The organism is Streptomyces sp. NPDC047000 (assembly GCF_040644295.1).
In the GTDB taxonomy this organism is placed as follows: Bacteria; Actinomycetota; Actinomycetes; order Streptomycetales; family Streptomycetaceae; genus Streptomyces.
The window spans coordinates 161,351-217,432 of record NZ_JBEYWE010000010.1 but is presented as its reverse complement, the minus strand read 5'-3'; the positions used below and the strand labels follow the sequence as shown (position 1 = coordinate 217,432).

The following is a 56,082-nucleotide window of genomic DNA, read 5'->3' as shown; positions in this document are numbered from 1 at the left end:
AGGTCCCGGGCGCGCCGCAGATGTCTGAGGGCGATCCGCAGATCGCCGAAGTCCCGTTGCCAGATGCCGATCACCTGGTGGGCGACCGACGCGTGCAACGGCTCAGGATCGGTGCCGAGCACCCCTTTCGCCCCGGCCAGCGCGTCGTTCGGGGCGGCGAACACCATCGGCAGCAGATCGAGAACCGAGTCGCTTCCCGCTGTCACACCGGCGATGGTAGTGGCCCGGGGCGCGCGCATCACAGGTCCGGTGGCGTATCGGACCGTATCCGGCGGTGTAGTGGACTGTATCCAGTCGTATCCGGATTAGTATCCGCAATCGCCGCCGGGCTGTATCAACCGCGGGCCGTGACGCTCTGACTGACAACCGCTTCCTGAGGGGGAGGACCGACACCCCATGGCACCACAGCGATTCCACGAGCAGTTCGACCAGATCCAGCGCTCCATGCCCGACGTCCCGCTGGCGATGGGACCGGACGACTCCGCGGAGTTCTTCTACGAGAAGGGCGTGGTCCTGGCCAGGGACGGTGCGGAGGCGGCACTGGTCGAGGACCGCGTGCGCACCCACTTCACCGAGACCACCGGACTCACCGCCGACCATGTGCGCCGCGCCGGTCCGGAGGCCAACCGGTCCGGCATCACCCGTATCCAGGTCGGCGACCCCGGCCACGGCGACCGGCACGGCGACCGTGCCGTCCACCACGCGCTGCGCGCGCTGAGCGAGGCCGAGGGCCGCGCCGGACACCGCCTGGTCAGCCGCAACCACGTGGTGTCCGTCGCCGTCAACGCCTGCCCCGGCGACGAGCCCGTGCCCGCCCCGCTCACCCAGGGCACCAACCCGGCCCCCGCCGCCACGCCCTACGACCCCGACACCGCCGTGGGCGTCCTGGTCATCGACACCGGTCTGATGAGCGACTACCAGGCGTACCCGCTGCTCGCCCACACCCAGGGCGACGCGCAGGTCAGGGAGACGGACGACGACGGCGTGCTCCAGCAGTACGTCGGGCACGGCACGTTCATCGCCGGGCTCGTCGCGGCCGTCGCCCCCAACACCGACATCACCGTCCGCAACACGCTCAACGACGCGGGCGCGATCCTCGAATCCGACTTCGGCACCGCCCTGTTCGACGCGGTCGACGAGCACGGCTGGCCCGACATCATCAGCCTCTCCGCCGGCACCTCCAACGGGCGTACCGACGGACTGCTCGGCGTCGACGCGTTCATGCGCGAACTGCGGGCGCAGGGCACGCTGCTGGTCGCCGCGGCCGGCAACAACTCCAGCGCCACGCCGTTCTGGCCCGCCGCCTACGCCGACCTGCCCGACTACCGGGACGTCGTGCTGTCCGTCGGCGCGCTGCGCGGCGACGGCGAGTTCGGCGCCTGCTTCTCCAACCACGGCTCCTGGGTGCGGGCATACGCCCCCGGGGAGCGGCTCACGAGCGCCCTCACCGGCTTCCACGCGCCCGTGCCGTACGTCTACCGGCACTCCACCTACGACGCCTGCCGCTACGGCTTCACCTACACCTGCACCTGCCAGTCCCCGCGCCACACCGGGCTGTTGAGCGAGGGCCGGGAGGCCACCGGGGCCAAACCGGACCAGGTGATGTTCGACGGGTTCGCCCAGTGGAGCGGTACCTCGTTCGCCACTCCGGTGGCCGCGGGCATGGTCGCGACGCGCATGACGGAGCACAAGGAGGCCGACCCGCGCGTGGCGAGCCGTCAACTGCTCGACGCCACGACCGACTTCGCGGAGGTGCGCGGGGCGCACGTGTCCGCGCTGCGGCCCGCGACCTGGCGCCCGGTGCCGGTCGTGCGGCTCCTGCCTCCGTCATGACGGCCGGAACCGTCCACTCCACGGCGTACGATGTCCTGCCGTACACGAGGGGTGGGTCTGTGGAGCGTGCAGAAGCCGGCGCGTTGGTCCGGTCGGCCGTCGGCGGAGACGCGGCGGCCTGGAAAGCGCTGGTGGAAGGGTTCAGCCCGCTGGTGTGGTCCGTGGTGCGCGCGCACCGGATGTCGGACGCCGACGGGCACGAGGTGTACCAGACGGTGTGGTTCCGGTTCGCCCAGCACCTGGGGCGGATCCGGGAACCCGACAAGGCCGGTTCCTGGCTGGCGAGCACCGCGCGGCACGAGTGCCTGAAGGTGATCAGGAGCCAGACGCGGCTGATGCCGACCGACGACCCGATGCTGCTCGACCGGGTCAGTGACGACCGCACGCCCGAGCAGGCGGTGCTCGACTCCGAGGAGGCGGACGCCCACGCGGAGCAGCTCCGGCGGCTGTGGCAGGAGTTCGAGAAACTGGGCGACCGGTGCCGGCAGTTGCTGCGGGTGCTGATGGCCGCGCCGCCGCCCAGCTACCAGGAGGTGTCCGCGGCGCTCGGGATCGCCGTGGGAAGCATCGGGCCGCTCCGCCAGCGCTGTCTGCGCCGGCTGCGGACCCGGCTCGAAGCGAGAGGGACGGTGTGACCGGCATGAGCGACGACGCCAACGACGGCCTGGACGGCGCTCTCGACAGCGCCCTGGAGAACGCCCTGGACTCCGCCCTGGAGGAGGAGCTGCGCCAGGCGGTGGCGATCCTGGACCCGGTCCCTGCCGAGCTGCGGCACATCGCCATCGAGGCGTTCGCCCTGCACGACATGGACGCCCGGCTCGCCGAGCTGACCTTCGACTCCCTGGTCGACGCCATCCCGGTCCGGGGCGCCACGGAAGCGCCGCGGATGCTGACGTTCACGGCGGGCGACCTGACCGTGGACGTGGAGGTCACCGCGCACGGCCTGATGGGCCAGCTGATGCCCCCGCAGGCCGCCGGGATCGAGATCCTCGGCGGCCCCCACCCCAGCACCCCCGCCACCCTCACGGCCGACCCCCTGGGCCGCTTCACCGGCGACCTCACGGTCTCGGGCCCCTTCGCCCTGCGCCTGCGCACGGACGACGAGGTGATCGTCACGGAGTGGCTGCGCGCGTGAGCGCCGCCGCGCCCGGACCCCGGAACCGGGGTCCGGGCCCGCGCTCAGTGTGTGATCTTGTCGATCAGCGTGGCCAGCGCCGAGGCCAGTGCGTGCAGGCCGGGGCCGTACGGGCCGCCCGGTTCGGTCATGTAGACGTCCCGGCGGATCTCCACCATCAGGGCCTCCACGCGGCGGTCCCTGCCGTAGTGCTCCAGCGGCACGTACGTACCGCTGAAGGGGCTGTCCAGGCCGGTGTCCCCGAACGGGGCGAAGGCCTCCCGGGCGGCGGTCAGCAGCTCGGGCGGGGTGTGGAAGGGGTCCGTGCCCAGGCAGACCGCGGGACGCGGGCCGTCGCCGTGCAGCTCGTAGGGCAGCGCGGCCGTCGGATAGGAGTGCACGTCGATCACGACGGCCCGTCCGGTGACGGCGAGACGGTCGGCGACGGCGTCCGTCATGGCACGCGCGTACGGGTGGAAGTACCGCTCGACCAGCGGCGCGGGGTCGGTGTCCGGCGCCCGCAGCGCCTCGCGGTGCGTGGTGGCCGTGTAGACGGCGCCCATCCCGACGGCGAGCATCTCCTCCCGCTCGTCGGGGAACCGTTCCGGGTCCACGACCAGCCGGGACAGCCGGTTGACGAACCGCCAGGGCGTGAGAGCGGCCGACCCGGCGGCCAGCGCGGCGAGTTCGGCGGTGTGGCCGTCGGTGATGTGGTCCAGCTCGCGCTCCAGCGCCGCGTCGTCCAGCACGATGCCCGCGCGGGCGTCCGGCGGCACGGTCCGCGCCGAGTGCGGGACGTGCAGCAGCACGGGGGAGCCGTCGTCGCCGGGAAGGACGTCGAAGGACGGGGACGGCGCTGCTGCGTCGGACATCGGGCGGCTCCAGGGATCGATTTTCAGCCAACCCGGACATGATACGAAACAGCCGTACGGCCCAGGGCCGGTGGACGTACGGCGCAGGGCCCGCACCCGGTGCGGGTGCGGGCCCTGCGCGGGCGGGCGGCGGCCCGTCAGGCCAGCGTGGCCAGCGCCGCGTTCCAGGTGGCCGAGGGACGCATCACGGCGTCGGCCTTGGCCGGGTCGGGGCGGTAGTAGCCGCCGATGTCGGCCGGCTTGCCCTGGACGGCGAGCAGTTCCCCGACGATCGTCTCCTCGCCGGCGGCGAGCGTCTCGGCGAGCGGCGCGAACGCCTTGGCCAGGTCGGCGTCCTCGGTCTGCGCGGCCAGCTCCTGCGCCCAGTACAGCGACAGGAAGAAGTGGCTGCCGCGGTTGTCGATGCCGCCGACGCGCCGGGTCGGCGACTTGTTCTCGTTGAGGAAGCTCGCCGTGGCCCGGTCGAGGGTGTCGGCGAGGACCTGGGCGCGGGTGTTGCCGGTGGTCTTGGCGTACTGCTCGAAGGACGGCACCAGCGCGAAGAACTCACCGAGCGAGTCCCAGCGCAGGTAGTCCTCCTTGACCAGCTGCTGGACGTGCTTGGGCGCGGAGCCGCCGGCGCCGGTCTCGAACAGGCCGCCGCCCGCCATCAGCGGGACGACCGACAGCATCTTGGCGCTGGTGCCCAGCTCCAGGATCGGGAAGAGGTCGGTCAGGTAGTCGCGCAGCACGTTGCCGGTGACGGAGATGGTGTCCTCGCCGCGGCGGATGCGCTCCACGGACAGCTTCGTCGCCTCGACCGGGGCGAGGATCCGGATGTCCAGGCCCTCGGCGTCGTGCTCGGGCAGGTACGCCTTGACCTTCTCGATGAGCACGGCGTCGTGGGCGCGGTCCTCGTCCAGCCAGAACACGGCCGGGTCGCCGGTGGCGGCGGCACGGGTGACGGCGAGCTTCACCCAGTCGCGGATCGGCGCGTCCTTGGTCTGGCAGGCGCGGAAGATGTCACCCTCGGCCACCGGCTGCTCCAGGACCACGGTGCCGTCCCGGTCGACGAGGCGGACCGTGCCGTCGGCCGGGATCTCGAAGGTCTTGTCGTGGGAGCCGTACTCCTCGGCCTTCTGCGCCATCAGGCCGACGTTGGGCACCGAGCCCATGGTCGACGGGTCGTAGGCGCCGTGCGCGCGGCAGTCCTCGATCACGGCCTGGTAGACGCCGGAGTAGCTGTGGTCGGGCAGCACGGCCAGGGTGTCGTGCTCCTCGCCGTCCGGGCCCCACATGTGGCCGGAGGTGCGGATCATGGCCGGCATGGACGCGTCGACGATGACGTCGGACGGCACGTGGAGGTTGGTGATGCCGCGGTCGGAGTCGACCATGGCGAGGGAGGGGCCGTCGGCGATCTCGTCGTCGATGGACGCCTTGATCGCGTCGCCCTCGGGCAGTGACTCCAGACCCTTGAGGACGGCGCCGAGACCGTCGTTCGGGGACAGGCCGGCGGCGGCGAGGACGGCGCCGTACTCCTCGAAGGTCCGCGGGAAGAAGGCGCGCACGACGTGACCGAAGACGATCGGGTCGGAGACCTTCATCATCGTGGCCTTGAGGTGCACGGAGAACAGCACGCCCTCGGCCTTGGCGCGGGCGACCTGCGCGGTGAGGAACGCGCGCAGCGCGGCGACCCGCAGCACGGAGGCGTCGACGACCTCGTCCTTGAGGACCGGTACGGACTCGCGCAGCACGGTGGTGGTGCCGTCGGCGCCCGCCAGCTCGATGCGCAGCGAGCCGTCCGCGGCGATGACGGCGGACTTCTCGGTGGCGGCGAAGTCGTCGGCGCTCATGGTCGCGACGTTCGTCCGGGACTCACCGCTCCAGGCGCCCATGCGGTGCGGGTGGTTCCTGGCGTAGTTCTTGACGGAGGCGGGCGCGCGGCGGTCGGAGTTGCCCTCGCGCAGCACCGGGTTGACGGCGGAGCCCTTGATCCTGTCGTAGCGGGCGCGGATCTCGCGCTCCTCGTCGGTCTTCGGGTCGTCCGGGTAGTCCGGCAGGGCGAAGCCCTTCTCCCGCAGCTCGGCCACGGCGGCCTTCAGCTGCGGGATGGACGCCGAGATGTTCGGCAGCTTGACGATGTTGGCGGCGGGCGTCTTGGCCAGCTCACCCAGCTCGGTCAGCGCGTCCGGGATGCGCTGGTCCTCCCGGAGGTACTCGGGGAAGACGGCGAGCAGGCGCCCGGCCAGCGAGATGTCGCGGGTCTCCACGGCGACGCCGGCCTGCGCGGCGTACGCCTGGACCACCGGCAGGAACGAGTGCGTGGCCAGCGCCGGGGCCTCGTCCGTGTAGGTGTAGAAGATGGTCGACTCAGTCACCGGGTGCTCCGCTCCACGTCTGCACGTTGCCAACATTGCTCGACATCAAGATATCTCGTGGGCGTTTCCGGTTCGACAGGGGCCCGGCGACGGGACGCTCCCCGCGGCGTGCGGTGCGATGCCCCCGCGGCGTGCGGGGCGGGGGCCGGTCAGGGCTCCACCAGCCCGGCCCGGATCGCGTACCGGGCCAGTTCCAGGCGGTCGCGCAGGCCGAGCTTGCTCAGCAGATTGGCGCGATGCCGCTGCACCGTCTTGACGCTGATGAACAGCAGCTCGCCGATCTCCTTCGACGAATGCCCCTCGGCGACCAGCTTCAGCACTTCCTCCTCGCGCGGGGTGAGGATCTGGTCCGGGGTCTCCTCGCCGTGCCGCACCCGTTCGAGGTAGGTGCGGATCAGCGCGGTGACGGCGCCGGGATACAGGAACGGCTCGTCCCGCATCGCGGCCCGGCAGGCGGCGACCAGATCGCGGTCCGCGACGGACTTCAGCACATAACCGCCGGCCCCGGCCTTGAGGGCCTGGAAGAAGTACTGCTCGTTGTCGTGCATGGTCAGCATCAGCACCCGCAGGTCCGGCTTGAGCGCGGCCAGCTCGCGGGCGGCCTGCAGACCCGTCATCCGGGGCATGGCGATGTCCAGCACCGCGAGGTCCACGTCACGGGTGCGGGCCAGGGCGACGGCCTCCGCGCCGTCACCGGCCTCGGCGACGACCTCCAGGTCCGGCTCCTGATCGAGGATCAGCCGCACGCCGCGCCGTACGAGGGCGTGGTCGTCGGCGAGCAGGATACGGACGGGCCGCGTGCTGTCATGCATGATCAGATCTGAGCTTCCTGGGGGAGGGGCACGGTGAGCCGGATCCGGGTACCGGTACCGGGCGGGGGGACGGAGACGATGTCGAGCGCACCCCCCACCAGCAGGGCGCGTTCCCGCATCCCGCGGATCCCGGCGCCCTCCCGTGCGGCCCGCAGACCGCGCCCGTCGTCGCCGACCGTGAGCACCACGGCGTCACCGGCCCGCCGCAGGGCCACCGTGACGTGCTCGGCGTCGGCGTGGCGGGCGGCGTTGGTGAGGCTCTCCTGGGCGACCCGGTAGAGGACCAGTTCCGTCTCCGGTGACAGGGCGGGCAGAGCGGGGTCCATCCTGCGGGTCACGCGCAGCCCGGTGTGGGTGGCGAAGTCCGAGGTGAGCGAGGTCAGCGCGGCGACCAGGCCGAGGTCGTCCAGCACACCGGGCCGCAGCCGCCGCACCAGCCGCCGTACCTCGTCCAGGCTCTCCCGGGTGATCTCCCGGACCTGCTCCAGCTCCGTGCGCAGGGGTTCCTCCGCCTGGTCCGCGGCCCGCTTGAGCACCAGCAGGACCGCGGTCATGCTCTGGCCGACCTCGTCGTGCAGTTCCTGCGCGATACGGCGGCGTTCGGCCTCCTGTGCGAACAGGGCGCGGGCGCTGCTGGTGGCCCGCTCCTGCTCCAGCCGCTCCAGCATGGCGTTGAAGGTGCGGATCAGCTCGCCGACCTCACCGCCGCCCCCGCCGCTGCCGCCGCCGGGCACGGGCAGTCGCCGGCCGGGGCGCAGCAGGTCCACGGTGGACATCAGCCGGGTCACCCGCTCCAGCGGGGCCAGCCCCCAGCGCAGCAGAGCGGCGTTCGCGACCAGCATCGCCGCGAGCCCGCCCACCAGGATCAGCGCCTCGGTCAGCACCACCGGCACGGAGACGGTCACCGGACCCCACAGCAGCATCGCCGTGGCCAGCCCCAGCACGACGGCGTTCAGCGAGAAGATCCGCCAGTACAGCGACACCGTGTGCTCCGCCTCCTTCCCGGACCTCGCCTTCCCGGACGTCGGCCTGCCTCCACTGTCGGACATGCCGCACCGTTGCGCGTCCGTGTCACCGCCGGACCGGCCCTGCCCAGGAACCCACCGTACGAGCCCGGCAACCCAAGGTAAATGGGTCCTGGAACCCATAGAAACAAAGGGGAACAGCGGGCAGGGTTAAGCCATGAGCCACCTCGACGCCCCGCACTCCCCGCCGTCCGGGACCGGACCGGCGTTGCGCAGCCCCTCCGCCGTCCGCGACACCCGCGCGCGCCTCGAACACGCCCGCAGCACCCGCCTCATCCAGCTCCGGGCCCTGGCCGAGACCGGCGACAGCGCCGCCGACCACCTGGCGGGGCTGCGGCGGTCCGCCATCGAGGACGTCCTCACGGCCGTCGACGAAGCCTTCGCCCGCGTCGACGACGGCACGTACGGCACCTGCCGGAACTGCGCGGAACCGATCCCCGCCGAGCGCCTGGAGATCCTCCCGTACACCCCGCACTGCGTGACCTGCCGGCGCGCCGCGCACTGACACCTGAATACCGGCCCCGACCCCCAAAGGGGTGAAGCGGTGAACCACCCGGCCATCGACCACGACGCCACCCACCTGACGCCCGAGGACCTCGCCGCCCTGCGCGAGAACCTGAACGAGCAGCGTCTGTTCCGCAACGAGCAGCTCGCCCAGCTCGCCCCCGCCCACCCCTCCCGGGCGGACCACTTCCTGGAGCGGCAGGCGGCGGCGCAGCTCGAGGTACGCGTCAAGCTGGCCGCGTCGGCCCGCATGGTCCTGGCCGACGTCGAGGCGGCCCTGCGCCGCATGGACGAGGGCCGCTACGGCGTCTGCCACCGCTGCCGCACCCGGATGGACCGCGAGCACCTCCTGATCGTCCCGCAGGCCCGCTACTGCACCCGCTGCCGGCACCTCAGGGAGACGAGCGGATGACCGCCGTCCACCACCTCGTCCCGCCCCGGCCCCGCTCCGGCCCCGCCACGCCCCCGGCCGCCCTGCCGCCGCTGGGCCGGCATCCCCCGGGCCGGAAGACCCTTGTCGCCCCTACTCCCCTCGCGCCAAGGGCACTTCGTCGTTCTCCTCCGTCTGCCGCTGCTGCGGTATCGACACCGTGCCCTGGGAGAGGGCGACCGTGCGCTGCGGGGCCGGGATGCGGATGCCCTCCTCGCGGAAGCGGCGGTGGAGGCGCTTCACGAACTCGTGCTTGATGCGGTACTGGTCGCTGAACTCGCCGACGCCCAGGATCACCGTGAAGTCGATGCGGGAGTCGCCGAACGTGTGGAAACGGACCGCCGGTTCGTGGTCGGGGAGGGCGCCGGCGATCTCCGTCATGACGTCGGCGACGACCTCGGACGTCACCCGTTCCACATGCTCCAGGTCGCTGTCGTAGCCGACCCCCACCGGTACCAGCACCGTCAACCGCTGTTCCGGGCGGCTGAAGTTGGTCATGTTGGTGCCCGCGAGCTTGCCGTTGGGGATGATGACCAGGTTGTTGGAGAGCTGACGGACCGTCGTCTGACGCCAGTTGATGTCCTCGACGTAGCCCTCCTCGCTGCTGCTGAGGCGGATGTAGTCACCGGGCTGCACCGTCTTGGAGGCGAGGATGTGGATGCCGGCGAACAGGTTGGCCAGCGTGTCCTGGAGGGCCAGGGCCACCGCGAGGCCGCCCACCCCGAGGGCGGTGAGCAGCGGGGCGATCGAGATGCCGAGGGTCTGGAGCATCACCAGGCCGCCGATCGCCAGCACCACGACCCGGGTGATGTTGACGAAGATCGTCGCTGACCCGGCGACCCCCGAACGGGACTGCGTGAGCGCCTGCACCAGGCCCGAGATCACCCGCGCCGCCGACGTCGTCACGGCGAAGATCAGCAGTACCTGGAGTGCCTCGTTGGTGTGGTGCTGGACCGTCCTCGTCAGGGGCAGCACCGCCGCCGCGGCCGCCGCGCCGCCCGCCAGCAGCGCCCACGGCACCACCGTGCGCAGCGCGTCCACGATCATGTCGTCCCCGCTCCAGCGGGTCCGCTTGGCATGCTTGGCCAGCCAGCGCAGCAGGGTGCGCGACAGGAACGCCGCCAGCAGGCCGGCGCCCACCGCGATCCCGGCGAGGATCCAGTCGTCCAGGGTCGGCGTACGGTTCACCGGTCACCTCCGGGCACGGACGGGACGGCGGCGGTGCGCGCCGGGGGCCGGACGGGGAGTGGGGTCACGCTGGTCACGTCTTCACCTGATCAGGTACGCGGGATGTGCGGCGTACCGGCCCACCGGAGCGACGGGGCCGGTACGTGCGCTCATCCTGCCCTATCCCCCAAGGGAGTTCCTACCAGGACCGGAGCCGTACACGGCGCTTTCAGACGATTCCCTCCGCCAGTTCGGCCTGCTCACGGTCCGAGCCGTAGGCCGCGGTGGTCGGGGTGCCGTACGAACGGCGGGCCACGTACCACCACACGCTGGCGAGCACGAGTACGACGGCCAGGGCGATGGACGCGTAGTTCATCGAGTCGACCGTCACCGGCGACGACTGCGGCAGACAGAACAGCACCGTCACCAGCGCCACCCACACCACCGCGACCCAGCCGACCGGCCGGCTCCAGCGGCCCAGGCTCCACGGACCCGGCTGGAAACGGCTCCCCGCCCGCAGCCGCAGGAACACCGGGATCGCGTACGCCGGGGTGATACCGATGACGTTGATCGCGGTCACCGCCCCGTACGCCGTCGCCGAGTACAGGGACGGCAGCGCGAGCACGCCCGCCGTCACGACCGACAGCCACACCGCCGCGACCGGCGTCTGCGTACGGGAACTGACCCGCCGCCACAGCGCCGAACCCGGCAGGGCCCCGTCGCGGCTGAACGCGAACACCATCCGGCTCGCCGCCGCCACCTCCGCGTTGCCGCAGAACAGCTGCGCCACGATCACCACCACCAGCAGCGCGCTCGCCCCGCCCGTCCCGAGGCCGTCCAGGAGGATCTGCGCGGGCGGTACGCCGGTGGCGCTGGCGCGCGTCGCGTCGTAGTCCTGGATCGCGAAGGTCAGGCCCGCCAGCAGCGCGAAGCCCGCGATCCAGGACACCCAGATGGAACGGACGATGCCGCGCGCCGCCGACACCGACGCGTTGGACGTCTCCTCCGACAGATGCGCGGAGGCGTCGTAGCCGCAGAACGTGTACTGCGCGAGCAGGAGTCCGATCGCCGTCACATAGAGGGAGTTGGACCAGCCCGTGTCATTGACGAACTTCGTGAACACGAACGACGCCGACCGGTGGTGGTCCGGCCAGACCGCCAGCGCGCCCACGATCAGCGCCACACCCGCCAGGTGCCACCACACACTGACCGAGTTGAGCACGCTCACCAGCCGCACCCCGAACAGGTTCAGCACGGCGTGCAGCAGCAGGATCGCGATGAAGATCAGCATCGTCCTGCCGGGCGTCGGCTCGAAACCCCACTGGAGATTGGCGAACGCGCCCGTGAACAGGGCGGCCCCGTAGTCGATCCCGGCGATCGCGCCCAGCAGTCCGAGCAGGTTCAGCCAGCCCGTGTACCAGCCCCAGCGGCGCCCGCCGAGCCGGTCGGCCATGTAGTACAGCGCACCCGAGGTCGGATACGCGCTGGTGACCTCGGCCAGCGCCATGCCGACGCACAGCACGAACAGGCCCACCCCCGCCCAGCCCCACAGCATCACGGCGGGGCCGCCCGCGCCCATGCCGAAGCCGTACAGGGTCATGCAGCCGGACAGGATCGAGATCACCGAGAAGCTGATCGCGAAGTTGCCGAAGCCGCCCATACGGCGGGCGAGCACCGGCCGGTACCCGAGTTCGCGCAGGCGCTGCTCCTCGTCGCGCTGCGGGACGCCGACGGGAGCGGGTGGTTCAGAGGTGCTGGTCATGCGGAAACCTCCGAGAAAACGGCAGAGATCCAAGGGGAACGAGGCAGGAAAGGCGGACACCTGAGGAGTCGAACGGGGGCGGTTCTCAGGAGTGGGGCCGGCCCGGGTCGCGGGCCGCCGTCCGGCTGCGGGCGCGGGCCTGCACGAACACCTCCACCGCCTGCCCCCGGTCGGCCGGATCGGCCGTGCGGTACGCCCACGGCAGCGGCGTCCAGTACGGCCCCAGCGCCTCGAACACCCGGGCGGCGTCCGGGAATCGCAGAGCGCCCCACAGCGCGTGCGCCAGATGGTTCAGGTCCAGCAGGGACCGCTCGGCGGGACGGCTCGTCTCGAACCAGGAGTGCAGCGCCAGCTGTGCCTCCCGCGCGGCGTCCTCCGCCACCCAGTGCAGATCGAGCGCCGCGTCCCGCCCGCTGGAGCGCCGGTAACGCTCCACCCGTACGTACAGCGGCAGTATGTGCAGCGCCGAGCCCGGCGGCGCGGTCCCCGACGCCCACTGCGCGTACCCGACCGCCTCCGACAGCCGCTCGCCGGAGCCGCGGACGTAGAGGAACTGAAGCATCCGGTGGTGGGCCTCACGGTTGTACGGATCGCGCCTGCCGGCCTCGGCGAGCAGTCCCCACGGCCCCGGCGGCAGCAGCGGCTCCGGGGCGGTCTCCCGGTGCTCCGGCCAGCTCTGCGCCTTGTCGAGCTGGGCCAGCGCCAGCAGACACACCCAGGGCACCGGGTCGTGCGGCGCGGTGCGGGTGGCGCTCTGGCTGGCGTCCCACGCCTCGATCCACAGTTCGTGCGTACGGCGGTGCCCCTCACGGTGCGCCCGCAGGGCCCGCTCGACCGCGACCCGGGCGCGCATCACCACGGCCGGCACACTGAAGGGCTCCTCCGCCAGCCAGGCGCGCACCACATCGGTACCGGCCGCCGCGGCGGCGAGGACCTGGGTGCGCTGCGTCCACTGCCACCAGTCCCTGGTGTCCTCCAGCAGTACACGCATCGCCATCCAGCGGCCGGTGCGCAGATCCTGCAACGCGGCGCGCAGGGCCACGTCGTTGCCGGCGGGGTCGTACGCGGGACGTGCTCCTTCTCTGGCCATCAGCCGCCCGCCCCGCGGCAGATGCGGGACCCGGCGACGGGGTGGAGTGACAACAGCCCTCCTCTGGGCGGCAGGCGAGGAGATCGGGAGGGGACGGCCGAAACTATAGAGGCGCACGTTCCGTATCACCGCCGTTTCCGGAACGTAGTTAACACGGCTGCCGATGACAGATTCTGAGCATCGGCCGGATCAATCGTGTCACTCAACCCGCTTGACGCACCTGCCGGTTGCCGGCAGACCGGCAGGTGCCGCGACGTACTCGGCGGTGCGGTCGGCGGTGTGCTTGACGCGTGCCCGGCGTGACGGCAGGCTGTCGCGCAGTGATCAGCCCGGACGCGGGGCCGGCCGGCCCGGGAGGGCGCGGAGAGGAACTCGATGACCAGCGCGGTGCTCGCCGTCGACCAGGGCACGTCCGGCACCAAGGCCCTCGTCATCTGCCCCGAACGCGGCGTCATCGGTACGGGATTCGCCGAGGTCCGGCCCCGGTACCTGCCCGGCGGCCGCGTCGAGGCCGACCCGCAGGGGCTCTACGACTCCGTCGTCGCCGCCGGTCACCGCGCGCTCGCCGAGGCGGGCGAACCCGTCACCGCCCTCGGCCTCGCCAACCAGGGCGAGACCGTCCTCGCCTGGGACCGGGCGACCGGCCGCCCGCTGACCGACGCCCTGGTGTGGCAGGACCGCCGCGCCGCCTCCGTCTGCACCGAACTCGCTGATCACGCCGACGAGTTACGCCAACTCACCGGATTACCCCTGGACCCCTACTTCGCCGCCCCCAAAATGGCCTGGATCAGGCGCCGGCTCACCCCCGACGGTGTCGTCACCACCTCCGACGCCTGGCTGGTCCACCGCCTCACCGGCGACGCCTACGTCACCGACGCCGCCACCGCGGGCCGCACCCAGCTCCTCGACCTGGACCGGGCCGAGTGGTCGCCCCGCGCACTCGACCTGTACGGTCTGTCCGCCGAACACCTCCCCGAGGTCGTCGACGCCGCCCGACCGGTCGGCACCACAAAGGTGTTCGGCTACGACATCCCGGTCACCGGACTCGTCGTCGACCAGCAGGCCGCCCTCCTCGCCCAGCGCGTCACCGCCGCCGGCGGCGCCAAGTGCACCTACGGCACAGGGGCGTTCCTGCTCGCCCACACCGGCGACACCCCGCGCCGCAGCTCCTCGGGACTGGTCGGCTGCGTCGCCTGGCGGCTCGGCGGGCGCACCAGCTACTGCCTCGACGGCCAGGTCTACACCGCCGCCTCCGCCGTCCGCTGGCTCACCGGCCTCGGCGTCATCGGCGGCCCCGGCGACCTCGACCGCGTCGGCGGCACCGTACCGGACAGCGGCGGCGTCACCTTCGTACCGGCCCTCGCGGGACTCGCCGCCCCCTGGTGGCGCGGCGACCTGCGCGGCTCCCTCACCGGCCTCGGCCTCGACACCGGCCCCGGACACCTGGTCCGCGCCCTGTGCGAGGGCCTCGCCGCCCAGGTCGCCGAACTCGCCGACGCCGCCGCGGCCGACCTGGGCACCCCGCTCGGCGTACTGCGCGTCGACGGCGGCCTCACCCGCTCGGCACTGCTCATGCAGACGCAGGCCGACCTGCTGCAACGCCCCGTCGAGGTGTCCGAGCTGCCCGACGCGACCGCCCTCGGCGTGGGCGCCCTGGCCCGGCTCGGCGCCGATCCACGGCTGACGCCGGCCGACGTCCTGCCCGAGGGGAAACCCGCCGCCGTCTACGAACCGCGCGTCCCGGCCGACGCGGCCGCCGAACGGCGGGCCCGGTTCCGGGCGGCGGTGGCGAGCATGCTGGAGGGAGCGGCCGTATGACGGAACGCAGCGCAGACCCGGCCACCACGGGTGAGGTCACCGCCGAGGGCCCGCTGCCCGCGGCGGTCTACGACGTGGCGGTCGTCGGCGCGGGTGTCGTCGGCTGTGCGATCGCCCGCGAACTCGCCCACCACCGGCGCCTGCGCATCGCCCTCGTCGAGGCCCAGGACGACGTCGGCCAGGGCACCTCCAAGGCCAACACGGCGATCCTGCACACCGGCTTCGACGCCGCCCCCGGCACCCTGGAGGCCCGCCTCGTACGCGAGGGCAGCCGCCAACTGGCCGCCTACGCGGCTGAGTCGGGCATCCCCGTCGAACGCACCGGCGCCCTCCTCGTCGCCTGGGACGAGGAACAGCTCGCCGCGCTGCCCCGGTTGGCCGAGAAGGCCGCCCGCAACGAGTACCGGGACACCCGGCTCCTCGGCATCGACGAGCTGTACGCCCGCGAGCCGCACCTCGGCCCCGGCGCGCTCGGCGCCCTCCACGTCCCCGGCGAGAGCATCATCTGCCCCTGGACCACCACCCTCGCCTACGCCACCCAGGCCGTCCGAGCCGGAGTCGACCTGCACCTCAACTCCCCGGTCACGCACGCCGGTACAGCGGACGGCGTGCACCGCCTCACCACCCCCCGAGGCACCCTCCGCGCCCGCTGGACGGTCAACGCCGCCGGACTGCACGCCGACACCCTCGACCGCGTCCTCGGCCACGACGACTTCACCGTCACCCCGCGCCGCGGACAGCTCATCGTCTACGACAAGGCCGCCCGCGACCTCGTACGGCACATCCTGCTGCCCGTCCCCACCGCCCTCGGCAAAGGCGTCCTCGTCGCTCCCACGGTCCACGGCAACGTCCTGCTCGGCCCCACCGCCGAGAACCTGACCGACAAGGCCGCCACCCACTCCACCGCCGACGCCGTCGCCGCCCTCCGCGCCAAGGGCCGCCGCATCCTCCCCGCCCTGCTGGAGGAGGAGGTCACCGCCGTCTACGCCGGGCTGCGCGCCGCCACCGAGCACGACGACTACCGCATCACCGCGCACCCGGGGCAGGCGTACGTCACCGTCGGCGGCATCCGCTCCACCGGACTCACCGCGTCCATGGCCGTCGCCGCCCACGTCACCACCCTGCTGACCGGCACCGGCCTGGACCCCGGCCCGCGCACCGCCCTCGCCCCGGTCACCATGCCCGCGCTCGGCGAGTCGACACCGCGCCCGTACCTGCGGGCCGCCCTCATCGCCGCCGACCCCGCGTACGGCACCCTCGTCTGCCACTGCGAGCGCGTCTCGCGCGGCGAGATCCGCGACGCCCTGGCCAGTACGATCCCGCCGCGCAGCGTGGACGGGCTGCGCCGCCGCACCCGGGCCCGCGCGGGCCGCTGCCAGGGCTTCTACTGCGGCGCGGCGGTACGGAACCTGTTCGAGGAGGCCCGGCCGTGAGACCCGTGAGCGACGTCAGCCCCGCGAGCACGACCCCCGCACGCACGGTGGACGTCCTGATCATCGGCGCCGGACCCGCCGGCCTGTCCGCCGCGACCCGGCTGGCCGGTGCCGGAGTCGCCCGCGTCGAGGTGCTGGAGCGGGAGCAGCAGGCCGGCGGAGTCCCGCGACACTGCGCCCACAGCGGCTTCGGCCCCTGGACGCGCCCGCGCACCGGCCCCGCGTACGCCCGCCGGCTCGCCGAGACCGCCGTACACGCCGGAGCGACCCTCCGTACCGGCGTCACCGCCCTCGACTGGGAAGCCCCCCTCACCCTGACCACGGTCGGCCCCGGCGGCCCCGAGGCGATCACGGCACGGGCGGTCCTCCTCGCCACCGGCGCCCGCGAACGCCCCCGCGCCGCACGCCTGGTACCCGGCACCCGCCCCGAAGGGGTCTACACGACGGGCGAGTTGCAGCAGGCGGTCCATCTGCACGGACAGCGCGTCGGCACCCGGGCCGTGGTGATCGGCGCGGAGACCGTCTCCTACGCGGCGGCGGCCGCCGTACGCGCCTCGGGCGCCGAAGTCGTCGCCATGGTGACGGAGCTGCCGGACGCCCAGACCGACCGGGCGCTCGCCCGGTACGCCCGCCTGGTCCGGGGCGTGCCGCTCCTCACCCGGACCACGGTCACCGAACTCCTCGGCCAGGGGCGCCTGTCGGGCGTACGCGTCCGGCACCGGGACGGCCGTACGACCGTACTGCCCTGCGACACGGTGGTGTTCACCGGCGACTTCGTCCCCGACCACGAACTGGCCCGCCGTACCGGCCTCACCCTGGACCCCGGCACCCGCTCCCCGGCGGTGGACGGCCAACTGCACACCTCCCGCCCCGGAGTCCTGGCCGCCGGCAGCCTGCTGCACCCCGCCGAACCGGCGGCCACCGCCGCCCGGGAGGGCGTCCGGGCGGCCGGGGCGGTGCTGGAGTGGCTGGTGAACGGGGACTGGGCCGAGTCGGTGCCGATCGTGCCGGAGCCCCCGCTGCGCTGGATCGCCCCGCACCGGGTGACCCCGGCCGACGACCTCCCGTACGTCCTGCGCACCGCCGTACCGCTGACCCGGCCCGTCCTCCACGTCACCCAGAACGGCCGGCTCCTCCACACCGAGCGCTCCCACCGGGGCACGGTCCTGCCCAACCGCCCGCTGCGGCTCCCGGCGCGCTGGACGGCCCTGGTCGACCCGAAGGGCCCGGAGGTACGGGTGACGGTCGCGGCGGAGTGAGCCGGGCCGTGGGGGAGCGGGCGGGCCGGACCGGTCCGCCGGACCCGTGTCCTCTCGGACGGGCCGCCTCAGATGACCTTGAACCGCACCAGCGCCCCCAGCGTCAGCGCCCCCGGGACCAGCGGCACCCACACGGTGATGATCCGGTAGGCCAGCACCACCGCCGTGGCGAGGGCGACCGGCCCGCCCGCCGCCACCAGCGCCAGGATCAGCGCCGCCTCGACGGACCCGATCCCGCCCGGGGTCGGCACCAGCGCCACCGCGACGGTCGCCGCCAGATACGCCAGCGCCATGTGCGTGGGCGGCACCGGAAGACCGAGCGCCGTCCCGACGGCGGCGAGACCGGCGGCCTGGAGGACCGGGAAGGCGAGCGACCCGCCCCACAGTGCCAGCGCCCGCGCCGGACGGGTGTGCACCGACCGCGCCTCGCCCAGCGCCGTCCGCAGGAAGCCGGTCACGGCCGCCCGCAGCCGCCGTACGAGCACCAGCGCGGCCACCGCGGCGACGAGCACCGCGACCGCGGCGCCCAGCAGGGGCCCGGACAGGCCCGCGGGGAGGAGACCGCCGAGCCGCAGCGCGTCGGGGAAGACGACGAGCAGCACGGCCAGCAGCCCGACGCGGGTGACGCTCTCGGCGAGCAGATAGAGCGCGAGGGCGGCGGAGGAACGGGCGAGCGGCACCCCGCACACGGTCATGAAGCGCAGATTGACGGCGCTCGCGCCGAGCCCGGTCGGCAGCAGGTGGTTGGCCGCTCCGGCGGCGAACTGGGTGACCAGCAGCCGTCGTTTGGGCAGCGGCTGGACGACGGCGCCCTGCCGGGTGAACGCGGCGGCGACCCACGTCAGACAGGTCGCGCCGCCCGCTGCGAGCAGCCACGGCCACTCGGCGCCGCGCAACTGCCCGAAGCCCTCGACCAGCACGGAGCGGTGCCGGACGGCGACGACGGCGACGAGGAGGAGCGGGACCAGGGTGAGCACCTTGCGGACGGGGACGCGACGGTGGAGGCCGGGCCGGGGCAGGCCGGGCCCGGGGAGGACGGGCTGGGGGAGAGCGGGCTGGGGGAGAGCGGTCACATCCGAAGAGGGTCTCCGCACCGCGCCAACGGCGGGTTGCGGCGGCGGGACCGGCGCGTTACGGCCGGAAAGCGGCTGGGCAGGCGGGGTCGGCTTCGGAGACGGGGGAAGCGGCGGGGGCGGGGTCAGGAGACCGTTCGGCGGACGCATGGGATCCCTTCGGACAGGAAGGCCGGGACAGGGCAAAGGGACGGAACATTGACCTCAACGACGCTTGAGGTCGTACGTTGCATCGCATGAGCATGGAGACGACGGCCTGGACGCAGCTGCACAGCGTCATGACCGCACAACAGGAGCGCCGCCCCTTCGCCCGCGCGACGCTGCGCCGCATCGGCGCGTTCGCCCGCCCGCACCGGATGCGCATCGCGCGGTTCGTGGCGCTCGGGGTGGTGACGGCGCTGCTGGCCGTGGCCACGCCGGTGCTCGCGGGCCACGTCGTGGACGCCATCGTGTCGGACGGCAGCGAGCAGACCGTCGTACGGCTGGCACTGCTGATCGCACTGATCGCGCTGGCCGAGGCGGCGCTCGGCATCCTGGGACGGCGACTGTCCGCGACGCTGGGCGAGGGCCTGATCCTCGACCTGCGGACGGCGGTGTTCGACCACGTCCAGCGGATGCCGGTGGCGTTCTTCACACGTACTCGTACGGGAGCGCTGGTGTCACGTCTCAACAACGACGTGATCGGCGCGCAGCGGGCGTTCAGCAACACGCTGTCGGGCGTGGTGAGCAACGTGGTCACCCTGATCCTCACCCTGATCGTGATGCTGACCCTGAGCTGGCAGATCACGCTGCTGGCCCTGGTGCTGCTGCCGGTGTTCGTGATCCCCGCCCGCCGGATGGGCAGCAGGATGGCGCGGATGCAGCGCGAGGCGGCGGGGCTGAACGCCGAGATGGGCACCCGGATGACCGAGCGCTTCTCGGCACCCGGCGCCACGCTGGTGAAGCTGTTCGGCCGCCCGGACGAGGAGTCGGCGGAGTTCGAGGCGCGCGCGGCGCGGGTGCGGGACATCGGCATCCGGACGGCGACGGCGCAGACGGTGTTCATGACGTCGCTGACCCTGGTGTCCGCCCTCGCGCTGGCCCTGGTCTACGGCCTCGGCGGCTGGTTCGCCCTGCGCGGCACCCTGCAGCCGGGCGCGGTGGTGTCCCTGGCCCTGCTCCTGACCCGCCTGTACGCACCGCTGACGGCGCTGGCGGGGGCGCGGGTGGAGGTGATGAGCGCGCTGGTCAGCTTCGAGCGGGTCTTCGAGGTACTGGACCTGAAGCCGCTGATCGAGGAGAGCCCGGCGGCGGTGGAGGTCCCGGCGGGCCCGGTGGCGGTGGAGTTCGACGACGTCCGCTTCTCGTACCCGTCGGCGGACAAGGTCTCCCTCGCCTCCCTCGAAGAGGTGGCGGTCCTGGACGACCGGGGCGGCGCGGAGGTCCTGAAGGGCATCTCGTTCCGCGCGGAACCCGGCCGCACGGTGGCCCTGGTGGGCTCTTCGGGCGCGGGCAAGTCGACGATCGCGCAGCTGCTGCCGCGCCTGTACGACGTCGACTCCGGCGCCGTACGGATCGGCGGCGAGGACGTACGGAACCTGACGACGACCTCACTGCGGGCGACGGTCGGCATGGTCACCCAGGACGGCCACCTCTTCCACGAGACGGTGCGCGAGAACCTGCTGCTGGCCCGCCCCGAGGCCGACGACCCGGAACTCTGGGACGCGCTGACCCGGGCCCGTCTGGACGACCTCGTCCGCTCCCTGCCCGACGGTTTGGACACCGTCGTCGGCGAACGCGGCTACCGCCTCTCCGGCGGCGAACGCCAGCGCATGACCATCGCCCGCCTCCTCCTGGCCCGTCAGCGCGTGGTCGTCCTCGACGAGGCCACGGCCCACCTCGACAACACGTCGGAGGCGGCGGTGCAGGAGGCGCTGACGGAGGCGCTGGAGGGCCGCACGGCGGTGGTCATCGCCCACCGCCTGTCCACGATCCGCTCGGCGGACCAGATCCTGGTGATCGAGGCGGGCCGGGTGGCGGAACGGGGCACGCACGAGGAACTGCTGGCGGCGGACGGCCGGTACGCGGAGCTGTACCGCACCCAGTTCGCGGAAGCGGGCACGCCGCTCACGGACGCGGACGTGCTGCCGGAACCGACGGCGCTGGCGGAACCGGCGTGAGCAGTGTGGGCCGTACGGGGGACGGGGACGGGGACGATCAGAAGGCGAACGTCTCCCCGGTCCCGTAGGCCCGGACGGTGACGGTGCCCTCGGAGGAGGCGATGGCGGGCCGTACGAGGTGCACGCGCCCGGTGCCGGCGACGGTGCCGTGCCCGTCCTCCACGACGAGCGCGGTGCCCTCGTCGATCGCGACGCCCTGCGGGGCCCCGCCGCTGCGGACCACCTCGATCAGCCGGCCGAGGGTGCCCCACTGCGTGGCGTGGACATCGACGGTGGCCGGCAGGAGCCCGAGCCCGTCCCGTACCTCGACCTCCTCGAGGTCCTCGGCGGCATCGCCGGGACACACCGGAACGCCCTTGCTGAGCCATCCCCCGACCAGCGCGGACTCGGCGGCGAGGGCGGCCCCGGCGGAGAACCCGGCGTAGGGCAGCCCGCGCGTCCGCACCAGCTCCCGCACCTCGTCCCGCACCGGGCCGAAGGCCTCCTGGAAGGCGGGCGTGAGCCCACCGCCCACGAGCAGGGCATCGGCGTCCCGCAGCGCACCGGGGTCGAACACGCCCCCGACCGGCACGACGACCGGCACCGGCCGGCACGGTGCGACGGACCGCAGCACGGAGTCGTACCGCTCGAACTCCGCTGCCGCGCCCCCGTCCCCCTCCTCGACCAGCACACAGGCCACGACCGGCCCGTCACCCCCGGAACCCCGGCGCCCCGCCTCCTCGAGAAACGCCCCGTACACCGCAGCCACGGCCTCGGGCTGCCAACCGCCACCTATCAGATGCACCGACAACGGGTGCCTCCTCCCAGTCGATCTCTCACCTGCATGATCCCACGCTCAATAGAGCAACGAACCTGATCCTGCGCAAAGCAACGGCCACGATGAGGTCACGACTGTGCCTGGGAAGGCTCTGATGAGCGGGCTTGGGGTTTCGTGGCGCTTCTTGAGCGAAGCGGGGTTGCTGGAGAGAACTGCAACGCGTGAAGGTGGCATCGCACGCCCGACCTCACAGCCCCCTGACGATCACCCGGTCGCCGCAGAGCCCACGCAGACCGTCCTCGCCGGAGTGCGTCCTCACGGGTTCGGACCCCCCACATGCGTGCCCTGTCCAACCTGTTCCCGGCGAACGAAGTATCGCCCCGGCCCGGTAGTCTCGATCACGTCGTCAACGCGGCCCGACGGGCTTCCGCTCCACCTCGGTGGAGTCTCGAAGGACATGCCCCCACCCGCACGAGTCACTTCGTGCTGCCCGGGGGAAGTCCTTGTTGCTGCGTGCGTCCGCCAGAACGGTCGCCGTCATGGCGCTCGACGGTTCGCTGTTCCTGCATCTCACCGACCAGTTCGTCCATAGGCACGGCTACCGCCCCGGCGCGTCGGAGGTGCGCTCCTGGGAGCGCAGCATCCCCGCCCTGACGGGCGCGCTCAACGACGCCGGTCTGGGCGACGTGGAGGTCATGCTGGAGTACGCGCTCCCGCTGAACAGCAAGCGCTGCGACGCCGTGCTCGCCGGGGTGCACCCCGTCACCGGTGAACCGTCGTACGTCGTCGTGGAGCTGAAGCAGTGGAGCCAGGCGCTGCCCCACGAGGACGACCCCGTGCTGTGCCACGTCGACGCCTACGCCCACCCGGTCCTCAACCCGGTCGAGCAGGTGCGCCGTTACTGCGAGTACCTCGTCAACTTCAACGGCGCGGTGTCCGAGCACGCGGACCGCGTCACCGGAGTGGCGTTCCTGCACAACGCCACCGAGTTCGGGGTGTCAGGGCTCAGGGAGATCGAACGGGACGCCCGCGGGCTGCTGTTCACCGGGGAGCGCCGCGGCGCGTTCCTCGACCACCTCCGCACGCGGCTGAGCGACCGGCATCCGGGCGCCCGCGCCGCCGACGAACTGTGCGCCGGGGTCACGGTCCCGTCGAGGCAGCTGATGGCGGTGGCCGCCGAAGAGGTCAGGGAACGCACGCAGTTCGTGCTCCTCGACGAGCAGCAGGTAGCCTACCGCCTGGTCCTCAACGCCGTCGAGAAGGCGAAGCGAGCCGACCACAAGGAGGTCGTCATCGTCACGGGCGGCCCCGGTACCGGCAAGAGCGTGATCGCGCTCCAACTGCTCGGTGAGCTGTACCGGCGAGGGACGACAGCGCTGCACGCCACCGGCTCGCAGTCCTTCACGAAGACGATGCGGAAGGTCGCCGGGGCGCGCAGACGCGAGGTCCAGGACCTGTTCAAGTACTTCAACAGCTTCATGGCCACCGAGGCGAACAGTCTGGACGCGCTGATCTGCGACGAGGCCCACCGCATCCGGGAGACCTCGGCCAACCGCTACACCCCCGCCGCGCACCGCACCGGCAGGGCGCAGATAGACGAACTCATCGACGTGGCCCATGTGCCGGTGTTCTTCCTCGACGAGCACCAGGTCGTGCGGCCGGGCGAGATGGGCACCGTGGCCGACATCGAGGAGGCGGCGGCGCGACGGGACATCCCGTGCCATGTGGTCCCGCTGGACAGCCAGTTCCGCTGCGGCGGCAGCGACGCCTATCTGCGCTGGGTGGTACGGCTGCTCGGCCTCGAACCCGGCGGCGCGGTCGAATGGGAGCCCGACGGGCGTATGCAGCTGCTTGTCGCCGACACCCCGGGGGAACTGGAAGCGTTTCTCGACGCATGCCGCTCCCAGGGCTACGGCGCCCGGATGTCCGCCGGTTACTGCTGGCGCTGGTCCCCCGAACCCAGGCCCGGCGAACCGCTCCCGCCCGATGTCGTCATCGGCGACTGGGCCCGCCCCTGGAACCTGAGAGGCGACCGCTCCGTCTCCGGCGCGCCCCCGGCCGCCCTGTGGGCCACCGACCCGGCGGGCTTCGGCCAGGTCGGCTGTGTCTACACGGCGCAGGGCTTCGAGTACGACTGGTCCGGCGTCATCATCGGCCCCGATCTGCTCTGGCGCGGCGACCGCTGGGTCACGGACCGTACGGCGTCGAAGGACCCGGTCTTCAAGAAGGCCACCCCGGACGCCGACGTGGACCGCCTGATCCGCAACACGTACAAGGTGCTCCTGACCCGGGGCATGGTCGGCACCATCGTGTACTCGACGGACCCCGAGACGCGCGAGAAGCTGCGCGAGCTGGCGGGGACCCGACCGGTGCACGAACCCGCGCGGGCCTGACGACGGGCCGGCGGCCGGGGCGACGCACCGGTACTCGCGCGGGCCCCAGGTGCGCGCACCGTCCCCGCCCGCCGCACGGCCGCCCGTCGGCAGGGAATCCGCCACCGACCGGACGATCCGGCCACGTTGCCCCCGCAACGGCGCGGCACGCGGACGGACGGCCGCTCTCCGGGCGACCGCCTTCCTGAGATCCCGGTACCGGAATGCGGCCCGACGGGCTTCCCCAGACCCCGGCGAGGCGCACGCCGTGCCCGCCGCCGACGCAACCGCTCCGACCGGCAGCCGCCGGATCTCCAGCTGTGGTGACCGGCCGCCCGTAGACCTGGGGTGGCGGGCTCCCCGGACCCGCCACCTGTCTGCGCCAGAAGACCAGGCGCGCTGCCGCGACCAGAGCCGTCACCAACAGGTCGACGACGACTCCCACTGCGACGTCGGCCAGCATCTCGCGAAACCGGTCACGACGTGCGGTGCTGTACTCGACGGGGTTCATCAGGAAACCACTCCTCGGTGTGAGCAGGGAATGGCAGGGACGGCCCTACCGGGCATCCGCACTCACACCGCGCGAAACGCGCAAGGGAAACCACTCACAGCGTTACGACCGAGAACCGGCACCGGAACACCGCCCACGTACCCTCCGGGAAGGCGGGTAGCGGGGAACGACCTTAATACAGAACGAAGTTGCCGATGCCTGATCACTGAACTCGAACGGGTCAACGGTGCTCAGGGCCGGTGCCGTCCGAAGCTGAGGGTGACGAATCGCTCGCCCGCGCGGGGTGCCCGGGTCCAGGAACGGGTGGTGAAAGTGTGCAGCCTGCCTCGGGTCAGCGCGAAGCAGGGCAGTGAGAGGCCCAGTTCGGTGTGCAGGGCCTCCAGCACGATTTTGTTGCGGTCCGGTTCGGTGTCTTCCGTGCGGAACAGCCGTGCGGGGTCCAGGGCCTCGGGTATCGCGCCGGAGCGCTGGATCTCGGTGCCGCGCACGGTGAACGCGTAGATCTCCTCGCCATGTTCGGCCACCGACAGGTGGAACGCGGCCGGACGGTCGTTCGGAAGGGTGTTCCGAGTCTCCTGCCACACCACTACCGCGCGACCGGAGGAGGAGGCTGCCGCGGCAGGGGACAGGAACAGCTGGCCGAGGTGGCGGCGAGAGTAGCCGTCGAAGGCGAAGGCCCACCCTTCGGCAGTACGGCCGACGGCGACCAGTGTCCGGTCCTCCCACGGTTCCGCGTCCTCCCGCTGCTGAGGCCGCCACTTCCGCCAGAGCACCCGGCGCGCATCGGCGGGCGCTCCGAGTGCGGCGCCCTCCTCCCCGATCAGGGCGGGCAGGCGGGCGGGCTCGACCCCCTCGACCCACAGGCAGCGGAACCCCTCGAACGGCTGCCGGTTCGCGGGGGACTCCGCCAGCCAGACGAGGCCCGGTGGGTCGAGATCAGGCACCGGCTCGGCGGCAGGTCCCTTCTCGCCCGACCGCGGCGTGGCCAGGATCTCCCGCCCGCGCTCCGGGGTGATCAGCGGACCCAGGACGGTATCGGCGAGCAGGCCCACCGGGGCGATCAGCAACGGCCCGGGTGCCTCCCAGTGCGGTAACGCGTCCCGCAGCACCCGCCATGCGGCGCCGGTCGCCCCCCAGCGGGCCGCTTCCCGGGCCTCGGCGACGGCCCTGCCCCACGGACCAGGAGGCGCGTACCGATGGGTGCCGTCCCGCATCGCGCTCAGTACGGCCTCGGCGGCATCCCGGGCCACCCCACGGGCGGTCATCCTCCGGAGCCAGAGGTCGTCCCCGTCCGGCCGGCCGAGATCGTCCGCCGCGGTCAGGGCCTGCACGGGCAGCAGCTCGGGAAGGTAACGCGGATCCGCCACCAGAGCGTTGTGCAGCCGTAGGCCCCGCGGAGCCGGCAGGCACCGGAGCTGGTCCAGCAGGACGGCGCTGTGCGGCCGCCCGAAGGACATCGCCTCCTCCAGCAGCGACAGTGCCTCCTCGTGGCGTCCGCGCAGGGCCAGCACACGGGCCTCCTCCACGCGGGCGTCCTGGGCCCGGGTGGTCGCGTTCACGAAGCCGGGCTGCCCCGCCCGGACGGCGTGGAAGCCGCGGTACATCGCTTCCATGTACGCGCGGAACGACGGGTAGCGCTCCGGCGGTTCGCCGCTCCAGCCCTTGTAGAGGTAGAGCGCCCACTCGCCGTCCTGGTCGGTGTCACCCGGGTCGAGCAGGGCGTTCGACATGTCGGAGTCCGTCTCCAATCGCAGTGCCCGCTGCCACATCCCGGCCAGCAGGACGTCCTCCTCGCGCGGGTCGTCGCCCAGCCCCTCCCCGTACAGCGGGGCCATGCCGAACGGATCCCGGAACCAGTCGATGTCCGCGACGCCGCCGAGCCGGTGGACACCGGCCATCTGCTCCACGTACCACCCGTCGCTCACGGCCAGGAACTCCCGGTACGAAGGCGGCAGTCGTCGCCCCAGCCGCTCCTCGGCCCCAGCGATCACCGCCTCGTCCGCACCCGCCCTGCCCAGGACAACGGCGTCCTGCCCGCCGTCCACGTCCCGGTCCGCGCGCGGAACCCACTCCTCCTGCCAATACCGCAGGAAATGCTGCCAGTTGAAAGATTCAACGCTCATGCCTGGATGGTTTCACCGGCCACTGACAACGACGTTTCAAGGGTTGAGAAGCCGGGCAGGCCCGTGTCATGCCGGTTCGCCGGGCGGGTGGTGGTGAGATCACCGTGCACGGCCTGGTCCACGGCCCACTCGACCATGTTCGCACTCGGCTGGATGGCTTGGCGCTTGGGGTCGTTACGCTCACCTATGCAAGGCGCCTCCATGGCGAGGACGGGGCCGTACACGTCGGCTCCGCCAGCGGTCAGGCACTGGGATTCCGGGCCGCCGTCGCCGCAGGTGAGCGGGGCCACGTCGTCGGGACCGGAGGCGGTCGCCGCAGTGAGCGCGGCCGGTTCCGTTCCGCTCGTGTCCGCGCCCGTGGGTAACTGCTGACTCGCGTCCACCACGGTCGTGGCCGCCGTGCCCGTCTCGGCCGCGGTCGTCTTCACCGTGATCAGGCCGGCAGGGCCTTCCGGCGGGCGTCTGCTTGTCGAGTGCCTTGCGCACCCCGTCTCCGCATCACTTTCAGCAGCCTCGGCTCCTTGCTCGCCGGTTGTCGCGCCGGCCCGTACGTCACCGGCACTCGTATAACGAGGTCTCAACGGAGCTGACAGAACATGGCCTTGGTAGTACGGACCTACGGTAGGTTCTTGCCATGAAGCAGGGTAAAGAGGTCGAAAACCCCGAGTCGCGTTTCTCCGCGGTGCTGCTGGCGGCAGCGAAGCTTCCGGGTGTGCGTGTCCCCAGGGAGGCGTACCTCCGCAGTGCGCTGGCTCGTCACTGTTCCGAGGACGACATCCGAAGAGCGATAGAAGAGACGCCCGCTGCGGCGGGCATCGCTTCCGAGGTGCTCGACAAGGTGGCCAACGATTCGATCCGCTACGAAACCGCCAAGGTCAGCGCTCTCTCCGCCGCCGCCGGCATACCCGGCATCCTCGCCCTTCCCGCCACGGTGCCCGCCGACATGGCTCAGTACTTCGGCCACATGGTGCGTATCGCGCAGAAACTCGCGTACCTCTACAGCTGGCCCGATCTGTTCTCCGACGAGGGTGATGACGTCGATGACGCGACCATGGGGGTGCTCACGCTGTTCTTCGGCGTGATGTTCGGCACCCAGTCGGCGAACGCCGCTGTGGGCAAGGTCGCCGGGATGATGTCGAAGCAGGTCGCCAAGAAGCTCCCGCAGAAGGCACTCACCCAGGGTGTCGTCTACCCGATCGTGAAAAAGGTCGCGGCATACCTCGGCGTCCAGATGACAAAGCAGTCCTTTGCGAAAGCCGTCTCGAAGGCCATCCCCCTCGTAGGAGCTGCCGTCTCCGGCGGGCTCACCTTTGCGACCTACCTCCCGATGGCCAAGAGGCTCAAGAAACACCTTGTCGGCCTGCCCCTGGCGGACCCGTCGCACCGGGTGATGGACGGGGAAGTCGTGGACGCTGAAGCCGTGGAGGACCACGAGTCTTTCGCCTCGGCGCACGCCGAACGGCACGCCGCGGACACCACTGCCGCCGAGCTGGAGGAACCCAGGTCCTGACGCCGTGAGCGCCCTCCTGACTGCCGAAGGGATGGCCGATGCGGCGGGCTTTCTTGTCATCGCCGCGGGGGCGGTGATCTGTTGGCAGGTATGAGGGCTCGCTCGTCACCCCGTCTCGCTGATCACCGCGACCCGCGAGAACCCGTCGGAGCACCGGACACCCGTAGCGGGGCCAGGGGGACGATCTCCCGGTCGAAGAAATCGTAGAGACTCAGGACACTAGAATCCGAACATGAGTGACTTCGGGGCGACGACCGACGAACCAAACCGTCTGCTGGCCCTGGCCGATGGGATATTCGCAATCGCCATCACCCTGTTGGTGCTTGATATCGGCGTCCGCCAGGGGCTCGACCCCTCCGCCTTTCGGCAGGCCCTGCGGGAATCGGTCGATTCCCTACTGGCATATGCGCTGAGCTTCGTGGTGATCTCTGCCCTCTGGCGCGACCACCGGCGGATCTTCGGGAACGTCGTCGCAGTGGACACGGTAATCATCCGGCTGACTCTGCTGGGTCTCGGACTCGTTGCCCTGATGCCCTTTCCGACCACGCTTTTGGCGGATTACGGCGGGCAGCCACAAGCGGTGGCGATCTACGCAGGTGCCGTCGCTGCAGTCGACGCCGTGCACCTGAGCCTGCTGCTGTATGTCGCACGCCGCCCGAAGTTGCTCCGCAGCACCCAGTCGGCCCCCGGCGTGCGGCTGCTCGCCGCAGACTTCGGCACGACGATCCTCATCCTCCTCGTCTCAATTCCGCTGGCCTTCGTCACACCCTTCGGCGCCAAATGGTGCTGGCTCGCCCTGGTCCCCGTCAGGCTGGTTCTCGGCCGACTGCGCCGGCGCCGCCCAGTGTCCTGAGTCTCAGGAAAGCTGCATTTCCAGGGTTTGGGATTCGGCAGGCGGTTCAGGTAGCCGGCGAGGGTCTGTCCAGCGAGTGGGTCTGTTCCGTAGTCGGTGGTGACGGTGTGTGCTCGTCTGTGATCATTGAGCGTGCATGATGCGAACACGCTTGTAGGAACGGTGTTTTCGGGGTTGTCGGCGCTGGTCATCGAGGATGTGGCGGACGGTGGCGGGATAGTCCGGGTTACGGCTCGGACCCGGGATGTTCCTGTTCCCTGTCCGGTGTGCGGGGTCGTGACGGGGAGGGTCCACGGGTATCACGGCCGGACGGTGCGGGATGTGCCGGTCGACGGCCGGCAGGTCGTGGTCCGGGTGAGGATACGACGGCTGGTCTGTCCGGTCCTGGGCTGCAGGCGGCAGACCTTCCGCGAGCAGGTCCCCGGGCTCCCGGAGCGCCGTCAGCGCCGCACCACACGTCTGACCGGCCAGCTCTCCGAGCTGGTCAAGGAGTTGTGCGGCCGGGCGTCCGCCCGACTCGCCCGATCGCTGGCCGTGTCGTACGCCTCCGCCCTGCGGCTGCTGCGGCGTGTGCCCGTGCCCGTGGCGCGGATCCCGCGGGTGATCGGGGCCGACGACTTCGCCCTGCGGCGCCGGCAGAGCTGTGCCACGGTCATCGTCAACGCCGAGACCGGTGAGCGGATCGAGGTACTGCCCGGCCGCGAGGCCGCCACTTCGGAGGCCTGGCTGCGCGGACGTCCGGGCGTCGAGGCGGTGTGCCGGGACGGACCGGCCACCTACGCCGAGGCGGTCCGCCGGGCCCTGCCCGACGCGGTCCAGATCAGCGACCGCCGGCACCTGTGGCACAACCTCGCCGAGGCGGTCCGCAAAGAAGTCGCCGCGCACAGCACCTGCCGGGCGAAAGCGGGCCCGCCCCCGGCCGAGGGGAGACAGGCCGCCACCACACGCGAGCGCCGGCAGCAGGTCCACGCCCTGCGCGAGCGCGGAGTCGGCCTGCCGGAGTGCGCACGGCGCCTGAACCTGGCTCTCAACACCGTCAAGCGCCATGACCGTGTCGCCGAGCCCGAGCGCCTCGTCCGCGCCCCCGAGCACCGGCCCACCCTCGTGGATCCCTACCGCGATCATCTGCGCAAGCGCCGACCGGAGGACCCTGCCGTCCCCGTCACCCATCTCCTGAAGGAGATCAGGGAGCTGGGCTGCACCGGCAGCTCGAACCTGCTGGTCCGCTACATCAACCAGGGCCGTGTCGAGGCCGACCGGCCCGCCCTCTCGCCCCGGCGCCCGGCCCGCTACCTGCTCACCCGCCCCGACCGCCTCAAGGACCACCAGCGGGAACGTATCGAGGCCGCCCGCACCGCCTGCCACGAGACGACCGCTCCGGCCGACCTCATCCACCACTTCGCCGCGCTGCTGGAGCCCGCCGACGGCAATGCCACCCTGCTGAGCACCCGGATCACCTCGGCCCGGGCCGAGGACCTGCCCCATCTGCATGCCCTCACCCGGGGCCTCGAGAAGGACCGTGCCGCAGTCGACGCCGCCCTCACCCTGCCGCACCACAACGGCGGCACGGAAGGAGTGAACAACAAAACCAAGCTGATCAAGCGCCAGATGTACGGCCGCGCGAGCTTTCCCCTTCTCCGCCACCGCATCCTCCTGGGCTGACCACACCGTCCGTCACCACCGACTACGGAACAGACCCACTCACCGTACAGACCCCCTACAGCCGCGACCCGTCGGGTGTCCTCACCGGCGAGTCCTCGACGGCGGGCGCCACCCTGGCCTGGACCGACCTGCACACAGACGTCATCGGGCAGTTCACGGCGACCGGTAACACGCTGACCGGATCCGCCAGTTACGATCCGTGGGGCACCGCTACCGCCTCCACGCTGACCGGCAGTGTCGGATACCAGAGCGAGTACACCGATCCGGCGACGGGCAACGTGAACATGGGCTCCCGCTGGTACAGCCCCGGCACGGGTACCTTCGACTCGGCGGACACCGTCGACAACCCGGCGGTCGGCGACAGCGTCGCCGCGAACGACTACGCCTACGCGAACGACACCCCGCTGACCGGGACGGACCCGAGCGGGCACTGCTTCGAGGACCTGTGCATCGGAGAGGCGTTCCTCGCAGCCGCCGCGGCCGACACGCTCTACAACATCTGCGTCGAGTACTGCTCCAGCCTCACCAACAGCCTGTCGAACGCGCTGGGCTCGCTCTCCTACAGCTCGTCCGGCTCCACCACGCACAGCCACTCCCACGCCGCAAGCTCCAGCGCAGCCGGCCATACCACGTCCGGCGAGTGCGTCGACTACTGGTCATTGGCCTGCCAGAACCGTTCCAGCAGTTCCTCGCGCAGCAGCGGTCGTTCCTCCTCGGGATCCGGCTCCGGAGGCGGTGGCAGCTGCTACTACTGCGGCGGCGGGGGCAGCGGCGTCAGCGCCGCGGAACAGGCAGCCGCGGCGGCCAGGGCTGCCGCCGCTGCGGCAGCCGCCGCCGCGGCGCGCCGCGCGGCGATCCGTGCCCATGCCGTCAAGATCACCGCGTCCATCGGTAAGTCGACCTTGAAGGTCCACTCGATCTCGGCTGCCGGCGAACCCCCGACCGTGCAGATCAATATCAGTGACTCGGCACGCAACGCGGCCTCGGCCGTCGCGGCGGGACTCACTACGGCGGCCGTCTGCGTGTCCACCGGTGGCTGCGCTGGATACGACGATGACGACGGGCGCAGCAGTTCGTGCGATGCGCTGCCCCTGATCGACGGGGGGCGGATCTACGGCGGTCTCGAAGAGTACACGGACCATCAGGGGACCAAGGGATGCAGGGCGACGGGTGCCATCGCATTCCTCACCAAGAGCGATCGAAGGTCACGGACCGGAGCCGGCGGTTTGCCGAAGTGCCCCGAATGTGAACCGTCCGTCGAGCCGGATGGAATGGGAGAGATCAGGGCGGGCGGCGGAAGGCCGCAGGCCGGCCACCTGATAGGTTATTGGGGCAAGGGTACCGGCGAGGATGTCCGCAACTTGGTGGCTTTGAACGCCAGGGCGAATGCTCGGATGGCGAGCAAGGTGGAAGCCTTCGGATGGAAGGCGCTGAATAGGAACAACAGGCTGTTCATGTCGGTCGTTCCCGTGTACGGAGACACTCATTCGGCCGTGCCGACGACCATCCAGGTGGGAATGGCCGTGTACGGACCCGGGGGCAGGATCACAGACACCTATTCATGCACCGTGGTCAACTCCAGGACCGGCATCGGCTCGACATGCTAGAAGGGGTCAAGTGATGGCAACACTTGCAGAGATTCGAGCCTTGTTGGGCGAACCTGGATTCAACTGGACGGATCCGGCACCATGGAGCGAAATGGAGAGGGAGTTCGGAATCGAATTCCCGGCGGACTTCCGTGAGATCGTGGATGCCTACGGTTCGGTCCAGATCAACAATCAACTGTATCTGGAGCATCCCGCCGGCCATCTTCTGCACAACTTGAGGGAATCCATCAGAGGTGATCTTGAGCTTTTCCGTGAGGAAGACATGGCGGAGTACCTGCCGAGTCCGGCAGGGGGGAACCCCGGTGGGCTGATGCCGGTGGCGTCGGCCACGACGGGGGAATGGATTTTCCTCCGCGTTCCCGACGGTCCTTCCTCGCCGTGGCGCGTCCTGGTCCAGGAGCTTGACAGCCCGGCGTGGGTGCTCCACGAGATGACATTCGGTGAGTGGTTGCTGGCTTACCTCAGGGGTGAGGACGTGACGGTGTGTTCTCGCAACTTCGCGCCCGATCGCCCGTTCTTCGAACTGCTGAGCTGAACAGTGATATTCGCACTCCACATCGCCGGCCGGATCTGCACAAGGACACCATGCACTGAGCCTTTCCCGGTAAGCGCCCGTCGCTCGCTGTGATCGCGATGCTTGCGCTGCCGCCCGTGCAGTCCTCAAGTCCGGGCAGGCGTAAGGCCCCTGATAGGAACGATCTTGCGACGGATTGTTCTGACCGAGGGGCCTCACGTGTCGACCAGTGTCACATACACCGCAGTGCTCGATGTGAAGCGGTCCACTGCCGAGCATCTGGCCCGGCTGCTGCGGGACCACCGCATCGCGGCCGGAACCCGCAGGGGCAGACGTGCGCTGGGCTGCTTCCGCCAGGCGGTGCTCGTCCTGCGCTGGTTCATCGACAACGCCCGCCTGTCCCAACTCGCCCGCGACAACAACCTGTCGGCCTCCACCGCCTACCGCTACCTCCATGAAGGACTGACCGTTCTGGCGGCCGGGGCGCCGGACCTCGCGACCGCGCTGAAGCACGCGAAGGCGGCCGGGCTGACGCATCTGAACCTCGACGGCACCGTCATCCGCACCGACCGCGTCGCCGCCCCCGGCCCCAACGGCGCGGACCTGTGGTGGTCCGGAAAACACAAGCACCATGGCGGGAACGTGCCGGTCATCTCCCCCCGGACGTCTGGCCGATCTGGGTCTCACCGGTCCGCCCGGGCGGAGAGCATGACACCACCTGCGCCCGCCACCACGGTCTGATCGACGCCCTCAACCGGATCGCCGCCGAGCTGGACATGCCGACCCTCGTCGACCTGGCCTACGAGAACGCCGGCAACGGCTTCCGCCACCCGCACAAGAAGCCCGCCGGAGGCGAGCTGACCGAGGTCCAGCAGACCTACAACAAGGTCATCCGCGGCATCCGCGGCGTCTGCGAGCGCGCAAACTCCCTGCTCAAGGCAACCTTCAAGGCCCTGCGCAGGGTCAGCCCCGACCCCAGCCGCATCACGAAGATCGCCGCCGCAGCCCTCGTCCTGCTCCAACTCGAGTACGACCGCACCATCTGATCGATCGCAGAACGTCACGATCCGTTACTGGCAAAGGCTCACTGGGCTGTGAAAGCGCTGAGCCGTCTTGTGAAGCCGCCCGCGGACGGCGGCGACATGGTCGACTGGGACGCGATCTACGACCGGTGCGGCCTTTGTTTCCCGCAGGACTACCGCGATTTCGTCTCCGTCTACGGGGGTGGCACCCTCGACGACTACCTGGGGATCTCCATCCCGCCCACGGGTGACTCCTTTTACGGAGATCTGCTCGATGACCTTGAGCCATCGACTGGGGAGAACTCGGAGCACCCCTACCCGTACCCTCCCTACCCCGGCCCCGAGAAACTGATCCGCTGGGCATCCGATCCGGACGGCGACGACGCCTTCTGGGTGCTCAGGAGTGAGGATCCGGATCAGTGGTCCGTGGCTGTGAAGAACCATCAGACCAGATCCTGGTCGTCGTTCGACGGAGGCATGGCGGAATTCCTCCTGGCGGTCATCACCGGCCGGCATTCGAGCCCGTTCTCCGCCGCCCTCCCGGAATGCCTCGCCCTCGCCACGGTCGCGGCCCGCCTGGCCGACTTCGACGGCGCCCGCGCGGTGCTGCGAGAACGCGTGCGCTTCACGCAGGGCTAGGTGTTCTGTCCCGGCACCGGACGGTCACGTTTCTGACGGCGGCGCTGAGCACGCCGCCCGCCTGGGCCGGCGGCGTGCCCGGGGCGGCTCACTCATCGTCCTCGTCGCCGTCCTCAGGCATGTCGGGGCCGCGCAGCTCCCGGCCACCGTCCGCGGGAACGGTTTCCAGACATGCCGCGCCCGGACCCGTCGCGGCAGATGTCCGGGACGTTTCGGGCCGCGGTATGCGTGCGGGGCGGTACGAGGCCCGCGGGGACACGCTTCGGTGTGTCCGGCGCGCTGCCTCGTCCCTGCGTAACTGCCCTTGATTCACATAGTCAGTTGTGGGCTCACCGCATGCCCTCGACCGAGTTTCCGAGCGTCAGGGACACCACCCCTCACCTGCGCATAGTCGATGTTGCGGTCAGATGTCCCTTGTAAACGTCCTGTTCCCAATGTCCGGGAAGTCTTCCGGTCGAGAAGCGACGTCCGTACGTTCACTTCATCAGATGGTCTGACCATCAGGCCCACCGGTCGAGAGGAGTGACGTTGGACGGACTGGACGCGTTCGTGCGTCAGTCGACCAGTGTGAGCAGCGAGATCGTCGCCCACATCGAGACACTGATCAGCAACGGCTCGCTGGCCCCCGGTACGAAGCTCCCGCCGGAGCGGGACCTGGCTCAGGTACTCAGGGTCTCGCGTGCCTCCCTGCGCGAGGCGATGCACGAACTGGAGGCGAAGCGGGTCATCGAACGCCGGCCGGGCCGGGGGACCATCGTGATGGAGGCGCCCGCGCACGTGCGCTCGATGTACGAGGAGATGTCGGACTCCGAACGCACCCTGCGCGACGTGGCGGAACTGCGCGAGACGATCGAGCCCAAGTTCGCGCAGCTCGCCGCCGAACGGGCCACCAGGGCCAGCCTGTACGCACTGGAACAGGTCCTGGAGACCACCGCCCGCCCCGACCTCTCGCAGGAGGACTCGCTGCGGGCCGACATCACCTTCCACATGCTGCTCGCCCAGATGTCACAGAACCCGCTGATGATCGCCCTCAACTCACTGGCCAACAGCTGGACGGAGTCGGTCCGCGCCATCTCCCACAGCAGCGCCGGGGCGAGGCGCTCCTCGCACGACGGCCATCAGCTCATCCTCACCGCAGTACGGGACGGCAACGGCGCCGCGGCCCGGGACGCGATGCTGGCGCACCTCGCCGACGTCGCGCTCCTCACGAAGAGCAATCTGCCTTCCTTCTGATCCGGCTCCGCCGGCCATCCCCGTGAAAGAGCACCCCATGAGACACCACTCCCTGCGCAGCCGTGCCCGTCTGCCCCGCACCCTGACCACCGCCGCGGCCGCCGCGCTGGCCCTCGTCGCCGTCTCGGCCTGCGGCGGCAACGCCTCCGCCGAGAAGACCTCCGCCACCACGGCCGGGTCCACCCCCTTCAAGGTGGTCCTGCCCTGGTACGCGGACCCCGAGGGCGGCGGCTTCTTCGCGGCCAAGTCCGAAGGGCTCTACCAGGACAAGAAGCTCGACGTCACCCTCCAGTCCGGCGGCCCCCAGATCTCGGCCACCCAGCTGGTCGCCGCCGGACGGGCCCAGGTCGGGTTCACCGACGCCGCCGGAGTCATCCAGGCACAGGAGCAGGGCATCCCGATCGTCGCCATCGGCGCCCTCTACCAGAACAACCCGGTCGGCGTGATGGTGCACGCGGACACCGGCATCACCTCCTTCGACCAGATGAACGGCAAGACCTGGGTGACCCAGACCGGCCAGCTCGGCCCGAAGTGGGTGAAGAAGAAGACCGGCATCGACTTCAGCACCCAGGTGTACCAGGGCTCCATCGCCAACTTCCTGAAGAAGGACACCCTGGTCCAGCAGGGCTGGCCCACCAACGAGGCCTACCAGGCACTGAAGGCCGGGGTGAAGGTGAACTTCGTCCCGTTCTCGGACGCGGGCTTCAACCCGTACAACGACGTCTTCTTCACCTCCGAGTCCTACCTGAAGAGCCACCGCAAGGAGCTGACCGCGTTCCTCGCGGCGAGCATGCAGGGCTGGCAGGACTACATGGGTGACGTGAGCGTCGCCGAGAAGGCCAACGACGCCATCCTCAAGGCCAACGGCGAGCAGAGCAGCGCCAGCGTCTGGTACGCCTGGGACAAGCAGCGCTCCTACGTGGTCGCCGGCGACGGCAAGAAGCAGCTCGGCGCGATGACGGCCGACCGCTGGAACACGCTCATCGACCAGATGAAGCAGCTGGGCCAGCTCAAGAGCACACCGAAGGCGTCGGACCTCTACGACTCCTCGCTGCTCCCGACGATCGCCGCCCCCGCCGCACTGCCCGCGGCACCCGATGGTTCCTACTGAGCGACCGTGAACGGCGCACCGCGACCGGCGCCTCCCAGCCGGGACGCCGGGAGCGGTGCGCCCCCGAGGAGCGACACACATGAGTACAGTCCCCGTGGAGAACACCGCGGCCGCGCTCGATCCGCTGGTCAGCTTCGACGGCGCGGACAAGGTCTACAACAGCGGATTCCGGGCTCTGGCCCCGATCGACCTGCGCCTGCCGAGGGCCGAGATCACCGTGCTGGTCGGCCCCTCCGGCTGCGGCAAGTCCACCCTGCTGCGGATGGCGGCCGGCCTGACCGCACCGTCCGGCGGCGGCCTGACCCGCCGTACCGAGCGCATGTCGTACGTGTTCCAGGACCCGACTCTGCTGGCATGGCGCTCGATCAGGGCCAACGTCGAACTGGTCGCCAGACTTCAGGGCGTGCCCCGGCCCGAGCGCAGGGAACGCGCGCAGAAGGCCATCGAGCTGGTCGGCCTCCAGGGGTTCGAGAAGGCGTATCCGCGTGAGCTCTCCGGTGGCATGAAGATGCGCGCCTCGCTCGCCCGGTCGCTGACCAGCGACCCCGAACTGCTGCTGATGGACGAGCCGTTCGCGGCGCTGGACGAGTTCAACCGGGAGAAGATGGGCGCGGAGCTCATCCACCTGTGGCGCACCCGCCAGGTCACCGTCATGTTCGTCACCCACTCCATCCCCGAGGCGGTACGGCTCGGTCACCAGATCGCCGTCATGGGCACCCGCCCCGGGCGCGTCATCGAGGTGCTCCGCTCACCGAGCCCGCCCACCGCCGACCCCGGCGCGCCCCGCGACGAGGCCGCGCTGCGGGATCTGCGCACCGACATCTCGGCCATGCTGGGAGGCACCGGAATATGACCGCGCTCGACACCCCGCAGACGGCCCCCGCACAGCCGGCTTCCGGTGAACCGGCCGGCCGCAGGCGACGGCTCCCGACCGCTCGGACCGTCCTGCCGCCGCTGGCCGCACTGGTGATCATGATCTGCCTGTGGCAGCTGGCGATCGTGGTCTTCGGCATCCCCGGCTACATGCTGCCCTCGCCCACGACGATGGTGGACACCGTCCTGCACGAGGCCGGCTCGATCCTCACCCCGACCTGGGTGACCCTGCGCGAATCGGTGCTGGGTTTCCTCGTCGCGGGACTGGTCGGTGTGGTCAGCGCGCTGGTGATGGGGCGCTGGCGGCTGATGGAACGCAGCCTGTACCCGTACCTGATCCTGCTCCAGACCGTTCCGATCGTGGCGGTCGCCCCGCTGTTCGTCGTCTGGCTCGGTCCCGGCATGGCCACCAACTCCATGGTGGCGGCGATGATCGCGCTGTTCCCGGTGGCGGCCAACACCCTCCAGGGCCTCAAGTCCGTCGACCGCAACCTGGTGCAGCTGTACACGATGGCCGGCGCACCCGCCCGGGTCCAGCTGCTGTTCCTGCGGCTGCCGGGCGCACTGCCGGAGATCCTCACCGGACTGCGGGTGGCCGCGGGCGCCTCGGTGATCGGCGCGATCGTCGGCGAGTTCGTGGCCGGTGTCGGCGGCGGCGACGGCGGCCTCGGCTACGTCATCACCGAGAGCGCGGTGCAGCTGCGCACCCCGCAGCTCTTCCTCGCGGTGCTCGGCGCCAGCGTCGTGTCGCTGCTGTTCTTCGCGGTCGTCGTGGCCGCCGAGAAGCTCCTGATCGGCAAGTGGCACGAGTCGGCCCTGCCCGCCGACGAATGAGCCGACCGCGGACCATGACGAAGCGTCACTCGACCCTGACAGGGAATCACTCATGACCGACGACAACCGCCGCCTGTGGGCCGAGCTCACCACCGACGACATCACACGCCTCGCCGACGACCGCACCGTGGCGGTCCAGCCGATCGGCGCCGTGGAACAGCACGGCCCCCACCTGCCGCTGATCACCGACGCGCTGACCGCGGAGACGATCGCCCGCACCGCCGTGGAGCGGCTCGGCGCCGGCTGCGGCACCTGGGTCCTGCCGACCCTGCACTACGGCAAGTCCACCGAACACCTGGGCCGGGCCGGCACCATCGCCCTGTCCACCACCACACTGCAGTCGCTCTGCCTGGACCTCGGCGAGTCCCTCGCCGCCAGCGGGGTGCGCAAGCTGGTCCTCGTCAACGGTCACGGCGGCCAGCCGAGCCTGCTCGACGTGGTCGCCCGCGACATCCGCCACCGCTTCGGCCTGGAGGTCTTCAACATCATGCCGTCCCGGTTCGCCCTGCCGGACGGCGTCGAGGACCCCGACCCCTTCGGCATCCACGGAGGGTTCCTGGAGACCTCCCTGGTGATGGCGATCGCGCCGCACCTCGTCCACCTAGACAAGGCCGTCGCCGACGGACTCGCCGTCGGCGAGCTCTACCGCGCCCAGCGGCACCTCACCCTGGAGGGCGTCGTCCCCACCGCCTGGCTGATCGACGACGTGTCGGCGTCCGGCGTCGTCGGCGACCCCACCGAGGCCGACGCCGAGACCGGCAAGCGGGTGCTGGACCACTGGAGCGACCTGCTCGCCGAGGCGCTGACCGAGGTCCGCGACTTCGCCTTCCCCCCGCTCGGCGGGACCACCGGATGACGACGGCGCGCACCGCGAACGTCACGGCCCGCGGGCCGCGCGACCTCGTCCTGACCGCCACGCCCCTGACCGCCGCACCCCTGACCGCCACGCCCCCGGCCGCCGCGTCCCCCGCCACCACGGACGCGGCGCCCGGCCGGACCCCCGGCACCACCCCCACGAACCGCACGGAGGAACGATGACGACCGCGGCACGCCGGCACCTCGGCGCCACGGTGGAGACGACCCTCTGGGGCCGCCTGCCCTGCTCCGAGGACCCGCCGGTCCTCACCGTCGAGCCGGGCGAGCGGATCTCCCTGGACACCGTCAGCCACGAAGGCATCCTGGAGGACCAGGGCCGGGACCCCGTGGCCTTCTTCGGCCGCCACGGAGTGGCCCCCGAGGACGTCCTCGCCGACACCGCCGCGATCGCCTCGCACGGCCTGCACACCCCCGCCGACGGACCGCACGTCGTGACCGGACCGATCGAGGTGCGCGGCGCCGAGGTCGGCGACTACCTCGCCGTCCACATCGACGGACTCGTCCCGCGCACCGCCTACGGCATCATCTCCAGCCGCCACGCCAAAGGCGTGCTCCCGGGCACGTTCCCGCCCGTCGGCACCCCACTGACCAGCGTCTTCTGCTCCGTGACGGGCCTGGACGGACCGGGCGGCCCGGCCGGCGCGCTGGCGACCCTGCCCCTTACGGCCGACAGCGGACACCGCCCCGTACGCTTCCCCCTCGCCCCGTTCCTCGGTGTGATGGGCGTGGCCACGCCCGGCCCGGAACGGCTCCACTCCACCCCGCCGGGCCTGCACGGCGGCAACCTCGACATCTCGCTGCTGCGCGAGGGCAGCACCCTCTACCTGCCGGTGCAGGTACCCGGTGCCGGGTTCTACGCGGGCGACCCGCACCTGGCCCAGGGCAACGGGGAGATCGCGCTGACCGCCCTCGAAGCACCGCTGCGCGCGACCCTGACGTTCGACGTGGTCCCCAGGGAACACGCCGAACGGCTCTTCGGCCGCTCCCGGGGCCCGGTCGCCCGCACCCCGCAGTACCTCGTCCCGACCGGCCTCGACACCGACCTGGACGAGGCGGTCGCGGCGTGCACGCGCAACGCCCTGGAGGTGCTGGGCGCGTCCTTCGGGATGGAACCCGAACTCGCCTACGCCTACCTGAGCGCCGCGACCGACTTCGACATCTCCCAGGTGGTGGACGTCGTCAAGGGCGTGCACGCCCGCATCAGACTCTCGGACTTCGCCCTGGTGGAAGGAGGCGCGTGGTGACGACCGCACCCGGCGCCCGCGAGACGACCGCACCTGAGGCGACCGCACCCGGTGCCTGTGAGGTGACCGCTCCCGACGGTGTGCCCGGCGGACTGCTCGACGCCTTCTGGGCCTACGACAAGGCGCTGCTGGCCAACGACCGGACCGTCCTGGACGAGCTGTTCATGTCGGGACCGCACACCCTCAGGGGCGACGGCCGGACGCTGCTCGTCGGCCACGACGCCATCGCCGGCTTCCGTTCCGCGCGGGCCAGGATCCCGACCCGCACCGTCGAAAACCTGCACGTCCAGGTGATCGCCCCCGACGCGGCCCTGGTGATGGCCGCCACCCGCGACGGCGCGGCCACCGGTCTGCAGACCCAGCTGTGGCGGCTGACCGAGGACGGCCGCTGGGCCGTCGCCGCCGCCCATGTGAGCCTCCCGGCCGCTCCCGCGCCGGCCGGACCCCCGGCCGCGTTCGACCGCACGGTCTGGCGCGTCGTCGGGGACCCGCTGACGCCCGCCACCGCGTCCGGCCCGCTGGACGGCCACGGCATCGCCGTCAAGGACCTCTTCGACGTGGCCGGCCACCCCGTCGGCGGCGGGGTGCCCGCCTGGCTCGACGAGCAGCGGCCCCGCGAGCGCACCGCGCCCGCCGTCACGGCCCTGCTCGCCGCGGGCGCCCACCTGACCGGCATCGCCCGCACCGACGAGTTCGCCTACAGCCTCGCCGGGACCAACGCGCACTACGGCACCCCGCCGAACCCGGCCGCGCCCGGCAGCGTCAGCGGCGGCTCCACCAGCGGTCCGGCGTCCGCCGTCGCACTCGGGCAGGCGGACGTGGGACTGGGCACCGACACCGCCGGATCCATCCGGGTCCCGGCCTCCTACCAGGGCCTGGTCGGCCTGCGCACCACCCACGGCGCCATCTCCACCGAGGGCGTGCTGCCGCTGGCCCCGTCCTTCGACACCGTCGGCTGGCTGACCCGGGACGTGGCCACCGCCACGGCCGTCGCCCACGCCCTGCTGGGGCGGCCGCACGAGGACGCGGCCACGGCCCCGCGCCGTACGGTACGGCTGCCGGTGGTGGAGTCCCTGGCCGCACCCGAGGTGCGCGACGCGTTCGCGGACACCGTCCGGGCCCTTACCGACGCGGGGCACCTGCCACCGTCCGAGAGCGAGGACCTGCCCGCTGACCTGCTGGAACGCTGGTTCACGGCGTTCCGCACCGTGCAGGCCCGGGAGGCCTGGCAGGCGCACGGCGCCTGGCTCACCGCCCACCCCGGCGCGCTCGGCCCCGACGTGGGCGCCCGCTTCGCCCAGGCGGCCGAGGTGACCGAGGACGAGGCGGCCCGCGCCCGCGAGGTCGTCGCCCAAGCCCGGGAGGACCTCCGCGGCCTGCTCTCCGGCAGCGTCCTGGTCATCCCCTCCGCGTCCGGCCCGGCACCGGCCCGCACCGCGACCGGCGCACGCATCGAGGCCGAACGGGCGGCGACCCTGCGCATGACCTGCCTCGCCGGTCTCGCCGGGGCGCCGGGACTGTCCCTGCCCCTGCTGCGACTCGCCGACGGCCGCCCGGCCGGCGTCTGCCTCATCGGCCCGCCCGGCTCCGACCACACCCTGCTGACCCTCGCCGCCGGCCTGGAGACACCCCGGTGAACGCCGCTCTGGAGACACCCCGATGAACACGGACAACGGCCTCGCCCCGCTCCGGCACCGCAACCGCTGGCGGTTCTCCGGCGGCACCGTCGACCTGCACCGCCCGGACCTTCCCGCCCGTACCGCCACACTCGGCGCCGAGCCCGCGCCCGTGGTCCTCGACCCCACGCGCACCGCCGTGATCGTCGTGGACCTGCAGAACGACTTCTGCGCCCCCGACGGCTGGCTGGCCGGCATCGGCGTCGACGTGTCGGTCCTGGCACCGGCCGTGGACCTCAGCGCGCAGGTGGTCGCCGCGGCCCGCGCCGCCGGGCTGCCCGTGATCTGGCTGAACTGGGGCAACCGCCCTGACCAGGCCAACCTCCCGCCGGGCGTGGCCCACGTGTACGACCCGCGCGGCACGGGCGAGGGCATCGGCTCCCGCACGGCCCCCTCCCGCGCCCCGGTCCTGACCAAGGACAGCTGGGGCGCCGCCCTGACCGACGGGGTGGGCAGCGCGCCGGGCGACCTCCACGTCGACAAGTACCGGATGAGCGGCTTCTGGGACACCCCCCTGGACAGCGTCCTGCGCAACCTCCGCGTCGACACCCTCGTCTTCGCCGGCGTCAACTCCGACCAGTGCGTCTACGCCACGCTCGTCGACGCCGCCTGCCTGGGCTACGACGTCGTCCTGCTCACCGACGCGTCTGCCACGACCTCCCCGTCCTACTGCCACGACGCGACCGTCTACAACGTCCGCCAGTGCTACGGCTTCACCGCCTCGACCCCGGACCTGCTCGACGCCCTCGCCGCCGCACGGCCCCTGGACGCCGGGCACCGCACCGCCCCCACCACCCCGAAGGACAGCGAATGAGCACCCCTCCCGTAGTGCGCCACCTGGACGAGGTCGCACCGCAGCTGATCTCCCCCGTGGACACCGTGAAGCTGGCGCTGCTCGCCGGACCGGCCGACGGCTCGCCCACCAGCGTGTTCTACGAGGTCTGGGAGCCTGGCGGCAGCCAGCCCGACAACGCCCACCCCGACTCGACCGAGATCTTCGTGGTCCTTTCCGGCCACGGCCTCGCGCACAGCGACGAACACACCGTGCCGATCGGCCCCGGCGACGTCCTGGTCCTGCCCCCGGGCTCGGTCCACCGCATCGAGAACACCTCCGCCACCGAGCGGATGTACACCGTGACCGTCATGGCGGAGGACACCGGCGCCATGCCCGGCGGCTTCGCCGCCCTGGTCGCCGCCGGTACGGCCGCCGCGTGGGACGACAGCGACCGGGCAGTGCTGGGCGGTCGCTGAAGCACCGTCCGCTCGGTGTCGCCTCCGGCCGGTGACGACGCCCCGGAGCCCTCCCGCTCCGGGGCGTCCGGCGGGCTCACAGCCCCATGACCACCACACGGTCCCCGCAGAGCTTGCGCAGGTCGTCCTCGTCGGAGGTGAAGACGGTGACCGGCCCCACCTGCCGCAGGGCGACGGCGGCGAGAGCCGCGTCGATGGCGTACTTGTGACCGTGGAGACCGGCGTCCTTGAGGAGCGTGATGGCCTCTTCGGCGATGTCCTCGGTCACGGGCTCGATGTGGATACGGGACAGGGCCCAGTGCCACGCAGGGATGTACCTCCTCACGTCGTACGCCTCGATCAGTGTCATGGAGGTGGTCATGACGCGGATACCGAGGCGGTGGGCGTCCTTGATCCGGAGGCCCATACGGCGCTCGCCGCGCACCCACTGCGACAGGCCCTCGCAGTCCAGCACGTAGATGATCTGTCCCGTCATGCCGCCGCACTCCGATGCTCGTCCTGCGGCGTCTCGACCGGCTCACCCGCGGCAACCTGCCGGGCCCGTGCGAGCTCGGCGTGCTGACGCTCGATCTCCCGGCGCTCGGCCTCCGCCGCGGCCATTTCGGCCTCGGTGACCTCGCCGTACTCCGTCTCCCACCATGCGACCGCTTCCCCGAGCCGGTCCTGCTCCCGCTGCCGTTCCACGGCACGGGTGACGTAGCGGCTGAACCCGCCCGGGCCCACCTCGGCGCGGATGGCCTCGGCCAGTTCCTCGGGGAGCGTGACGGTGTACTTCTTGGTTGCCATACCACTGACCATACCGGCGGTCGACCGCTGCGACGACTCAAGGGACGAGCGGTCACCCACGCCGTTGATGCGCTGGACCGCCCGGCCCATCAGGGCGCGTGCGCGGTCCAGGCCGCCCCTCAACCGCCTCCCCTCCTGCCCGCCGCCTGCCGCGGTCCCGTGACCGCGCTCACTGCTTCTCGTCATGCTGTAGGTACTCCTGCCTGATCCGGTCGGCTGTTCGGCAGGTTCAACGAGCCGTCGGCGGATCGGGCGACGGCCCGGAGCCGTACAGGCGCCGTACAAACGCCGGACGAACCCGTACAACTCCCGGACCGCGGGCCACAGTGCCTACCGGACTTCGAGCCCCGGCTGCCGACTGCCCGCGGGTGTCGGGGCCGGACGGCCGCGCAGGACCAGGAGGCCGGAGGCGATGATGTCGCCGAGCGCGAGGGTGACGGTCAGCGATCCGCCCGCGGCGGACATACCCGCGTCCGGCGCGATCGAGGGGTAGATCAGTGCCGCCGCGCACAGCAGCGCCGTGACATCGGCCGCCAGCGTGACCGTGCGCGCCCGGATGCGTATCCCGCCGGGGTACTCCTTGGCCTCGGGGACCGAGGAGTACTCGACGGTGAAGGCGCGGATCACGCCGGCGGCGGCTGTCACGAGGAAGGCGAGGGAGACGAAGAGGACCCGGTGCGTCCCGAACACCTCCGAAGCACCGTCGCTCAGCGCGAACAGCCCGATCGCCAGCGCGATCCCGGGGACCATCAGCCGACGTGTGAGCGTGAGCCCGATCCCCTCACGCCAGGCGCGGGACACCAGGACCCGCATGACGACGACCAGAGCGATCGTGCCTGCACCACCGAACATCAGAGTCATCTCCTTGATTGATGTGCGCCGGAACACGGGGGTTATTCCGGCCCGTTGCCGCTGTCAGGACCGAGAGATCAGGCGGTGCGGCTGTGTCTGCGGTGAGCCAGGCGGTGGGCGAGAGCCAGCGCGGGACGGTCGACGAGCAGCAGTGCGAGGGGCCAGAACCCCAGCCCGGGTGCGACCAGGACGAGGACGAAGGCCACCGCCAGGCACGCGGTGTTGCCGATCAGTTGCTCGACCACGTCCCCGCCGGGCGCCGTGTGCCGCGAGCCGGTGCGGCGGAGCGAGAGGGCCATGATCGCGAGGGTGACGCTGGAGGCGAGCAGGACGCCGACGTAGAGCGCGAGGACGAAGGGTGCGCCGCCGTAGGAGCCGATCATCTCCACCGGGAACGGCAGGACCACGATGCACGCCAGCCACAGCACGTTGATCTGGGCGACGCGGCTGCTCACCGTCTCCGTGCGGGCGAACATCTCGTGGTGGACCGTCCAGATGCGCCAGATGACGAGAAAACTGAGGAGAAAACTGCTGATCGACACCATGTGGTGGGTGACCACCTCGGAGGCGCTGTCACCGTCGCGCAGGGCGTCGGGAACGATGTCGATGAGCGGGATGGCCAGCAGGGTGATCGCGATCGCCACCACGGCGTCGCTGAAGGCCGTCAGACGGTGCGCGGGCAGCGGCGGGCGGGAGGTGTCCGCGGTGAAGTCGCCGCTGTGGCGGGTGGGATGGGGGTCGGTGTGCACGGTGATGGTGTCCCTGGCAGGAGAGGGCGGGGCGGCGGAAGCGGCCGCGCGGAGGGCGTCGGAGGCGCGGCGGATCAGTCCGGGACGATGACCGCCCTCGTGGGGCCGGAGTGTGCCCAGGCCTCGCCGGCGCGGCTGATGGGGTAGGCGGTGCAAGGAGCCTGGAGTGTGCCCTCGGTGATCGCGGTCATCACGCGGGGGATCTCGGTGAGGAGGCGTTGCACCGGGACCGAACCGGCGCCGCTGCCGGTGATGTTCATGCGGCGGCTGCGCAACAGGGCGGCGGGCACGGCCGCCTCGCCGCCGCCGAGGGTGCCGATCTGGACGTAGGCGATGTCCGCGCTGTCCTCGCCCAGCCCGTGGCGGCCCAGCGCGGCGAAGGCCGCTTCGGCGGTCCGCCCCCACACGTAGTCCAGGACGAGCGAAGGACAGTCCCCGTCGAGGGCGGCGGTCAGCGCGTCGCACGTGACGTCGCGGTCGGCCCGGGGGATCTCGACCGTTTCCGTGTCACGGGCCCGCAGTGCCTCCAGCGCGTCCCCCCGGCCTCCGGCGGCGAGCACCCGGGCGGCGCCGAGGGCAAGTGCCGCCTGTACGGCCATGCTTCCGGCCAGGCCGGTGGCCCCCAGGACCAGGACCGTGCCGAGCTTGCCGAGTTCGTCGTGCCGCGCGGTCAGCGGCAGCCAGCCCGACAGGCCGGGATTCACACCGGCGGCGACGGCGAACGGATCGGCCCCGGCGGGCAGTTCGATCCCGAACGGGGTCACGATCCGCTCGGCCATCGTGCCCCACGGCGCGGTGGGCAACGCGGTGTAGACCAGGCGCCCGTCGGAGGTCCGGGCCACGGCGTCGACGCCGGGCACCAGCGGATACCGCTGCCCGCTGCCGTAGTGCAGGCCGGCGGCGAGAGAGCGCACGAGCTGGTGGACCCCGGCGCCGACCAGGGTCATGGGGTCGTGTCCGGGTATCGGTTCCGGTTCGGGGAAGTCCGCTCCCGCCGGGGTGTTCTCCGGTGCGGTGACGACGACGGCGCGCACGGCGCCTCCTTTTTAACTAAGTTAAAAACGGTCGCCACGACCTTTACTTAACTAAGGTAAGTTGTCAAGCATGGTGAGAGGGATCAGTCGTGAGGGCATCGTGGCCGCGGCCCTGGAGGTGCTCGACGCGGAGGGCATCGACGCCGTGACGGTGCGCTCGGTGGCGGCCCGGCTCGGGGTCAAGGCGCCCGCGCTCTACTACCACGTACGCGGCAAACAGGAACTGCTCGACGAGATGGGCACCGAGATCCAGCGCCGCGTGGTGGCCAAGCTCAGGGGGCACGCCAGCACCGGGAACTGGCTCGACGACCTCGTCGCCTACGCGGGTGCCCTGCGCGCCGAATACCTCGAACACCGCGACGGCGCCCGGACCTTCAGCGGCACGCTCATCACCGACCCCGACGTTCTCAAGGCCCAGGAACCCTGGCTCCGGCGCTGGGTCGCCGCCGGTGTCCCGCCCGCCACCGTCTTCGACGCCACCGAGATGGTCACCGCGTTCGTCGTCGGCTTCGTCATCGAGGAACAGGAGCGGCGGCAGTCCTCCACCGCCGACCCCTCGCGCTACTCACCCCACGAACGCGACCGACGTCTCGGCCCCGAGACCCCCCTCGTCGCCGCGTCCGGCCACGCCCGCCGCGACGACCAGGCCCGCTTCGAACGCCAACTCGGCACCGTCATCGCCGGAATCGGTCTGCAGGCCGGTTCCTGAGCCTGGCAGGGACCCCTCTGTTCAGGATCTCGGGAGCCTCCGGGTCGAGACCGGCAGGCTCCCGGGACGCACATGCCGTCAGACGGTGGCCTCACGCGCGTACGACGTGAAGAGGGTCCACTGATCCCGGGGGAAGGACAACACGGCCGCCTGCGCCTTGGAATCCCGGACGTGGACGGTACGGGGGGTGGTGGCCACCTCTACGCAGTCGCCGCCGCTGGTACCGCTGTGGCTGCTCTTGAACCAAACGAGTCCATCGCGCTGTTCGATACTCCTCATAGCTCCCCTGCAATGCGCTCGATGAGACAGGTCGATTCCTCGGGGTTGAGGGCCTGCGTTCGCAGCATGCCATGACGCATCGAGAACTCACTCACCTCGTGCCGGTCGGACCTGACCGTCACGACGTCCTGAGCTTCCACATAGACGTACTGTTTGTGATCGCTGGACTCCAGAAGCACCATCGCGCCATTGAGGCCGCTGTGAGCGCCTCGCTCCATCGGCATGATCTGCAACTCCACGTTGCGCAAAGCCGCACACGTGAGCAAGTGCTGCAATTGCCCGTGCATCACGGCGGGGCTGCGCACGACACGCCTGATGGCGGACTCCTCGATGACGAACACGAAGACGACGGGCGGCTTCTGGTCGGTCAGGAGGGCCTGGCGGGTCAGTCGGGCAGCGACGCGCTGCTCGATCGTCTCGTCGTCCAAGGGCGGGTAGTGCGCTTCGAGCAGTGCTTGCACGTACTCCGCGGTCTGAAGCAGACCAGGAATCAGGGTCGGGTCATAGGAGAAGCGGCTGACCGCCTCCGCCTCAAGCGCCGCGAAGTCCTGGAAGAACAGCGGGAACTTGGCCCGGTCCACGTCCTCCTGTAGCACCGCCAGCGCCCCACCCGCCTTGAGCACCCGCTCCACCGCCTGCGTGAACGTCGCCTTGGCCGGCCTTCGTCCCTGCTCGACCGAGGCGACCGTCTCCACCGAGTACCCGATGGCCTCGGCGAGGGCCTGCTGGGTGAGTCCCGCCTTCTCCCGGAAGAGGCGGACGAGTTTGCCGTAGGCCGTCCATACTGCGGGGAGTTCCTTTTCCGTCTTGCGGCGGAAAGCCGTTCCGTAGTCCCGTTCGCTGGTCCTGGCCATGACGTCCACGCCCCTGCCCGGTTCGGGTGCCTGTTCGGCGGGTTCAACGAGCGGACGGCTGTTCAGGTGTCGGCCCGGAACCCGTACAAACGCCGTACGCACCCGTACAGCCGCCGTACCGCACGAGACGTACGGCCGGACGACCTGGAAGGGAGCCGTGCGTGACGGGATGGTCGCGGAATGGAATCACGCGAAGTCGTCGCCGCTCCACCGGCCCCGTGCGTCACGCAGTTCAGCATCCTCCTCAGCGCCACCGCCCGAGGCGCCCGCCTCGCCCGCCACCTCGCGGCCCAGCAACTGGCCTCCTGGGGAATCCCGTACACCACGGACCTGGCCTGCGCCGCCGCCCTCGTCACGGCGGAACTGGCCGCCAACGCCGTCACCCACGGGCGCCTGCCCGGCCGGGACTTCCGCCTGACCCTGCTGAAGCTCCCGGACCGCATCCGCGTCGAGGTCACCGACGCCCGCCCCGAGCGCGTACCGCCGACGGCGCCCGTCGCCGCACCGCCCGCCCCGGAGTCCGACTCGGGGCGCGGCCTGCTGTTGGTCGAGGCGTACGCCGACCGCTGGGGCTGCGAGGTGCGGGACGACCGCACGAAGACGGTCTGGGCGGAAATTGCCGCAGTACCAGGGGTGTTGCTCACTGCATGACTCAACGTCCAGCGCCTCGCCCGCTGTCCGACGAAGCGCTCTCCGGCCTGCTCGACCGACAGCAGTTCGGCACGCTCGCCACCGTCGGCGGAACGGCCCGACAGCCATGGGGCTGAGCCCGCCGTACCCCCGGTGGGCCACGTCGAACTCGACTACGTCGGCTCACAGGGGAACGCTGCCCAGCTCATCGCTGCCCTCCACCGGGGCGAGAAACGGCTCGTCCTCTGTGACTCACGCCGCCAGGTCGCCGCTGCCGGAGCCGCGTCTACCGGTGGGCGGGGGAGGTTCGGGACACCCGGAGTTCTGTGAGGTACCGCTTGGTCACCCTGCCTCCGTACCGGGTGTCGATCAGCCGGCCGATGCACTCCAGGAGGCTCTCCCCGGCCCTCGGCGGCAGCGCCCGGTGGCCGGAGTAGGTGCGCAGCAGATCCAGGTACTCGGCCGTGGTGTAGGTCAGGTCCCGTTCGTGACGCAGGTAGACGACAGGGCCGAACCGGCCGCTGCGTGCGACCTCGTCGGTGTGAGCGGACGTGCCGACGTCCTCTGCGGCGGGAATCCTCAGCCCGGGTGGGGTGGCCGGGTCGAAACGCTCGTAGTAGCCCTGGACCTCGGTGAAGAACTCCTCGGTGCCGCCCGCCACGTGCTGGGTGGCGATCACGGCGAGGGCGCCACCCGGCCGCAGGGCGTCGGCGGCCCTCGTCATGCGCACCGCGGGATCGATCCAGTGGAACGCCGTGGCCGACACGACGGCGTCGAACGGTTCCTCCGGGAGGGGCCAGGTCTCGAAGTCCGCCGTCACGATCTCCACCGTGTCGAATCGGGCCAGGTTGCGCCGGGCGACGGCGGTCATACCGGGACCCGGCTCGACGGCGGTGACCCGGCAGCCGCGCTCGGCGAGCGGCACGGTCGCCTTGCCGGTACCCGCGCCCACCTCGAGGACCCGGCAGTCGGGGCCTGTCCCGGCCAACTCGCCCAGGTCGTCGAACAGTTCCGGTGGATAGCCGGGTCGGGCACGGTCGTACAGCTCCGCGTCCTCGTCGAAGGTCCGGCTCAGCCGGACGCGGAGCGTCGGGTCAGGCGTGTCGTCGCGCATGGCAGCACAGTAGGACAGGCCCCGGAGACGACGCCCGGCACGCGCGCGGGCAGGTCACCGTCCCGTCGCTGACTCCGACGTCCTCCGGATCCGCTCCCCGGACATGTGCCTAACCCGCAAAGGCCTTGCGCAGGGCAGGGAGCAGGGTTTCCTCCGACCACTGAAGGAAGGCCGGCTGGGACTCGCCGTCGATCTGGACGAGGGTGAGTTCGGTGAAACCGGCCTCGGCGTAGGGGCGTACGGCCTCGACGAAGTCGTCGGGGTCGTCGCCGCACGGGACGGACCGGGCCACGTCGTCCGGTGTCACGAAGGCGGTCGCCGACTCGAAGGAGTCCGGGTGGGGGAGTTCGGAGTTGACCTTCCAGCCGAGGCCGAACCAGCGGAACTGCTCATGGGCGCGGTGTACGGCGGTGGTGCGGTCGGGGTCGTGGCAGACGGGGAGTCGGCCCACCCGTGGCTTGCCGGTGCCGCCGTGGCGGTCGAAGGCGTCCAGCAGGGGTTTCTTCGGCTCGGTCGCGATGACCAAGTCCGCCAGGCGTCCGGCCAGAGCGCAGGACTGCGGGCCGGAGACGGCGATGCCGAGGGGCGGGGCGGGTCGGGGAGGTCCCAGAGGCGGGCCGAGTCCACGTCGAAGTGCGGGCCGTGGTGGGTGGCATGGCCGCCCTCGAAGAGGGCCCGGATGATGCCCACGGCCTCCTCCAGCATGGCGTGCCGTACGTCCACCGCGGGCCATCCGCGGCCCACCACATGCTCGTTGAGGTTCTCACCGGCGCCGAGGCCGAGCCGGAACCTGCCCTCCGAGAGCAGTTGCATCGTGGCCGCCTTCTGGGCCACGACCGCCGGGTGGTAGCGGACCGTGGGGCAGGTGACGTACGTCATCAGGGGGATGCGTGAGGTGGCCTGCGCCGCGGCGCCCAGCACGCTCCACGCGTACGGCGCGTGCCCCTGCGAGCGGAGCCAGGGGAAGCAGTGGTCCGAGACGACGGAGAAGTCGAAGCCCGCGCCTTCGGCCCGGACCAGGTGATCCACCAGGTCACGGGGGCCGGTCTGCTCGGTCATCATCGTGTATCCGATGCGCACCATGGGCGCACGGGTCCCCTTCCGGGGGGATCGGAAGCCCGGATCGGGAGGTTCGTGATCGCTGTGGCCGCGGCCGGGATTCCGCCGGGCCCTCGAAAGTCTCGGGGTGGCCGGCCTCGGCGCCCTGGCACAGACGGACAAGTGGCATCAAGGGGGTGTGCATGAAATGATGAGGATTGGTGTGGTTCTTGTGTATTCAGGGTGATCCTGAGGGGCCATGGAACGCGCGATCGTGGTGATCGGAGTCCAGCAGGCCGGCGGACTTCCGCTGCTGCCGGCGGTCGAGGGTGCGGTCGAAGCACTTCGGGGCTGGGCGGCCGGACAGGGAATTCCCCCCGACCATGTCGCCGAGATCACCGATGCGGATCACCGGCCGGTGACCGCGGACATGGTGTTCGACGCCGTCAGCGCATTCACCCAGTTGCCCACGCTGGAGCAACTTGTCATCTACTTCTGCGGGCACGGAATCGTCAACAACCGTAACGAGTTCTGGCTCCTGTCCGCGGCACCGGTCAATCCGAACGCGGCGGTCAACGTCGCCAAGAGCGCCGACCTGGCCTCCACCGGCCGGATTCCCCATAACGGGAGGCGCTGCGGGCAGCCGTCGGAGTGACGTTCTTCGATCTGGATCTGCTGGTTCCGGGCCGCGTGGCCGACACCACCCCGGGACATCCCCTCCTGGGCCGCGGCTGGGCGCTGCTCGACGCCGCGGGCCCCGCCGCCGATGCGCCGCAACCGCTGTCCTCGCACTGGACGCTGTTCCCGGACACCGCAGCCGATCGGCTGCGTGCCGGTTGGGAAAGGAGCTGAACCGATGCGCAAGCTGGTGCTCGTCCACGGCCGGTCCCAGCAGCACAAGGACGCGGCACTCCTGAAGAAGGAATGGCTCGATGCCCTGCACACCGGACTGCGCGCCGCGGGCATCACGGCCGAGATCGCCGACGCCGACGTCGCGTTCCCCTACTACGGCGACACGCTGGACCAGTTGGCCGAGAACCCCTGGCGGTCGGCCGCGGACGTCGTCGTCGCGGGGCTGGACGGCGTCGACGAGGCCGAGAGGGAGTTCGTCGCCGCTGTCGTGGCCGGTGCCGTGGCGAAGTCCGGGGTGAGCGAAGCACAGATCCGCGAGGAGGCCGGCACGGACGCGATGGAGAAGGGCCCCCTCAACTGGCCGTGGGTGCTGGCCGCCCTCCGCGTGCTGGACCGGCTGCCCGGTATCGGCGGGGTGAGCATCGCGCTGGCCACCCACGACGTGTACATGTATCTGCGCAACGCCGGTATCCAACGCGTCATCGACCGGGCGGTACGCGGCGCCGTCCACCCGGGTGAGGAGACCGTCGTCGTCTCCCACTCCCTGGGCACCGTCGTCGCCTACAACGTGCTGGCGCGTGAGGCGGCCGCGGCGCACTGGCAGGTGCTGTCGTTCGTCACCCTGGGATCGCCCCTGGGGGTCGGCGCCGTCGTCGACCGCCTGGCGCCGATCGCTCATCCGAGCGGCGTAGGCCCTTGGTTCAACGCCTTCGACGTCCGCGACACCGTCGCGCTGAATCCTCTCGACACCCTGCACTTCCCCGTGACACCACCGATCGAGAACTTCGGTGGCGTGCGCAACCCGACGCTCAACCGCCATGGGATCTCGGGTTACCTCAGCGATCCGACCGTGGCGCGCCGCATCCTCAACGCTCTGCTTCTGTGACCCCGGTCGGACCGAGCGGCCTCCACGCCCGTACGCCCCGCGCTGTGCCTCCACCACAGGTCGCGGGGGACGCGACTTCGAGGACTTCCCGCCGAACTCACGACGACTCGCGTACCACCAGTTCGGTGGGGAGCACCACGTGCTGACGCGGCTCCTCGGGGTCGCCGATCTCCGTGAGGAGGATGCGGGCGATCGTGCTGCCGATCTCCTCGACGGGCTGACGCACGCTGGTGAGGGGCGGGTTGCTGTGCCGGGCGATGATGGAGTCGTCGAAGCCGACCACCGCCACGTCGCCGGGCACGCTGCGCCGCTGTCTGCGCAGCTCCGCCAGCGCCCCCGCTGCCATGACGTCCGAGGCGACGAACACGGCGTCCAGCCCGGGAACCCGTTCAAGGAGTGAACGCATGGCGGCCTCGCCGCCCTCCTCGGTGAAGTCGGCCGGGGCCACGAGCCGGTCGGTGACCTCGTGGCCTGCCTTCTCGAGGGCCTCCCGCCAGCCCTGGAGCCGACTGCGTGCCACGTCCATGTCGAGGGGGCCGCTGATCGTGGTGACGGTCCGCCGTCCTCGCGCGAGCAGGTGACGAACGGCCGTCGCGGCTCCGCCCGTGTTGTCGGAGTGCACATGGCTGAGCGACTCGGTGGGGGAGCGGCGGCCGGCGAGCACCGTGGGCAGCCCCATGTCCTCCAGCAGCCCCGGCAGCGGGTCGTGCTCGTGCACCGAGACCAGGAGCACTCCGTCGACGCGCCGCTCCGCCACCGACTCGGTGAGCTGGTCCCGCTCGGTCTGGTCGCGTACGAGCACCAGTTGGAGTTGCGTCCGGGTCTCCGCGAGGGCGGTGCTGACGCCTCGGATGACCGCCGAGAAGTAGGGCTCGGCGCCCAGCCTGCTCTCCGACTCGGGGATCACCAGGGCCACGGAGTTCGTCCTGCTCGTCACCAGCCCCCGGGCGACCGAGTTCGGCACGTAGTTCAGCTCGGCGATGGCGGCGAGCACGGCGGTCCTGGCCTGCTCGCTGACGAGCTCCGAGCCGTTGATGACTCGTGAAACCGTGGTGCGTCCGACGCCGGCGCGCGCCGCCACGGTCTTGATGGTCGGGCGTTGCCTGCCCCCCATGACGCCTCCCTCGCTCGCGGGCCGCCCGACGGCTTTCACCTGCGCATTGTGCCAGACCCCCGGAAGGCGTCCGCAGGCCCCGGGCGGAGCGGCACGACGGCTTCCGGCAACGAACCGCGTTCAGCTTCTTGACAGGTGCCTTTCATGACGACCAGGCTTCGGGCTCTCTGGTGGGTACGTTCCCATCGCCGTTTGGGAACGTACCCACCGGACAAATCGGGTCTGCTGAGCAGATCGTGGGATTCGAACTCCGGTGCGTCAGCGCCGCCGCTGGGAGGACGAAATGGATAAGTCCCGAAGGAAGTCACGTACGAGAGTGGTGGCCGTCGTGTCGGCTGTCTCGGCCCTCGGACTTGTCGTGGGCTGCGGGGGCAGCGGCGGAGGGACGGGCGGGGGGAAGAAGGGCGACAAGGTCACGATCACCATGGGCCTGTTCGGCGTCATGGGCTTCAAGGAGACCGGTCTGCTCGACACGTACATGAAGGAGCACCCGAACATCGTCATCAAGGCGGACGTGGCGGGTGACGAGCAGACCTACTACACCGCTCTGCAGACCCACCTGGCCGCCGGCAGCGGGCTGAAGGACATCCAGGGCATAGAGATCGGCCGGGCCAAGGAACTGGCCGACACCCAGAAGGACAAGTTCGTCGACATGGCCGGTGTGCCGGGGACGGACCACTTCCTCCCGTGGAAGCAGAGCCAGGTCACCACCTCGGACAAGAAGGTCATCGGCCTCGGCACCGACATCGGCCCGATGGCGGTCTGCTACCGCAAGGACCTCTTCGAGCAGGCCGGCCTGCCCACCGACCGCGACGAGGTCGCCAAGCTGTGGGAGGGCGACTGGTCGAAGTACGTCGACGTGGGCAAGCGGTTCAAGCAGAACTCGAAGGACGGCAAGGTCGCCTTCATGGACAGCTCCAGCGGGCTGTTCAACGCCATGATCTACGGCAGCTCCCAGCAGTTCTACGACAGGAAGGGCGGGCTGATCTACGCCACCAACCCCGTCGTGAAGGACGCGTGGAAGCTGGCCTCCGAGGCGGCCACGTCCGGTCTGACCGCCAAGCTCCGCCAGTTCCAGCCCGGTTGGGACCCCGGCCTGGCCAACAGCACCTTCGCCAGCACCGTCTGCCCGGCGTGGATGCTCGCGCACATCAGCGAGAAGGCGGGTCCGGGGAACAAGGGCAAGTGGGACGTGGCCAAGGCGCCCAAGGGCGCCAACTGGGGCGGGTCGTTCCTCGGGGTGATGGAGAAGAGCCCCGTCAAGAAGGAGGCGCAGGACCTCGTCGCCTGGCTCACGGCCCCCGAGCAGCAGGCCTACCTCTTCAAGAAGATCGGCAACTTCCCCTCGTCGCAGACCGCGCTGGGGATGCCCGAAGTGGTCGATGCCACGTCGGACTACTTCAGCGGCGCGCCCATCGGGAAGATCTTCGGTGCCGCGGCCAAGGAGATCCCCGACGAGCAGGTGCTCGGCCGCAAGGACGGCACCATCAAGGACATCTTCTCGCAGGGGCTGACCCTGATCGAGGCGCAGCACAAGAGCCCGAACGATGCGTGGAACACCACCGACGAGCGCATCAAGAAGGCCGTCGACTGACCCCTGGTCCTCCTCGGGTCGGGCCGGCCCCCGGTCCTCCCCGCCCGTCTCCGCAGCCGCCCGGCGCCCCCTCCCGCACGGCCCGCACGGCCCGCACGGCCCGCACGGCCCGCACGGCCCGCACGGCCCGCACGGCCCGCACGGCCCGCACGGCTCGTACGGGCCGTGTGGGAGGGGCCTCCGCCCGCCTCCCTCATCCTCCAGGAAGGACGCCT

Annotated in this window: 53 protein-coding genes and 4 pseudogenes (1 of these 57 running past the window's edge); 34 read left to right on the top strand and 23 right to left on the bottom strand. The window is 71.2% G+C overall.

Annotated features, from left to right (window positions below):
- Positions 1–239, bottom strand: partial view of a CHAT domain-containing protein gene (locus ABZ862_RS18625; RefSeq protein ID WP_360959284.1) — the start only. Its footprint begins 2,434 nt before the window's first position; 239 of the gene's 2,673 nt are visible here — the first part of the coding sequence; the start codon lies at positions 237–239; the stop codon falls past the left edge of the window.
- A 157-nt stretch (positions 240–396) separates the two neighbouring features.
- Between ABZ862_RS18625 and ABZ862_RS18620 the strand changes: the two genes are divergently transcribed.
- Genes ABZ862_RS18620 through ABZ862_RS18610 form a run of 3 tightly spaced genes read left to right on the top strand, consistent with a single transcriptional unit; the run spans position 397 to position 2,968 of the window.
- Positions 397–1,833: a S8/S53 family peptidase gene (locus ABZ862_RS18620; protein WP_360959282.1), complete on the top strand. Its 1,437-nt coding sequence runs from the start codon at positions 397–399 to the stop codon at positions 1,831–1,833.
- Positions 1,830–2,468 (top strand): sigma-70 family RNA polymerase sigma factor, encoded by a 639-nt coding sequence (locus ABZ862_RS18615; RefSeq protein ID WP_360959280.1) that lies wholly within the window; start codon positions 1,830–1,832, stop codon positions 2,466–2,468. The genes ABZ862_RS18620 and ABZ862_RS18615 overlap by 4 nt, the downstream gene beginning before the upstream one ends.
- Before the next feature lie 5 nt (positions 2,469–2,473).
- The gene (locus tag ABZ862_RS18610) at positions 2,474–2,968 is read left to right on the top strand and encodes a hypothetical protein (protein WP_360959278.1); all 495 of its coding nucleotides are present in this window, start codon (positions 2,474–2,476) and stop codon (positions 2,966–2,968) included.
- A 44-nt stretch (positions 2,969–3,012) separates the two neighbouring features.
- Here the strand turns inward: ABZ862_RS18610 and ABZ862_RS18605 are convergent, their stop codons facing one another.
- From ABZ862_RS18605 to ABZ862_RS18590, 4 genes are all read right to left on the bottom strand, one after another.
- Entirely contained in the window at positions 3,013–3,819 is an 807-nt protein-coding gene (locus ABZ862_RS18605; protein ID WP_360959276.1) for an N-formylglutamate amidohydrolase, read from the bottom strand.
- 137 nt (positions 3,820–3,956) lie between these two features.
- Positions 3,957–6,176, bottom strand: a complete 2,220-nt coding sequence (locus ABZ862_RS18600; protein WP_360959274.1) for an NADP-dependent isocitrate dehydrogenase — start codon at positions 6,174–6,176, stop codon at positions 3,957–3,959.
- A 149-nt stretch (positions 6,177–6,325) separates the two neighbouring features.
- A complete protein-coding gene (locus ABZ862_RS18595; protein ID WP_360959273.1) occupies positions 6,326–6,988 on the bottom strand; it encodes a response regulator transcription factor in 663 nt (220 codons plus the stop codon).
- Between the two features lie 2 nt (positions 6,989–6,990).
- Positions 6,991–7,971, bottom strand: coding sequence for a sensor histidine kinase (locus tag ABZ862_RS18590; protein ID WP_360959385.1), 981 nt, complete (start codon positions 7,969–7,971; stop codon positions 6,991–6,993).
- 199 nt (positions 7,972–8,170) lie between these two features.
- Between ABZ862_RS18590 and ABZ862_RS18585 the strand changes: the two genes are divergently transcribed.
- Positions 8,171–8,518, top strand: a complete 348-nt coding sequence (locus ABZ862_RS18585; protein WP_360959271.1) for a TraR/DksA C4-type zinc finger protein — start codon at positions 8,171–8,173, stop codon at positions 8,516–8,518.
- Positions 8,519–8,557: 39 nt separating this feature from the next.
- Positions 8,558–8,929: a hypothetical protein gene (locus ABZ862_RS18580; protein WP_360959269.1), complete on the top strand. Its 372-nt coding sequence runs from the start codon at positions 8,558–8,560 to the stop codon at positions 8,927–8,929.
- A 111-nt stretch (positions 8,930–9,040) separates the two neighbouring features.
- On the opposite strand, the gene ABZ862_RS18575 is transcribed toward ABZ862_RS18580, so the two are convergent.
- The 3 genes from ABZ862_RS18575 to ABZ862_RS18565 form a co-directional block, all read right to left on the bottom strand.
- Entirely contained in the window at positions 9,041–10,135 is a 1,095-nt protein-coding gene (locus tag ABZ862_RS18575) for a mechanosensitive ion channel family protein (protein WP_360959267.1), read from the bottom strand.
- Positions 10,136–10,343: 208 nt separating this feature from the next.
- A complete protein-coding gene (locus ABZ862_RS18570; RefSeq protein WP_360959266.1) occupies positions 10,344–11,876 on the bottom strand; it encodes an amino acid permease in 1,533 nt (510 codons plus the stop codon).
- 85 nt (positions 11,877–11,961) lie between these two features.
- Positions 11,962–12,966 carry a hypothetical protein gene (locus tag ABZ862_RS18565; RefSeq protein WP_360959264.1) on the bottom strand — a complete coding sequence of 335 codons (1,005 nt, stop codon included), beginning with the start codon at positions 12,964–12,966 and terminating at the stop codon, positions 11,962–11,964.
- Between the two features lie 375 nt (positions 12,967–13,341).
- Here ABZ862_RS18565 and ABZ862_RS18560 point away from each other — a divergent pair, with 375 nt between their 5' ends.
- From ABZ862_RS18560 to ABZ862_RS18550, 3 genes are read left to right on the top strand one after another with little or no spacing between them, the layout of a single operon-like run.
- On the top strand, positions 13,342–14,784 hold the full coding sequence (locus ABZ862_RS18560; protein WP_360959263.1) for an FGGY family carbohydrate kinase: 1,443 nt from the start codon (positions 13,342–13,344) through the stop codon (positions 14,782–14,784).
- Complete coding sequence (locus ABZ862_RS18555; protein ID WP_360959261.1) at positions 14,781–16,217, top strand: FAD-dependent oxidoreductase; 1,437 nt, start codon at positions 14,781–14,783, stop codon at positions 16,215–16,217. The genes ABZ862_RS18560 and ABZ862_RS18555 overlap by 4 nt, the downstream gene beginning before the upstream one ends.
- On the top strand, positions 16,214–17,476 hold the full coding sequence (locus ABZ862_RS18550) for an NAD(P)/FAD-dependent oxidoreductase (protein WP_360959259.1): 1,263 nt from the start codon (positions 16,214–16,216) through the stop codon (positions 17,474–17,476). The genes ABZ862_RS18555 and ABZ862_RS18550 overlap by 4 nt, the downstream gene beginning before the upstream one ends.
- A 68-nt stretch (positions 17,477–17,544) precedes the next feature.
- On the opposite strand, the gene ABZ862_RS18545 is transcribed toward ABZ862_RS18550, so the two are convergent.
- Complete coding sequence (locus tag ABZ862_RS18545) at positions 17,545–18,495, bottom strand: lysylphosphatidylglycerol synthase transmembrane domain-containing protein (protein WP_360959383.1); 951 nt, start codon at positions 18,493–18,495, stop codon at positions 17,545–17,547.
- 296 nt (positions 18,496–18,791) lie between these two features.
- On the opposite strand from ABZ862_RS18545, the gene ABZ862_RS18540 reads away from it, so the two are divergent.
- Positions 18,792–20,708: an ABC transporter ATP-binding protein gene (locus tag ABZ862_RS18540; RefSeq protein ID WP_360959381.1), complete on the top strand. Its 1,917-nt coding sequence runs from the start codon at positions 18,792–18,794 to the stop codon at positions 20,706–20,708.
- A gap of 37 nt (positions 20,709–20,745) precedes the next feature.
- On the opposite strand, the gene ABZ862_RS18535 is transcribed toward ABZ862_RS18540, so the two are convergent.
- The gene (locus ABZ862_RS18535; protein ID WP_360959379.1) at positions 20,746–21,492 is read right to left on the bottom strand and encodes a Type 1 glutamine amidotransferase-like domain-containing protein; all 747 of its coding nucleotides are present in this window, start codon (positions 21,490–21,492) and stop codon (positions 20,746–20,748) included.
- Positions 21,493–21,968: 476 nt separating this feature from the next.
- Between ABZ862_RS18535 and ABZ862_RS18530 the strand changes: the two genes are divergently transcribed.
- The gene (locus ABZ862_RS18530; RefSeq protein WP_360959257.1) at positions 21,969–23,858 is read left to right on the top strand and encodes a DUF2075 domain-containing protein; all 1,890 of its coding nucleotides are present in this window, start codon (positions 21,969–21,971) and stop codon (positions 23,856–23,858) included.
- Positions 23,859–24,234: 376 nt separating this feature from the next.
- Here ABZ862_RS18530 and ABZ862_RS18525 read toward each other — a convergent pair.
- The 3 genes and pseudogenes from ABZ862_RS18525 to ABZ862_RS18515 form a co-directional block, all read right to left on the bottom strand.
- Positions 24,235–24,348 (bottom strand): annotated as a pseudogene (locus ABZ862_RS18525) (DUF6408 family protein); the annotation flags it as partial.
- A gap of 230 nt (positions 24,349–24,578) precedes the next feature.
- Positions 24,579–26,471 carry an SMI1/KNR4 family protein gene (locus tag ABZ862_RS18520; protein WP_360959256.1) on the bottom strand — a complete coding sequence of 631 codons (1,893 nt, stop codon included), beginning with the start codon at positions 26,469–26,471 and terminating at the stop codon, positions 24,579–24,581.
- Positions 26,468–26,899, bottom strand: a complete 432-nt coding sequence (locus ABZ862_RS18515) for a hypothetical protein (RefSeq protein WP_360959254.1) — start codon at positions 26,897–26,899, stop codon at positions 26,468–26,470. Before ABZ862_RS18515 ends, ABZ862_RS18520 begins: the two co-directional genes overlap by 4 nt.
- Positions 26,900–27,105: 206 nt before the next feature.
- On the opposite strand from ABZ862_RS18515, the gene ABZ862_RS18510 reads away from it, so the two are divergent.
- From ABZ862_RS18510 to ABZ862_RS18430, 17 genes and pseudogenes are all read left to right on the top strand, one after another.
- Positions 27,106–27,981, top strand: a complete 876-nt coding sequence (locus ABZ862_RS18510; RefSeq protein WP_360959252.1) for a hypothetical protein — start codon at positions 27,106–27,108, stop codon at positions 27,979–27,981.
- A gap of 232 nt (positions 27,982–28,213) precedes the next feature.
- The gene (locus ABZ862_RS18505; protein ID WP_360959250.1) at positions 28,214–28,834 is read left to right on the top strand and encodes a TMEM175 family protein; all 621 of its coding nucleotides are present in this window, start codon (positions 28,214–28,216) and stop codon (positions 28,832–28,834) included.
- A gap of 162 nt (positions 28,835–28,996) precedes the next feature.
- Positions 28,997–30,496, top strand: a complete 1,500-nt coding sequence (locus tag ABZ862_RS18500) for an ISL3 family transposase (protein WP_360959248.1) — start codon at positions 28,997–28,999, stop codon at positions 30,494–30,496.
- Positions 30,493–32,103, top strand: coding sequence for an RHS repeat-associated core domain-containing protein (locus ABZ862_RS18495; protein ID WP_360959377.1), 1,611 nt, complete (start codon positions 30,493–30,495; stop codon positions 32,101–32,103). The genes ABZ862_RS18500 and ABZ862_RS18495 overlap by 4 nt, the downstream gene beginning before the upstream one ends.
- Before the next feature lie 13 nt (positions 32,104–32,116).
- Complete coding sequence (locus ABZ862_RS18490; protein WP_360959246.1) at positions 32,117–32,638, top strand: SMI1/KNR4 family protein; 522 nt, start codon at positions 32,117–32,119, stop codon at positions 32,636–32,638.
- A 198-nt stretch (positions 32,639–32,836) separates the two neighbouring features.
- Positions 32,837–33,663: pseudogene (locus ABZ862_RS18485) on the top strand (transposase family protein).
- A gap of 48 nt (positions 33,664–33,711) precedes the next feature.
- Positions 33,712–34,278: an SMI1/KNR4 family protein gene (locus ABZ862_RS18480; RefSeq protein ID WP_360959244.1), complete on the top strand. Its 567-nt coding sequence runs from the start codon at positions 33,712–33,714 to the stop codon at positions 34,276–34,278.
- A 528-nt stretch (positions 34,279–34,806) separates the two neighbouring features.
- Positions 34,807–35,511 carry a FadR/GntR family transcriptional regulator gene (locus ABZ862_RS18475; protein WP_360959242.1) on the top strand — a complete coding sequence of 235 codons (705 nt, stop codon included), beginning with the start codon at positions 34,807–34,809 and terminating at the stop codon, positions 35,509–35,511.
- Positions 35,512–35,548: 37 nt separating this feature from the next.
- Positions 35,549–36,622, top strand: a complete 1,074-nt coding sequence (locus ABZ862_RS18470; protein ID WP_360959240.1) for an ABC transporter substrate-binding protein — start codon at positions 35,549–35,551, stop codon at positions 36,620–36,622.
- 79 nt (positions 36,623–36,701) lie between these two features.
- The gene (locus ABZ862_RS18465) at positions 36,702–37,475 is read left to right on the top strand and encodes an ABC transporter ATP-binding protein (protein WP_360959238.1); all 774 of its coding nucleotides are present in this window, start codon (positions 36,702–36,704) and stop codon (positions 37,473–37,475) included.
- Complete coding sequence (locus tag ABZ862_RS18460) at positions 37,472–38,329, top strand: ABC transporter permease (protein ID WP_360959236.1); 858 nt, start codon at positions 37,472–37,474, stop codon at positions 38,327–38,329. Before ABZ862_RS18465 ends, ABZ862_RS18460 begins: the two co-directional genes overlap by 4 nt.
- Before the next feature lie 52 nt (positions 38,330–38,381).
- Positions 38,382–39,185 (top strand): creatininase family protein, encoded by an 804-nt coding sequence (locus ABZ862_RS18455; RefSeq protein WP_360959234.1) that lies wholly within the window; start codon positions 38,382–38,384, stop codon positions 39,183–39,185.
- A complete protein-coding gene (locus ABZ862_RS18450) occupies positions 39,182–39,367 on the top strand; it encodes a hypothetical protein (RefSeq protein WP_360959232.1) in 186 nt (61 codons plus the stop codon). The genes ABZ862_RS18455 and ABZ862_RS18450 overlap by 4 nt, the downstream gene beginning before the upstream one ends.
- Positions 39,364–40,449, top strand: a complete 1,086-nt coding sequence (locus tag ABZ862_RS18445; protein WP_360959230.1) for an acetamidase/formamidase family protein — start codon at positions 39,364–39,366, stop codon at positions 40,447–40,449. The genes ABZ862_RS18450 and ABZ862_RS18445 overlap by 4 nt, the downstream gene beginning before the upstream one ends.
- A complete protein-coding gene (locus ABZ862_RS18440; protein ID WP_360959228.1) occupies positions 40,446–42,086 on the top strand; it encodes an amidase in 1,641 nt (546 codons plus the stop codon). The genes ABZ862_RS18445 and ABZ862_RS18440 overlap by 4 nt, the downstream gene beginning before the upstream one ends.
- 22 nt (positions 42,087–42,108) lie before the next feature.
- Complete coding sequence (locus ABZ862_RS18435) at positions 42,109–42,939, top strand: isochorismatase family cysteine hydrolase (RefSeq protein WP_360959225.1); 831 nt, start codon at positions 42,109–42,111, stop codon at positions 42,937–42,939.
- Positions 42,936–43,376 carry a cupin domain-containing protein gene (locus ABZ862_RS18430; RefSeq protein ID WP_360959223.1) on the top strand — a complete coding sequence of 147 codons (441 nt, stop codon included), beginning with the start codon at positions 42,936–42,938 and terminating at the stop codon, positions 43,374–43,376. The genes ABZ862_RS18435 and ABZ862_RS18430 overlap by 4 nt, the downstream gene beginning before the upstream one ends.
- A 76-nt stretch (positions 43,377–43,452) precedes the next feature.
- On the opposite strand, the gene ABZ862_RS18425 is transcribed toward ABZ862_RS18430, so the two are convergent.
- From ABZ862_RS18425 to ABZ862_RS18405, 5 genes are all read right to left on the bottom strand, one after another.
- Complete coding sequence (locus tag ABZ862_RS18425) at positions 43,453–43,851, bottom strand: hypothetical protein (protein ID WP_360959220.1); 399 nt, start codon at positions 43,849–43,851, stop codon at positions 43,453–43,455.
- Positions 43,848–44,162 carry a hypothetical protein gene (locus tag ABZ862_RS18420; RefSeq protein WP_360959217.1) on the bottom strand — a complete coding sequence of 105 codons (315 nt, stop codon included), beginning with the start codon at positions 44,160–44,162 and terminating at the stop codon, positions 43,848–43,850. Before ABZ862_RS18420 ends, ABZ862_RS18425 begins: the two co-directional genes overlap by 4 nt.
- A 330-nt stretch (positions 44,163–44,492) precedes the next feature.
- Positions 44,493–45,014 (bottom strand): hypothetical protein, encoded by a 522-nt coding sequence (locus tag ABZ862_RS18415; protein ID WP_360959214.1) that lies wholly within the window; start codon positions 45,012–45,014, stop codon positions 44,493–44,495.
- Between the two features lie 77 nt (positions 45,015–45,091).
- Complete coding sequence (locus tag ABZ862_RS18410) at positions 45,092–45,763, bottom strand: TMEM175 family protein (protein ID WP_360959211.1); 672 nt, start codon at positions 45,761–45,763, stop codon at positions 45,092–45,094.
- Between the two features lie 74 nt (positions 45,764–45,837).
- Entirely contained in the window at positions 45,838–46,797 is a 960-nt protein-coding gene (locus ABZ862_RS18405) for a zinc-binding alcohol dehydrogenase family protein (RefSeq protein WP_360959208.1), read from the bottom strand.
- Between the two features lie 70 nt (positions 46,798–46,867).
- Between ABZ862_RS18405 and ABZ862_RS18400 the strand changes: the two genes are divergently transcribed.
- Positions 46,868–47,506, top strand: a complete 639-nt coding sequence (locus ABZ862_RS18400) for a TetR/AcrR family transcriptional regulator C-terminal domain-containing protein (RefSeq protein ID WP_360959205.1) — start codon at positions 46,868–46,870, stop codon at positions 47,504–47,506.
- 78 nt (positions 47,507–47,584) lie between these two features.
- On the opposite strand, the gene ABZ862_RS18395 is transcribed toward ABZ862_RS18400, so the two are convergent.
- Positions 47,585–47,785: a DUF397 domain-containing protein gene (locus tag ABZ862_RS18395; RefSeq protein WP_360959202.1), complete on the bottom strand. Its 201-nt coding sequence runs from the start codon at positions 47,783–47,785 to the stop codon at positions 47,585–47,587.
- Complete coding sequence (locus ABZ862_RS18390) at positions 47,782–48,639, bottom strand: helix-turn-helix transcriptional regulator (protein ID WP_360959199.1); 858 nt, start codon at positions 48,637–48,639, stop codon at positions 47,782–47,784. The genes ABZ862_RS18395 and ABZ862_RS18390 overlap by 4 nt, the downstream gene beginning before the upstream one ends.
- Before the next feature lie 180 nt (positions 48,640–48,819).
- On the opposite strand from ABZ862_RS18390, the gene ABZ862_RS18385 reads away from it, so the two are divergent.
- Entirely contained in the window at positions 48,820–49,290 is a 471-nt protein-coding gene (locus ABZ862_RS18385) for an ATP-binding protein (RefSeq protein WP_360959196.1), read from the top strand.
- A pseudogene (locus tag ABZ862_RS18380) lies at positions 49,287–49,376 on the top strand (PPOX class F420-dependent oxidoreductase); the annotation flags it as partial. The gene ABZ862_RS18385 and the pseudogene ABZ862_RS18380, both read left to right, overlap by 4 nt.
- Before the next feature lie 179 nt (positions 49,377–49,555).
- On the opposite strand, the gene ABZ862_RS18375 reads toward ABZ862_RS18380, so the two are convergent.
- The gene (locus ABZ862_RS18375; protein WP_360959193.1) at positions 49,556–50,383 is read right to left on the bottom strand and encodes a class I SAM-dependent methyltransferase; all 828 of its coding nucleotides are present in this window, start codon (positions 50,381–50,383) and stop codon (positions 49,556–49,558) included.
- A gap of 109 nt (positions 50,384–50,492) precedes the next feature.
- Positions 50,493–51,466, bottom strand: a pseudogene (locus ABZ862_RS18370) (LLM class F420-dependent oxidoreductase).
- Between the two features lie 214 nt (positions 51,467–51,680).
- On the opposite strand from ABZ862_RS18370, the gene ABZ862_RS18365 reads away from it, so the two are divergent.
- The 3 genes from ABZ862_RS18365 to ABZ862_RS18355 are packed head-to-tail and all read left to right on the top strand — an operon-like array spanning position 51,681 to position 53,159.
- On the top strand, positions 51,681–52,076 hold the full coding sequence (locus ABZ862_RS18365; RefSeq protein WP_360959191.1) for a hypothetical protein: 396 nt from the start codon (positions 51,681–51,683) through the stop codon (positions 52,074–52,076).
- On the top strand, positions 52,073–52,273 hold the full coding sequence (locus ABZ862_RS18360; RefSeq protein WP_360959188.1) for a hypothetical protein: 201 nt from the start codon (positions 52,073–52,075) through the stop codon (positions 52,271–52,273). The genes ABZ862_RS18365 and ABZ862_RS18360 overlap by 4 nt, the downstream gene beginning before the upstream one ends.
- 4 nt (positions 52,274–52,277) lie before the next feature.
- The gene (locus ABZ862_RS18355) at positions 52,278–53,159 is read left to right on the top strand and encodes a hypothetical protein (RefSeq protein WP_360959185.1); all 882 of its coding nucleotides are present in this window, start codon (positions 52,278–52,280) and stop codon (positions 53,157–53,159) included.
- 97 nt (positions 53,160–53,256) lie between these two features.
- On the opposite strand, the gene ABZ862_RS18350 is transcribed toward ABZ862_RS18355, so the two are convergent.
- Positions 53,257–54,273: a LacI family DNA-binding transcriptional regulator gene (locus ABZ862_RS18350; protein WP_360959182.1), complete on the bottom strand. Its 1,017-nt coding sequence runs from the start codon at positions 54,271–54,273 to the stop codon at positions 53,257–53,259.
- A gap of 283 nt (positions 54,274–54,556) precedes the next feature.
- On the opposite strand from ABZ862_RS18350, the gene ABZ862_RS18345 reads away from it, so the two are divergent.
- Complete coding sequence (locus tag ABZ862_RS18345) at positions 54,557–55,867, top strand: extracellular solute-binding protein (RefSeq protein ID WP_360959179.1); 1,311 nt, start codon at positions 54,557–54,559, stop codon at positions 55,865–55,867.
- Positions 55,868–56,082: the final 215 nt, after the last annotated feature.

Excerpts from the sequence above, each read along its gene's own strand:
- ABZ862_RS18620 (WP_360959282.1), top strand. The coding sequence starts at position 397 with ATGGCACCACAGCGATTCCACGAGCAGTTCGACCAGATCCAGCGCTCC.
- ABZ862_RS18615 (WP_360959280.1), top strand. The coding sequence starts at position 1,830 with ATGACGGCCGGAACCGTCCACTCCACGGCGTACGATGTCCTGCCGTAC.
- ABZ862_RS18610 (WP_360959278.1), top strand. The coding sequence starts at position 2,474 with ATGAGCGACGACGCCAACGACGGCCTGGACGGCGCTCTCGACAGCGCC.
- ABZ862_RS18605 (WP_360959276.1), bottom strand. The coding sequence starts at position 3,819 with ATGTCCGACGCAGCAGCGCCGTCCCCGTCCTTCGACGTCCTTCCCGGC.
- ABZ862_RS18595 (WP_360959273.1), bottom strand. The coding sequence starts at position 6,988 with ATGCATGACAGCACGCGGCCCGTCCGTATCCTGCTCGCCGACGACCAC.
- ABZ862_RS18585 (WP_360959271.1), top strand. The coding sequence starts at position 8,171 with ATGAGCCACCTCGACGCCCCGCACTCCCCGCCGTCCGGGACCGGACCG.
- ABZ862_RS18570 (WP_360959266.1), bottom strand. The coding sequence starts at position 11,876 with ATGACCAGCACCTCTGAACCACCCGCTCCCGTCGGCGTCCCGCAGCGC.
- ABZ862_RS18565 (WP_360959264.1), bottom strand. The coding sequence starts at position 12,966 with ATGGCCAGAGAAGGAGCACGTCCCGCGTACGACCCCGCCGGCAACGAC.
- ABZ862_RS18560 (WP_360959263.1), top strand. The coding sequence starts at position 13,342 with ATGACCAGCGCGGTGCTCGCCGTCGACCAGGGCACGTCCGGCACCAAG.
- ABZ862_RS18555 (WP_360959261.1), top strand. The coding sequence starts at position 14,781 with ATGACGGAACGCAGCGCAGACCCGGCCACCACGGGTGAGGTCACCGCC.
- ABZ862_RS18540 (WP_360959381.1), top strand. The coding sequence starts at position 18,792 with ATGGAGACGACGGCCTGGACGCAGCTGCACAGCGTCATGACCGCACAA.
- ABZ862_RS18520 (WP_360959256.1), bottom strand. The coding sequence starts at position 26,471 with ATGAGCGTTGAATCTTTCAACTGGCAGCATTTCCTGCGGTATTGGCAG.
- ABZ862_RS18510 (WP_360959252.1), top strand. The coding sequence starts at position 27,106 with ATGAAGCAGGGTAAAGAGGTCGAAAACCCCGAGTCGCGTTTCTCCGCG.
- ABZ862_RS18505 (WP_360959250.1), top strand. The coding sequence starts at position 28,214 with ATGAGTGACTTCGGGGCGACGACCGACGAACCAAACCGTCTGCTGGCC.
- ABZ862_RS18490 (WP_360959246.1), top strand. The coding sequence starts at position 32,117 with ATGGCAACACTTGCAGAGATTCGAGCCTTGTTGGGCGAACCTGGATTC.
- ABZ862_RS18470 (WP_360959240.1), top strand. The coding sequence starts at position 35,549 with ATGAGACACCACTCCCTGCGCAGCCGTGCCCGTCTGCCCCGCACCCTG.
- ABZ862_RS18465 (WP_360959238.1), top strand. The coding sequence starts at position 36,702 with ATGAGTACAGTCCCCGTGGAGAACACCGCGGCCGCGCTCGATCCGCTG.
- ABZ862_RS18460 (WP_360959236.1), top strand. The coding sequence starts at position 37,472 with ATGACCGCGCTCGACACCCCGCAGACGGCCCCCGCACAGCCGGCTTCC.
- ABZ862_RS18455 (WP_360959234.1), top strand. The coding sequence starts at position 38,382 with ATGACCGACGACAACCGCCGCCTGTGGGCCGAGCTCACCACCGACGAC.
- ABZ862_RS18450 (WP_360959232.1), top strand. The coding sequence starts at position 39,182 with ATGACGACGGCGCGCACCGCGAACGTCACGGCCCGCGGGCCGCGCGAC.
- ABZ862_RS18445 (WP_360959230.1), top strand. The coding sequence starts at position 39,364 with ATGACGACCGCGGCACGCCGGCACCTCGGCGCCACGGTGGAGACGACC.
- ABZ862_RS18435 (WP_360959225.1), top strand. The coding sequence starts at position 42,109 with ATGAACACGGACAACGGCCTCGCCCCGCTCCGGCACCGCAACCGCTGG.
- ABZ862_RS18430 (WP_360959223.1), top strand. The coding sequence starts at position 42,936 with ATGAGCACCCCTCCCGTAGTGCGCCACCTGGACGAGGTCGCACCGCAG.
- ABZ862_RS18425 (WP_360959220.1), bottom strand. The coding sequence starts at position 43,851 with ATGACGGGACAGATCATCTACGTGCTGGACTGCGAGGGCCTGTCGCAG.
- ABZ862_RS18420 (WP_360959217.1), bottom strand. The coding sequence starts at position 44,162 with ATGGCAACCAAGAAGTACACCGTCACGCTCCCCGAGGAACTGGCCGAG.
- ABZ862_RS18415 (WP_360959214.1), bottom strand. The coding sequence starts at position 45,014 with ATGTTCGGTGGTGCAGGCACGATCGCTCTGGTCGTCGTCATGCGGGTC.
- ABZ862_RS18400 (WP_360959205.1), top strand. The coding sequence starts at position 46,868 with ATGGTGAGAGGGATCAGTCGTGAGGGCATCGTGGCCGCGGCCCTGGAG.
- ABZ862_RS18395 (WP_360959202.1), bottom strand. The coding sequence starts at position 47,785 with ATGAGGAGTATCGAACAGCGCGATGGACTCGTTTGGTTCAAGAGCAGC.
- ABZ862_RS18390 (WP_360959199.1), bottom strand. The coding sequence starts at position 48,639 with ATGGCCAGGACCAGCGAACGGGACTACGGAACGGCTTTCCGCCGCAAG.
- ABZ862_RS18385 (WP_360959196.1), top strand. The coding sequence starts at position 48,820 with ATGGAATCACGCGAAGTCGTCGCCGCTCCACCGGCCCCGTGCGTCACG.
- ABZ862_RS18375 (WP_360959193.1), bottom strand. The coding sequence starts at position 50,383 with ATGCGCGACGACACGCCTGACCCGACGCTCCGCGTCCGGCTGAGCCGG.
- ABZ862_RS18365 (WP_360959191.1), top strand. The coding sequence starts at position 51,681 with ATGGAACGCGCGATCGTGGTGATCGGAGTCCAGCAGGCCGGCGGACTT.
- ABZ862_RS18355 (WP_360959185.1), top strand. The coding sequence starts at position 52,278 with ATGCGCAAGCTGGTGCTCGTCCACGGCCGGTCCCAGCAGCACAAGGAC.
- ABZ862_RS18350 (WP_360959182.1), bottom strand. The coding sequence starts at position 54,273 with ATGGGGGGCAGGCAACGCCCGACCATCAAGACCGTGGCGGCGCGCGCC.
- ABZ862_RS18345 (WP_360959179.1), top strand. The coding sequence starts at position 54,557 with ATGGATAAGTCCCGAAGGAAGTCACGTACGAGAGTGGTGGCCGTCGTG.